The organism is Microbacterium hibisci (assembly GCF_015278255.1).
Taxonomy (GTDB): domain Bacteria; phylum Actinomycetota; class Actinomycetes; order Actinomycetales; family Microbacteriaceae; genus Microbacterium; species Microbacterium hibisci.
In genome coordinates this window covers 288,358-345,307 of sequence record NZ_JADIJC010000004.1, presented here as the reverse complement: position 1 = coordinate 345,307, position 56,950 = coordinate 288,358, and the positions used below count along the sequence as shown (strand labels likewise).

The following is a 56,950-nucleotide window of genomic DNA, read 5'->3' as shown; positions in this document are numbered from 1 at the left end:
CTCACCGTGCTGGACGCCTGCCAGTCCGCCCCGCACCTGCCCCTGGATCTGCCCGCGCTCGGGGTGGACCTCGCCGTCTTCTCCGGCCACAAGATGCTCGGACCCTACGGCGTCGGCGGCCTGTACGGTCGCAGCGAGGTGCTCTCGGCGCTCCCGCCGTTCCTGACCGGCGGCTCGATGATCACCACGGTCACGCTCGACGAGGCCTCGTACCTGCCGCCGCCGCAGCGGTTCGAGGCGGGCACGCAGCCGGTGTCGCAGGCCATCGGCCTCGCCGCCGCCGTGCGCTACCTCGACGGCGTCGGCATGGATGCCGTCCACGCGCACGAGAAGGCGCTCGAGGCACGGCTCGGCGAGGGGCTGCGGTCGATCCCCGGCGTGCGGCTGCTCGGCGATGTTTCGACAGGCTCAACAACCGGAGAAAGTGCGGAGCGCGTGGGCCTGTGGTCGTTCGACGTCGAGGGCGTGCACGCGCACGACGTCGGCCAGTTCCTCGACGCCCGCGGCGTCGCCGTGCGCGTCGGTCACCACTGCGCCCAGCCGCTGCACCGCCGCTTCGGCCTCGCCGCGTCGGTGCGCGCATCGACGGCGCTGTACAACTCGGCCGACGACGTCGACGTCTTCCTCGACGCGCTCTCGGGCGTGCGCGCGTTCTTCGGAGCCGGCGCATGAGCGGGCTCGAGTCGCTGTACCAGGAGCTGATCCTCGACCACTCCAAGCGCCCGCACGGCAAGGGCCTCGGGTCCGAAGAGGCCGCCGCCGACGCCGCCGGGCAGGGCGGCCGGGTCGCCACGTCGTTCCAGCGCAACCCGATCTGCGGCGACGAGATCACCCTCCGCGTCCGCCTGTCCGACGACGGCACGACCGTCGACGAGGTCGCGTGGGACGGCGCCGGCTGCTCGATCTCGCAGGCGTCGGCGTCGATGCTCGTCGCGCTGATCGAGGAGGACGAGCGGATGCCGCGGGCCGAGGCATCCGCCCTCATCGAGGGATTCCGCGAGGCGCTGCGCTCGCGCGGCGAGATCGCGCTCGACGAGGAGGTCTTCGGCGACGCCGCCGCTCTGTCGGGCGTCTCGAAGTTCACCGCGCGCGTGAAGTGCGCGATGCTCGCGTGGGTCGCCTTCGAGGACGCGGTCGCCCGGGCCTGAACGGGTCGGCGGGTGCCTGGTGTGCCCGAGCCGCGAGTGCAAGACTTCGCACAGTCACTTGTGCGCCAGTACGCCCGGGGTGGTGGCTTGGACGAGGGAGTGAGTCCATGCGCAAGCAATTGATTCTGGGAGCGGTCGCGGGCATCGCAGCCACGCTCGTGTTCGCCGGCGCCGCCCAGGCCGACGATGGTGGTCGGCCGTTCACGGTCGAGCTGTCGGGCGCAGCCGAGGTGCCCGGTCCCGGCGACCCGAACGCGAGCGGCACGGCGATGCTGAGGCTGAACCCGGGGCAGGGAGAGGTGTGCCTCGACATCGAGTGGGCCGGCGTCGACGGGACGGTCACGGCCGCCCACATCCATGTGGGCGGAACGACGGCGGCAGGACCGGTCGTGGTGCCGCTCTTCGCGGGCGCCTTCGCGGGAACCGACGACACCAGCGGGTGCGTGGCCGCCGACCGCGCGCTGATCCTCGACATCATGCGCGACCCTGGCGACTACTACGTCAACGTGCACAGCTCGGTGTTCCCCGCCGGCGCCATCCGCGGCCAGCTCGGCTAGCGTCGCGGCACGAGGGCGCTGAGCTCGCATCCACGAGCTCAGCGCCTCCGGCCTGCCGCGATCAGATGCGACTCCGTCGGGACCCCCGGGCAGACGGTGGCGCGACCCCGGCCAGGTTCCGCGTCAGGGCCGCGTGAGGGTGGGCACGGCGGGCGTTCGGATTCCGTGAGGACTGCGCTCGCGGCATCCGCCTCCCGGTTGCATCGGATGCACGCCCGCCGCTCGCGGGCGGACGCACGGCTCTCGCCGTGCGGCACCATCCACCGGGAGTCCCTGTGCTCGATGTCATCCACCTCGCCACGACGATCGCGCTGTTCGCACTCGTCGGTCCGATCGCGAAGGGGGCGGGACGCCTCGGCGCGATCGCCGCCGTGCCCGCGCACCGCGCCGCGCAGCACCGGGAGGAGCGGGCGTGATCGTGTTCTCGCTCCTCGCGGCCGCTCTCGGCGTCGCCGCGATCGCGTATCTCGTCGTCGCCCTGTTGAAGCCCGAGCGGTTCTGATGGACGCCTTCACCCCGTGGGCCGGCATCCTGCAGATCGCGACGGTCGTGCTGATCCTCGGGCTGCTCTACCGCCCGCTCGGCGACTGGGTCGCCCGCACGTACACGGCCGGGAGGGACTGGCGGCTCGAGCGCGGCATGTACCGTCTGGTCGGCGTCGACCCCACGTCCGAGCAGACGTGGCAGGCGTATGCGCGCGGCGTGCTCGCCTTCTCGCTCGTCGGCGTGCTGTTCGTCTATGCGCTGCAGCGTCTTCAGGCCGTGCTGCCCTCCTCGCTCGGCCTGCCGGCAGTGCCCGAGGGCCTCGCGTTCAACACCGCCGTCTCGTTCGTCACCAACACCAACTGGCAGTCGTACTCCCCCGAGCTCACGATGGGCTACACGGTGCAGCTCGCAGGTCTCGCGGTGCAGAACTTCGTGTCGGCGGCGGTCGGCATCGCGGTCGCCGTCGCGCTGGTGCGCGGGTTCGCGCGGCGCGGCGCCGCGACGATCGGCAACTTCTGGGTCGACCTGACGCGCGGGATCACGCGCCTGCTGCTGCCGCTCGCGCTGGTCTCGGCGCTGGCTCTCGTAGCGGCGGGCGTCGTGCAGAATCTCGGCGGGTTCGTCGACATCGGCACGGTCGCCGGCGGCACGCAGTCGCTCCCCGGCGGACCGGTCGCCTCGCAGGAGGCCATCAAGCTCCTCGGCACCAACGGCGGCGGCTTCTTCAACGCGAACTCGGCGCACCCGTTCGAGAACCCCACGCCGTGGTCGAACGTCCTCGAGATCCTGCTCCTGCTCGCGATACCGGTGGCCATGCCGCGCGCATTCGGCCGCATGGTCGGCGATGACCGCCAGGGCTACGCGATCCTGGCGGTCATGGGCTCGATCGCCCTCGTCTCGATCGCCGCGGTGACGTGGCTCGAGTCGCTCGGCCTCGGCACCGCGCCGCAGCTCGCGGGCGCCGCGATGGAGGGCAAGGAGACCCGCTACGGCATCTGGGGATCGACGCTGTTCGCCGGTGCGACCACGCTCACGTCCACCGGAGCCGTCAACTCGATGCACGACTCCTACACCGCCCTCGGCGGCATGATCCCGATGATCAACATGATGCTCGGCGAGATCGCACCGGGCGGGGTCGGCTCGGGGCTCTACGGCATGCTCGTGCTCGCCGTGATCGCGGTGTTCGTCGGCGGCCTGCTCGTCGGGCGCACGCCGGAGTACCTCGGCAAGAAGATCGGTCCCGTCCAGATCAAGCTCGCCAGTCTCTACATCCTCGTCACGCCGGCGCTCGTGCTCACGGGCACGGCTTTGAGCTTCGGCATCCCCGCCATCCGTGCCGATCTCGAGGCGACCTCGATCTGGAACCCGGGCGTGCACGGTCTTGGCGAAGTGCTGTACGCCTTCACGTCGGCCGCGAACAACAACGGCTCGGCGTTCGCGGGCCTCACCGCCAACACCCCGTGGCTCAACACGGCGCTCGGCGTCGCGATGCTGCTCGGGCGCTTCGTGCCGATCGTGCTCGTGCTCGCCCTGGCCGGATCGCTCGCCGCGCAGAACACGGTGCCCTCGACCACGGGCACGCTGCCCACCGACCGTCCGCAGTTCGTCGGCCTGCTCGGCGTCGTCGCGGTCGTCATCACCGCACTCACCTACTTTCCCGTTCTCACGCTGGGTCCCCTGGCGGAAGGGCTCGTCTGACTCATGTCCACTGACGTTTCGTCTCGCTTCGCTCGCTCAACGGCCGGGGAGGTCGAGCAGACTACGCACCCGGCCGTCAGCACCGTCGCCCCGAAGCCCCCGAAGCCGTCGTCCGGCGCGTTCAGCGCCGCTCAGCTCTGGGCGGCCGTTCCCGGCGCGCTGCGCAGGCTCAGTCCGGCCGCGCTCTGGCGCAACCCGGTCATGTTCCTGGTGTGGGTCGGTGCCGCCCTCACCACGGTCATCGCCATCGCCGAGCCGTTCCTCGGGGGCGCCGAGGAGTCGGGCGGCACCGCCGTGCCGGTCGGCTTCACGTGGGGCATCGCGGTGTGGCTGTGGCTGACCGTGCTGTTCGCCAACCTGGCCGAGTCGGTCGCCGAGGGGCGCGGCAAGGCGCAGGCGGCGTCGCTGCGGCGCACGCGCACGTCGACGAGGGCGCGCCGCGTCATCGGGTACGACTCGGCCGCGGATCCCGCCGCCGACGGCGCCGAGACGGTCGAGGTGGCCTCGTCCGATCTCGCGCTCGGCGATGTCGTACTCGTGTCGGCCGGTGAGCTCATCCCGGGCGACGGCGACATCGCCTGGGGCATCGCGACCGTGGACGAGTCGGCGATCACCGGCGAGTCCGCGCCGGTCGTGCGGGAGTCGGGCGGCGATCGCTCCGCGGTCACGGGCGGCACCCGGGTGCTCAGCGACCGCATCGTCGTGCGCATCACGTCCAAGCCGGGTGAGACGTTCGTCGACCGCATGATCGCCCTCGTCGAAGGCGCGAGCCGCCACAAGACCCCGAACGAGATCGCGCTGGGCATCCTGCTGGCGAGCCTGTCGATCGTCTTCGTGATCGTCGTGCTCACGCTCAACCCCATCGCCTCGTACGCGGCAGCGCCGGTGAGCATCCCGGTGCTGGTCGCCCTGCTCGTCTGCCTCATCCCGACCACGATCGGCGCCCTGCTGTCGGCCATCGGCATCGCCGGCATGGACCGCCTGGTGCAGCGCAACGTGCTCGCGATGTCGGGCCGCGCGGTCGAGGCCGCCGGCGACGTGACGACGCTGCTCCTCGACAAGACGGGCACGATCACGTACGGCAACCGTCGGGCGGCGGACTTCGTCGCGATGCCCGGCGTCGGCGGGAACGAGCTGGCCCGTGCGGCGGCCCTGTCGTCGCTCGCCGACCCGACCCCCGAGGGGGTCTCGGTCGTCGAGCTCGCTGCGCTCCGCGGCATCCTCGTCACTGAGCCCGAGGGTTCGACCGTCGTGCCCTTCACCGCGCAGACCCGGATGAGCGGCGTCGACCTCGCCGACGGCACCCTGGTGCGCAAAGGCGCCGGCTCGGCCGTGCTGGGGTGGCTCGAGGCATCCGGATCCCCGGTTCCGGCCGCGCTGCGCGCCCAGCTGATGGGCGAGACCGACGCCATCGCGCAGTCCGGCGGCACCCCGCTCGTGGTCGCGACCGTCGAGTCCGAGGGCCACGGACGCCCACTCGGCGTGATCCACCTCAAGGACGTCGTCAAGGAGGGGCTGAGCGAGCGGTTCCACGAGCTGCGCGCGATGGGCATCCGCACCGTCATGATCACCGGTGACAGCCCGCTCACCGCCGCCGCGATCGCGAAGGATGCCGGCGTCGACGACTACCTCGCCGAGGCCACGCCCGAAGACAAGCTGGCTCTGATCCGGCGCGAGCAGGAGGGCGGCGCGCTGGTCGCGATGACGGGCGACGGCACCAATGACGCGCCCGCGCTCGCGCAGGCCGACGTCGGCGTCGCGATGAACACCGGCACCTCGGCCGCCAAGGAGGCCGGCAACATGGTCGATCTCGACAGCGACCCGACCAAGCTCATCGACATCGTGCGCATCGGCAAGCAGCTGCTGATCACCCGCGGGGCGCTGACGACGTTCTCACTGGCGAACGACATCGCCAAGTACTTCGCGATCATCCCCGCCATGTTCATGGGGGTCTTCCCCGGGCTCGCCGCGCTCAACGTCATGCAGCTGAGCTCGCCGGCGTCGGCCGTCACGAGCGCGATCATCTTCAACGCCGTGATCATCGTGTTCCTCATCCCGCTCGCGCTGCGGGGCGTGAAATACCGCGCGGCGACCGCCTCGCAGATCCTCAGCCGCAACCTGCTCGTCTACGGGCTGGGCGGCGTGATCGCCCCCTTCGTCGGCATCAAGCTCATCGACCTCGTCGTGAGCCTCATTCCGGGCTTCTGAGCCCGCTGTCAGGAGACGCACGTGTCCACTCCCACCCGCTCCACCGTCCGCACCACCGGCGTCGCGCTCCGCGCGATGATCGTGTTCACCCTCGTCCTGGGCGTCGGCTACACGGCGCTCGTGACCGGCATCGGCCAGCTCGCGTTCCCCTGGCAGGCGAACGGGTCGCTCGTGCGCGACAACGCCGGCGAGACCGTCGGATCGTCCCTCATCGGGCAGTCGTTCACGGATGCCTCGGGCGCGGCGCTGCCCGGATACTTCCAGTCGCGGCCCTCGGCCGCCGGCGACGGGTACGACGCCGGTGCCTCGAGCGGCTCGAACCTCGGGCCGGAGAACGCCGACCTGGTCTCGACCATCGAGGAGCGCAAGGCGGCGATCGCCGAACGCGAGGGCGTGGGCCCCTCCGAGATCCCCGCCGACGCCGTGACGGCGTCCGGCTCCGGCCTCGACCCGCACATCAGCCCGGCGAACGCGCTGCTCCAGGCGCCGCGCGTGGCGCAGGCGCGCGGGCTCGACGAGTCGGAGGTGCGGACGCTGGTCAAGGCGCACATCGAGCAGCGCGATCTCGGCTACCTCGGCGAGCCGCGCGTGAACGTCGTCCGGCTCAACCTGGCCCTCGACGCCCTGGGTTCATGAGCGTGCGCCGGGTGGCGGCATCCGTCGCCTTGCGAGTCTCTTGCGGGACCCGCCCCGGGCCGGCGCGCACGAGAAGAAATAGGGTGAGCACGTGAAGCGCGGCAAGCTGCGGGTGCTGCTCGGTGCGGCGCCCGGCGTCGGCAAGACGTACGACATGCTCGAAGAGGGCCGCCGCCTCGCCGACGACGGTCGCGACGTGGTCATCGCGGTCGTCGAGACCCACGGGCGCGCCGCGACGGCGGCGCTGACCGAGGGCCTGCCCGTCGTCCCCCGCGCCGTGGTCTCCCACCGCGGGGTGGAGCTCACCGAGATGGACCTCGACGGCGTGCTGGAGCGGCATCCGGGGATCGCGCTCGTCGACGAGCTCGCGCACACCAACGCGCCGGGCCTGCGCCACGCGAAGCGGTGGCAGGACGTCGACGACCTCCTCGCCGCCGGCATCGACGTCATCACGACGGTCAACGTGCAGCACATCGAGTCGCTCGGCGACGTGGTCGAGCAGATCACGGGCGTCGCGCAGCGCGAGACGGTGCCGGATGCCGTCGTCCGGGGCGCCGATCAGGTCGAGGTGATCGACCTCTCACCCCAGTCGCTGCGCGACCGGCTCTCCGCCGGACTCGTCTACCCGGCCGAGCGCATCGACGCGGCACTGTCGAACTACTTCCGGCTCGGCAACCTGACGGCGCTGCGCGAACTGGCGCTGCTGTGGCTGGCCGACGAGGTCGACAGCGCACTGAAGACCTATCGCGCCGAGCACGGCATCGAAGGCACATGGCAGGCACGCGAGCGGGTCGTCGTCGCGCTCACCGGCGGCGCCGAGGGCGAGACGCTGGTGCGGCGGGGCGCCCGCATCGCGGCCCGCTCGGCCGGCGGAGAGCTGCTCGCCGTCCACGTGTCGGGCCAGGACGGTCTGCGCGCGGGCGACCCCGGGGTGCTCACCGCCCAGCGGGCGCTGGTCGAGTCGCTCGGCGGCACCTACCACCAGGTCGTCGGCGACGACATCCCACGGGCCCTGGTGGAGTTCGCCCGATCCGTGAACGCGACGCAGCTCGTCATCGGCGCGAGCCGCCGGGGCCGGCTCGCGGCCGCGCTGACCGGCCCGGGAATCGGTGCGACCGTGGTGCGAGAGTCCGGCGACATCGACGTGCACATCGTGACGCATGCCGCCGCGGGCGGACGCTTCGCGCTCCCGCGGGTGAGCGGCGGCGCGCTGAGTGTGAAGCGGCGGCTACTCGGCTTCGCCCTGGCGCTGGTCGGCGGGCCGCTCCTGACCTGGTTCCTCGTGTCGATCCGCAACGAGGACACCATCACCAGCGACGTGCTGGCGTACCAGCTGCTCGTCGTGCTCGTCGCCCTCGTCGGCGGGATCTGGCCAGCCGTGTTCGCGGCGGTCATGTCGGGCTTCACCCTCAACTACTTCTTCGTCGCGCCGTACTACACGGTCTCCATCGCCGATCCGCGCAACGTCTGGGCGCTCATCCTCTACGTCGTCATCGCGGTGCTGGTCAGCTTCATCGTCGACCGCGCGGCCCGTGCCGCGCGCGCCGCGCGGCGGTCCGAGGCCGAGGCCGAGCTCCTGGCGAACGTCGCAGGCAGCGTCCTGCGCGGCGAGTCGGCCGTGCCCGCGCTCGTCAGCCGAACCCGCGAGTCGCTCGGCCTCGCCGGGGTGCGGCTCGTCGACGCCGACGGCACGGTCCTCGCCACCGACGGCGAGCCGGTGCGCGACGGCCGCTTCGACGCGGTGACCGTGAGCCGCCGCAACGGCGGGCCGCCGGCCATGCTCGAGCTGCACGGGCACGGGCTGGATGCGTCGGAGCGGCGTCTCGTCGACGCCGTGGCGGCCCAGCTCGCCGCGGCCCTGGAGCACACCGATCTCACCGAGACGGCGCGAGAGGCGGGCGTGCTCGCCGAGACGGATCAGGTGCGCAGCGCGCTGCTGTCCGCGGTCAGCCACGACCTGCGGCGCCCGCTGGCCGCGGCCGTCGCCGCCGTCGGCGGGATCCGCGCCGCGGGTCCGCACCTGTCGGCCGAGGACCGCGCCGAGCTGCTGGCCACCGCGGACGAATCGCTCGCGACGCTCTCGGCGCTCGTCACCGACCTGCTGGACGTCAGCCGGGTCGAGGCGGGCGTCCTCGCCGTCTCGCTGGCTCCCGTCGACAGCGCCGGGGTCGTGCTCGCCGCGCTCGAGGAGCTCGGCGCGGGGCCCGACCGCTTCGAGCTGGCGCTCGATCCCGACCTGCCCCTCGTGCGGGCCGACCCGGTGCTGCTGCAGCGCGTGCTGGTGAACGTGCTGTCGAACGCATCCCGCCACTCCCCGCCGGGTGCATCGGTGCGTGTGTCGACGAGCCGCCTGGCCGGCACGGCAGAGATCCGCATCGTCGACCACGGGCGCGGCATCGCCTCCGAACGTCACGGCGACATGTTCACGCCGTTCCAGCGGCTCGGCGACACCGACAACACGACGGGCCTCGGCCTGGGGCTCGCGCTGTCGAAGGGGTTCACGGAGGGGATGGGCGGTACGCTCACCCCCGAGGACACGCCCGGAGGAGGCCTGACGATGGTGATCGCACTGCCCGTCGCCGATGCCGAGGCGGGGGTCGGTGGCGAGGCCGGTGTCGGCGACCAGGCGGACGCGGACGGTGGGGCGGTGGTCGCGGAGTGAAGGTGCTGATCGCCGACGACGACCCCCAGCTGGTGCGGGCGCTGCGGATCACCCTCGCCGCGCACGGGTACGACGTGGTCGCCGCGCCCGACGGCCCCGCGGCCATCGCCCTCGCGGCGAAGGAGCACCCCGACGTCGTCATGCTGGATCTCGGGATGCCGCGCCTCGACGGCGTCCAGGTCATCCAGGCGCTGCGGGGCTGGACCACCGCACCGATCATCGTCGTGTCGGGCCGCACCGGCTCCGCCGACAAGGTGGAGGCACTGGATGCCGGCGCCGACGACTACGTGACCAAGCCGTTCCAGATCGACGAGCTGCTCGCACGACTGCGCGCGCTGTCGCGGCGCGCGGTCGCGGCATCCGGAGCTCCCGTCGTCTCGTTCGGCGACGTCGTGGTCGACCTCTCCACCAAGACCGTGACACGCGCCGGCGAGCGCGTGCGCCTGACCCCCACCGAGTGGCGCATCCTCGAGTTCCTGGCACGCAATCCCGGCTCGCTCGTGACGCGCCAGGCGCTGCTCAAGGACATCTGGGGCACCGAGCAGGTCGCCGACACGGGCTACCTGCGGCTGTACCTGTCGCAGCTGCGCAAGAAGCTCGAGCGTGACCCGGCGCACCCCGCCTACCTGCTCACCGAGCAGGGCATGGGCTACCGGCTCCTCGCCGACGCGACGGCCTGACCCTTCCCGCCCCCACCCGCGTCACGGCCCGTCGACGTGCAACTGCTGCAGTTTCCTGCAACTGCGGCGTCGATTCGCGCAGCAGTTGCAGGAGAGTGCAGCAGTTGCGTCTCCTCCCCAGGCGGCAGAGACGAGCGAGATCGCACGGATCGGGTCACCCGCGGGGAGGTCGGCGCCCCACTCGGCCACCGTCGAGGGATGTGGATCCACGAACCGCCGTTGAACACCGTGTTCCGCCGCCGCGAGAACGACGGCGAGCCGGTCAACGACCGCCGGCTCCGAGCGCGGATCGCGAGCGGAGAGATCGTCCGCATCGGTCCGGGGGCGTTCGCCGCCCGAGTCGCGTGGGAACGGCTGTCGCCGATGGCGCGGCACGCCCAGCGGGTGTGGGAGGCCGCCGCCCGCGCCAAGTCGCAGCTCGTCGTGTCGCATCACGCTGCCGCCGCCCTTCACGGCATCGACCTCATCGGAGACTGGCCGACCCAGGTCGATGTCAGCGTGGGTCTCGGCTCCGGAGGTCGGTCGAGCGGGGAGTTCCGCCGCCGCGGGCGCCAGGCGGCAGTCGAGACCTGGAGATGGCAGGGCCACGCGGTGACGAGTCCGCTGCAGACGGTCATCGACCTGATGGCCTGCTCGCGATTCCTCGACGGAGTCGTGGCGGCCGACCAGGCGCTCTGGGCCAAGCGGAGAAGCGGACCGCTTGTCGAGGCATCTGTCCTTCGTGAACGCGTCGCCGGCATGAGCGGTCGCGGCTCGGCCCGCGTCGCGCGCGCCACGAGGTTCGCCACGAGCCTCGCCGACAGCGTGCGCGAATCGCAGAGTCGCGTGCTGATCTCGGTGATGGGGTTCCCCGAGCCCGAGCTGCAGGCCCGATTCTTGCTCGACGACGGCCGAGACGCGTTCACCGACTTCTTCTGGCCCGACCATCGACACATCGGCGAGTTCGACGGCGTGGGCAAGTACCGTGACCCCGCGCTGATGAAGGGTCGCACGGCGGAGGAGGTGCTGCTCGCCGAGAAGGACCGCGAGGACGAGCTGCGCCGCCAGGTCGATGCCTTCTCGCGATGGCGTGTGCCCGCTCTTCGCTCCCCGCGGATGCTGTACGACATCCTCCACGGTGCCGGCCTGCCGACCTTCCGGCCGCGGCCGGCGCGGTGACGTCATGCCGGTCGCACGCAGCTGCTGCAGTTTCCTGCAGGTGCTGTGTCGGACGACGCAGCGGTTGCAGGAAACTGCAGCAGTTGCGCGGGCGGGGCCGCGCAGCGGCGCGCCCCGGCGGGCGCGATGTCAGCCGAGGCCCTGGCGCTCCTCACCGGCCACCGGCGCGGCATCCCCCGCCACCGGCTTGGACGAGAGGCCGACCGAGCCGGCGTGCGGGTCGTTCGACAGGGCGGCGGCCACGGCGACCGACTCGTCGACGTCGGGGTACTGCGGGCGCAGGATGACGGGCTGGCGGGTGCGCGCTTCCCGCTTCGCATTGCGCGACGCGTAGAGCAGGTTGAGAGCCTCGACGAAGATCGCGAAGGCCATCGGGCCGTAGATGAACGCCTTGTCGATGTGGTACCCGAAGCCCTCGGCAACCAGGAAGACGCCGATCAGGAGGAGGAACGACAGCGCCAGCATCTTCACCGTGGGGTGCTTGTTGACGAACGTGAAGATGAAGCGCGCCGCGAAGAGCATGATGCCGAACGACAGCACGACGACCGTGATGATCACGACGAGGTTCTCGGTCATGCCGACCGCGGTGATGACGGAGTCGAGCGAGAAGACCAGGTCGAGGAGCAGGATCTGCACGAGCACCGAGCCGAACGTGATCGTCTTGCGACCGCCGGCTCCGTGGCCTTCTTCGGCACCCTCCAGCTTGTGGTGGATCTCGGTCACGGCCTTGTAGACCAGGAACAGGCCACCGGCGATGAGGATGATGTCCTTCCACGAGAAGCCCATCTCGCCGATGAAGAACACGTCCTCCTTGAGCGTGATGATCCACCCGGCGAAGAGCACGAGGATGACGCGCATCACCATCGCGAGCGTGAGGCCGAGGTTGCGCGCCTTGGCCTGCTGCTCCTTGGGGAGCTTGGACGCGAGGATCGAGATGAAGATGACGTTGTCGACGCCGAGCACGATCTCGAGCACGAACAGCGTCAGGAACACGGCGATCAGATCGGGCGTGAAAGCGAAGGAGAAGTCCACCACGTCATCGTAGGGTCGCGCGACGAACTGCCCCGCACGGCTTGACAGGCGGACGACGGACGGATGCCGCGCATTCGCGTGCGCTCTTCGCACGAGCGGCCGCGGGGCACGACGAAACGCCCCGGATCTCTCCGGGGCGTCTCGTCCACTCCAGACTCACCAGGGCCGGCCGGCGCACGGCCGTCACGGCCGCGGGATTCAGCCGAGGACCTCGCGCAGACGCGCGGCGAAGCCGGCCGGGTCGCCCGGCATGCCCGGCTGCTCGGTGAATCCGCCGTGATGGCTGGGGAAGTCCGTGACAGGCCTGCCGACGGCGGATGCGACCGCGCGTGCGCCCCGCGCCGCGAGCGTGTCGCCCGACTCGACGCCCGCCGCGACGACGAGTCGGTCACCCCGTGCGCGCAGGGCCTCGACATCGATGTCGTACTCGATGATCGCCGGCATGTTCCGCAGCAGCGGGTTCGTCCGCGTGCCGTCGTCGGCGGTCGGCATCCCGAACATGGCCGGATCCGGCGCGGGCTGGTCGAGGTAGTCGTCGGGCACCGGCCCGTCGAGCATCACGAACGCGATGAACTTCGCCATGGCCGCACCATCGCCCTGTTCGGCATACGTGCGCTTCATGTCGGCGACCACAGCCCGCACCGCCTCCGCGTCGGGGAGTCCCGCCGCCAGCGGCGGCTCGTGAGCCACCGCGATCCGCACGTCCTCGGGGTGGGCAGCGAGCAGGCCCAGCAGGTTCACCGCACCGCCGCTCGTGCCGAACGCGTCCACCGCCCCGACCTCCAGCGCCTCGATCACCCGGTGCAGATCGGACGCGTGCTGCTCGACGCTGATGTCGGCGGTGCCGAGCGGGTTGCGCCCGGCACCCCGCGGGTCGTAGGTCACGACCGGCCGATCCGTGAAGTGACCGGCGAGCATCTCGAGACCGGTCGCGTCCATGGGAGCCGCGAACAGGAACAGCGCCGGCCGCTCGACGCTCGCCGTGGCGAGGTCCCCGTGCACGTCGTACGTGATCGCGCCTTCGCCCTCGCCCACGACGTGAGTGGTGACGGTGCGCTCCGTGGTGTCGTCCATCATGCCGTTCTCCTCGCGCCGCGGGTCACACCCCCGCGAGCACGCCCTCGAGGCGGCGGTAGCTGGACTCCATGCCGTCGGTCATGCCGGTGGCCAAGACGATGTCGCGCGTCTCCTTGTCGGGGTACTCGATGAGGAGCGTGATGAGGGTCGCCCCGTCCTCCTCCTCGAGGTTCATGTCGTTGAGCGTCGACGGGTAGTCGGTGCCCGTCATGTGCTCGGTGGTGACGGCGCGGCGCGGGCTCTCAGAGAGCACCGTCTCGCCGTCGAACCCGAAGCGCTCTCCCTCGGTGCCTTCGGTGGGCTCCCACTCGTAGCGGTACTTGCCGCCCACCTGCGGGTCCACCTCGCACACCGACATCCGCCAGCCGTCCGGTCCGAGCATCCACTTCTCGAGCAACTCCGGCTCCTGGTGAGCGCGCCAGACCAGCTCGCGCGGACCTTCGATGAGGCGCGTGATGCGCACGTGGGTGTCGTCGAGGATCTCGGTCTGCGTGCCCTTGCCCTGCGCGTAGTCACGCAGACCCTGCAGCACGCGGTCGAGCTGGTTGATGGCCATCGTCGAACCCTCGACGGCGCCGAACTCGACGACCTGCTCGAGCGCCTCGGCCGAGGCGAAGTGCGAGACGTTGATCATGCGCGAACCCGTCTCGGTCGGCTCGAACCGGAAGACGACGCGCATGACCGGCATGCCGTCGAGCGGCGCCCCGTCTTCGTTGGCGAAGTTGTCGAGCACGGTGAAGCCGCGCGGCGCGTCGATCTCGAGGAACTCCCACGAGCCGTACGACTTCTCCCCCTGCGGGCTCGTCATGTAGTACACGGCGCGGCCGCCGACGGTGAAGTCGAACGTCGGGAACGATGCGGGCCAGCCGGGAGGGCCCCAGAAGCGCTCCAGCTGGCTCGGCTCGGTGAAGGCCTGCCACAGGCGCTCGACGGGCGCGGCGAACTCGGCCTCGAGCGTCATCGTGAGCGCTTCGGCGTCGGTGGTGACATCGGTGACGGGCATGGTCATTCTCCTTGCGTGTCGGACTTGCGGGTGTCGTTCTTGTGGGCGTCGTTGTCGCGTGCAGTGGGCGAGTCGGTCGGTTCGACGGATGCCGCGCCCTCCGGCACCGTCAGCAGCGCATCGAGCCGGTCGATGCGGGCGCGCCACAGCTCCTCGTAGCGGGCGAGCAGTGCGCGAGCGCGGGCGATCATCTCGGGATCCGCCCGGACGAGGCGTTCGCGCCCCTCGGCCCGCTTGACGATGAGGCCTGCCTCCTCGAGGACGGCCACGTGCTTCTGCACCGCGGCGAACGACATGTCGTACTCGCGGGCGAGCGCCGAGACCGAGTGCTCCCCGCCGATCGTCCGACGGAGGATGTCGCGCCGCGTCGCCGCGGCCAGCGCGTGGAATACGCGGTCGATCTCGTCATCGCTGAGCTCATTTCGTACAACCATTTGGTTGTACGTTAGCCCTCGGCGAGTCGTCCGTCAACCCCTGTTCCTCCCCGGTCCCGAGCAACGACGGCGAGGTCTCCGTGGCGGAATGCTCCGTGGCGGAATGCTGAGGCGGCCGCGGACCGTCGGGCGGCGAGCCGTAGCGGATGGGTGAGGCGAAGACGGCGGCACTCGCGAGCACCGCGACCGCCGTTCCCGCCGCGAGCGCGCGCTGGACGACCCTCACGCCGTAGGTGCGCCGCATGACGGCGACGAGGCCGAGCCCCGCGAGACCGCCCGCCGTGTTGACCAGCACATCGGTCATGTCGGAGCTGCCGACCGCGAGGACGAACTGCGCGGCCTCGAGCGCGAAGCTCGCACCCGCGAGCGTCGCGGTCATGCGCAGGAGCGGCCACGTGGGGGCGAGCAGGGCGAGGTACGCCCCGAACGGCACGAAGATGAGGACGTTCGCGACGACCTCGGCCGGGGCGCTCGCGCCGAACCCTCGGCTCGCGACGAACGGGACGAGCTTGATCGAGCGGGAGACGCCCCCGACGAACGGCACGTCGAGCTTGAACAGCACGAGCCATGCGAGCAGCACGAGATAGACGCCGAAGAGCCCCGTGACGATGAGGCGATTCCGGCGGTCGACGTCGCGTGGCGCGGAGGGCGCGGTCCGGGTCGTGGCCGTCACGGGTTCATCCGGGGGTCGTACGTCGGGTCCGGGTACATCGCGGGGCAGCCCGCCCTGACGGCCTCGGGGCGCTGCTCGAAATGCCATGGCTCATTGGCGTAGATCTGGCAGAGCCCGTACTGTGCGCCGTTCGCCGCGAGCCAGGCCGCGGCATCCGTCCCTCCGATGTCGATCGCGTCGCCCGAAACGTGCGGCGACGAGTCAGGGGTCGCGACCCAGCGCGCGGCCTCTTCGGCCGAGCCGTACTCGGCGATGGCGTCGCGCAGCAGGCGGGCCTGGTGATCGCGCGACCGCCAGCCGCTGTTGACCTCGAGCACGATGCCGCTGTCCGACGCGTCGGCGGCCGCGCTCCGGAGCGCTGCGAGCAGTTCGGGGTCGAGCTGGGAGACGGCGGGGACGTCGTCGAAGACGGTCGTTCCCTCGGCGACGCCGCCGTCGTGCGCGAGCACCGCGCCGGAGCCGCGCTCGAGCGGCGGAAGGGCCCCGGGGGGCGATCCGGCGGCCTCGATCGCGGTCGTGGCAGGCGCGGTCGCGACGGACTCCTGGGCGCTCGCGCCCCACGTGCACGCCGTGACGACCACGGCGGCGGCGACTGCCGCCGAGGCGACGACGGCTGCGCGAAGGCGGCGGGATGCCGGTTTCTGCGAGGTGTGAGAGGACATGGCATCCACCTCACGCGAGCGCGTGTTGCGAGAGCGTATGCCGAACTCGATATGCCGACGATATTCGCCGGCTCGTACGATCGTCAGCATGCGCGTGCTGGTCGTGGAGGACGAGCCCTTCCTCGCCGAGGCCGTCCGCGACGGGCTGCGGCTCGAGGCGATCGCGGCCGACATCGCGGGCGACGGCGACACCGCCCTCGAGCTCCTGAGCGTCAACTCGTACGACATCGCCGTCCTCGATCGCGACATCCCGGGTACGTCGGGCGACGAGATCGCGCGGCACATCGTGGCCTCGGGGACCGGCATCCCGATCCTCATGCTGACTGCCGCCGACCGGCTCGACGACAAGGCGTCGGGGTTCGAGCTCGGCGCCGACGACTACCTCACGAAGCCCTTCGCGCTGCGCGAGCTCGTGCTGCGGCTGCGCGCGCTGGACCGGCGCCGCGCGCACCATCGGCCGCCCGTGCGCGAGGTCGCGGGCGTGCGGCTCGATCCGTTCCGCCGCGAGGTCTTCCGCGACGGGCGCTACGTCGCGCTGACGCGCAAGCAGTTCGCCGTGCTCGAGGTGCTCGTCGCGGCAGAAGGCGGGGTCGTGAGCGCGGAGGAGCTGCTCGAGCGCGCCTGGGATGAGAACGCCGATCCCTTCACGAACGCCGTGCGCATCACGGTGTCGGCGCTGCGCAAGCGCCTGGGCGAGCCATGGGTCATCGCGACGGTCCCCGGCTCGGGCTATCGCATCGACACGGGCGATGACGATGGGTAGAGAGCCCGGCCCGAGCGTTCGGCTCAAGCTCACGCTCAGCTATGCGGGATTCCTCGTGGTGGCGGGCGGCCTGCTGCTCGCGGTGGTGTGGCTGTTCCTGCTGCGGTACGTGCCGCCGGATGCGACACCGACGCTCGACGGCTACTCGCCGGGCCGCGACGACCTCATCCGCGCATTCACGCCGGCCGCCGGTTGGGCCTTCGTCTTCCTCCTCGTGTTCGGGCTCGCGGGCGGGTGGATCCTCGCGGGCCGGATGCTCGCTCCGCTCACGAGGATCACGGATGCCGCGCGCCGCGCCGCCGGAGGCTCGCTATCGCACCGGATCGCGCTCGAAGGTCGTGACGACGAGTTCCGCGAGCTCGCCGACGCGTTCGACACGATGCTCGCGCGCCTCGAGGCGCAGGTCGCCGAGCAGCGCCGTTTCGCCGCCAACGCCTCGCACGAGCTGCGGACACCGCTCGCGATCTCGCAGGCGATGCTCGAGGTCGCGCGCAGCGACCCCGAGCACGACACCGTCGCGCTCCTCGAGCGCCTCAGCGCCGTCAACGCCCGCGCGATAGAGCTGACCGAGGCCCTGCTCGTCCTGAGCCGCGTCGACCAGGGCACCTTCGACCGCGAGCGCGTCGACCTGTCGCTCCTGGCCGAGGAGGCGGCCGAGACGCTGCTGCCGCTCGCCGAGAAGCGCGGCGTCACGCTCGAGACGTCGGGCGACATCGCGCCTGTGATCGGGTCGCCGGCCCTCCTGCTGCAGCTCACCACGAACCTCGTTCAGAACGCGATCACGCACAACCTGCCCGAGGGAGGCAGCGTCCGCGTGCACACCGAGGCGCGTGCGGGAGGCGGCGTCCTGACCGTCGAGAACACCGGCGCGCGCCTTGCGCCCGAACTCGTCGCGACGCTCACCGAGCCCTTCCAGCGCGGCAGCGAGCGCCTGCGCGGCGACGAGTCCGGGGTCGGGCTGGGCCTCGCGATCGTCCAGAGCATCACGCGCGCGCATGACGGATCGCTCACGCTGGCGGCGCGCCCGGAGGGCGGGCTGCTCGTGACGGTGCGGCTGCCCGGTGCGGGCGGCTGACGAGCATCATCGCGCGATGAGCGGATGCCGCGGCTCCCGGCATCCGTCACCCCATCCCGTGCCGAACTAGACTGGACCGGTCCGGCATCCCCGAATTCCTGGAGCTGAGCCGCGTGACCACCCCCTCCTCGACCGCCGTCGCCGACACCGTCGACAACGCCATCGCCACGCCCGAGAAGGAGCAGCCGTACGCGGCGCTCGGCCTGAAGCCCGACGAGTACGACCGGATCCGCGAGATCCTGGGCCGCCGCCCCACGTCGGGCGAGCTGGCGATGTACTCCGTCATGTGGTCGGAGCACTGCTCGTACAAGTCCTCGAAGATCTACCTCCGCAAGTTCGGCGAGAAGGTCTCGGACGAGATGAAGGAACGGCTCATGGTCGGCATGGGCCAGAACGCCGGTGTCGTCGACATCGGCGAGGGCTGGGCCGTCACCTTCAAGGTCGAGTCGCACAACCACCCGAGCTACATCGAGCCGTTCCAGGGCGCCGCGACCGGCGTCGGCGGCATCGTGCGCGACATCATCTCGATGGGCGCGCGCCCGGTCGCCGTCATGGACCAGCTGCGCTTCGGCGCGATCGACAACCCCGACACGGCGCGGGTCGTCCACGGCGTGGTCAGCGGCATCTCGTTCTACGGCAACTGCCTGGGCCTGCCGAACATCGGCGGCGAGACCGTGTTCGACGCGGTCTACCAGGGCAACCCCCTCGTCAACGCGCTCGCGGTCGGCGTCCTCCGCCACGAGGACCTCAAGCTCGCCAACGCCACCGGCGCCGGCAACAAGGTCGTGCTGTTCGGCGCCCGGACCGGCGGCGACGGCATCGGCGGGGCATCCATCCTCGCGTCCGACACGTTCGCCGACGGCGGTCCGACGAAGCGCCCTGCGGTGCAGGTCGGCGACCCGTTCGCCGAGAAGGTGCTCATCGAGTGCTGCCTCGAGCTGTACCGCGGCGAGCTCGTCGAGGCCATCCAGGACCTCGGCGCCGCCGGCATCTCGTGCGCGACGTCGGAGCTCGCCGCCAACGGCGGGTCGGGCATGCGCGTCGACCTCGAGAACGTGCTGCTGCGCGACCCCACGCTCACGCCCGAGGAGATCCTCATGAGCGAGAGCCAGGAGCGCATGATGGCGATCGTCGCGCCCGAGAAGCTCGACGCCTTCCTCGAGGTCGTCGGCAAGTGGGACGTCGAGACCTCGGTGCTCGGCGAGGTGACCGGCGACGGGCGCCTGCAGATCTTCTGGCACGGCGAGGAGATCGTGAACGTCGACCCGTCGACGGTCGCGGTCGACGGCCCGGTTTACGAGCGCCCGGTCGCGTACCCGACCTGGATCGACGCGCTGCGCGAGGACTCGGCATCCGCTCTCCCCCGCCCGACCGACGCCGAGACGCTCCGCTCCCAGTTCACCCGGCTGGTGGCGAGCCCGAACCTCGCCGACACGTCGTGGATCACCAACCAGTACGACTACTACGTCATGGGCAACACGGCGCTGTCTTTCCCCGACGACGCCGGCATGATCCGCGTCGACGAGCACTCGGGGCTCGGCTTCGCGATCGCCACCGACTGCAACGGCCGCTACTGCCAGCTCGACCCGTACCAGGGTGCGAAACTCGCCCTCGCCGAGGCGTACCGCAACGTCGCCGTCACCGGCGCCGAGCCGACGGCCGTCACCGACTGCCTCAACTTCGGCTCGCCCGAGAACCCCGAGGTCATGTGGCAGTTCTCGCAGACCGTCGACGGCCTGTCGGACGCCTGCCTCGAGCTCGGCGTGCCGGTCACGGGCGGCAACGTCTCGTTCTACAACCAGACCGGCGACCAGCCGATCTTCCCGACCCCGGTCGTCGGCGTGCTCGGCATCATCGACGACGTCGCGCGCCGCATCCCGTCGGGCTGGCAGGACGCGGGTGAGAACATCTACCTCCTCGGCGTCACCTCGACCGAGCTCTCGGGCTCGCAGTGGGCGGGCACGATCCACGACCACCTCGGCGGTCGCCCGCCGGCCGTCGACCTCGCGCAGGAGAAGAAGCTCGCCGAGCTGATCCACGCCGCGTCGCAGCAGTCGCTCGTGTCGTCGGCGCACGACCTGTCGTCGGGCGGTCTCGCGCAGGCCCTCGCCGAGGCGGTCATGCGCTTCGGCGTCGGCGCACGCGTGTGGCTCAACGAGATCCAGGAGCGGGACGGGGTGGATGCCGCCACCGCCCTCTTCTCGGAGTCCACCGGCCGTGTCATCGTCTCGGTGCCGCGCGAGGACGACGTGAAGTTCCGCGGGCTGTGCGAGGGCCGGGGCTACCCGGTGCTGCGCATCGGCGTGACGGACTCGGCAGCCGACGGCGACGAGCCGGCGCTCGAGGTGCAGGGCCTGTTCACCGTGCCGCTCGCCGAGCTGCGCGGACTCTCGACGTCGACCCTGCCCGACGCCTTCGGCCCGATCATCACCGAGCACACCGCCTGACACCGGTTGATTTCGCCGGTCGGCGAACCCGGTCTCCGTCGCTGTGGATTCGGGGTGCGCCGCCCCCGCTCGCGGCGGGCGGTGTGCTCCGCAGACGAACGCGATGCGCCCCGGACGCACAAGTAGGATGGGCGCATGGCGGCGGACGACGACGAGTACAGCGGTTTCAACGACACCCGGCAGCGCCGCGTCAAGATCGTCGCGTGGGTGACGATCGTCGCCCTCATCCTCGTCGGCGGCGGCGCCACGGTCTTCGCACTGCTCTTCGGCTGATTCCGGATGCCGCGGCCCGGCGAGGACGGCTAGGCTCAGCGCAAGGAGGAGCCATGAGCTCGGAATCATCGTCCCCCAAGGCGTCGCTGTGGACGCGCCTCAAGAACTTCGTGTCGCCGCCCCGCGAGAGCTACGACACCCGACAGGCACGAGCGGGAGATCTCGGCGCAGGCGCGCAGAGCGCGGTCTACGACGCGACCGACCGCCGCCGCCACGGCGGCTCGATGGAGATCGGCAGCTAAGGCCCGACCAGGTGTCAGCAGACTCCCGGAGACAACCGCGCTATATCGCGATTACCATGGCACCGTGGAGCCGATCCTCCTGATCGTGTCGAGCTGGTGGTGGATCGCTCCGGCTGCCGCGGGAGCCGGAGCGGCGACCTACGCCGGCCTGACGACGCGCAGCCGCCGCGCCCGGCGGCTCGAACTCGACGCCGCGCGCGCCGAGGAATCGCGCGCGTACCGCGAGCTCGTGGCCGCGAAGGCGCGCGTGCGCACGGCGTACGCCGACATGCTCGCCGCGAAGTCCCGCACCACCGCACCGCCCAGCCAGGCGGCCGCCGCGCGCCGCGAGCTGCAGGAGGCGAAGCAGTCCGAGAAGACCGCGTCGCTCGAACTGCGCGCCAGCCGCTCGCGCGTGAAGGCGGGCTACGCCGAGTACCGCGCCGCGACTGCGCAGGATCCGCTCCCCATCGACCGCCTCTACGCCGCGCACGACGCCGTGAACGCGCGCTGGCTGGCCTACGAGACCGACGTCGACAAGGCGCTGGCGTACCCGAAGATGACCGACCCCCGGCATCCGGCCACCGTCGTCTTCCTGCGCGCGCAGCGCGAGGCGCTGGCGAAGCGGCCGACCCTGCGCGATCGGGTGGCGCCGCAGCAGTTCCTCGAGTACCGGATCGCGGTGCGCCACCTCGAGGCGACCTTCGCCGAGGCCGAGCGACAGGTCGGCGCCCCCACGGCGTCGCGCCCGACCTCCGCCGGGGCGACGGCCGCGGCCGGGCTCAGCGCCGCCGCCGCGGTGCTCGCCGAGATCGCCGACCGGCTGCCGGCGCTGATCGCCCGCATCCCGCCGCCTCGCACAGGAGAGCCGCCCGCTGGCAGGGTGCCCTGAGCCCCACACGTCGGCGCGGGCGGCCGTTAGCATGACAGGGTGGAGCAGTTCTGGGAGTTCGCACGCGACTTCTGGTGGCTCGTCTTTCCGCTCATGGGCGTGCTCGGCATGGTGGGCAACGCCTGGGAGCAGGGTGCCCGACGACGCCACCGGCGCCGTCTCGAGGTGATGCACGCGAAAGCGGAGCTCAAGGCGGCGCAGGCCGCGGCACGCGGCAAGCCCGTGGCGGCGGCATCCCTCCCCCCGATCACCGCGCCCACCGCGCCCACCGCGACCGAGTCATCCGCGCACGCCACCGGCGGCGGACGCGAGACGCAGGTCACGCAGCTGGAGCGCCTCTTCGCGACCCATGATGCCGTCACCGCGCGCTGGCTCGAGTACGAGCTCGACGTCGCGAAGATCATCGCGTTCCCGGCCATGAGCGACGGCCGCCAGCCGCTCACCGCCGCATTCCTGCGCGCCAAGCGCATGGCCGACGGACTGCGCCCCGCCTCGGCGAAGGCGCGGCTCTCGAAGGACCAGCTGGCCGAGTACCGCAACGCCGTCGCGGACTTCGAGGTCGCCTTCGATGTCGCCGAGCGCGACGCGCGGCGCCTGCGCGACTCCAGCTTCACCGAGGTCGAGCGCAAGCGCCTCGACACGGCGAAGAAGCTCCTGACCGTGGCGATCGACGAGGCCGCGACGCCCGCCGAGCGCCAGCTCGCCTACCGTCGCGTCCGCGAAGAGCTCGACGGGCTCATCTCCATCTCGGACGAAGCGATCGAAGTGCTCGAGAAGAAGGTCATGCTCGAGCTCGGGCCCGTCGCCTCGGCCACGACGGGGACGGATGCCGCGACCCCGCCGCGCGCGGACGCTGCGCCCTCGGCGGCACCCGCACCGGGCGCCGAACCGGAACCGCAGCCGCTGCCCGCTCAGAACCCGAAGCGCCCGAGCACGACGCCGCCCGCCGCGACGTGGCCGGTGCCCTCACGCGGCAACGGCGACTCCCCGGGCCGGGTCACCCACCCCAAGCCGCAGCACTGACGCAGCCCTGACGGGATCCTCCCGGGTCTCCGGATCACCGGGCGCGCTCGGGGATCACTGGGCGAGCTCGGGGTGGGCCTCGATCCAGGCGTCGATGCGGGCGAACCAGTCGAACAGCCACGCGGCGCGGGCGTCGAGACCATCGGGGATGTCGGCGCGGGGCACCCGCCATGCGCGCATCGTGATGCCCTTGTCCATCGGCAGCTCGCGCCAGACGTCGCGGAGGGTCACCAGGCGATCCAGCCCGGTGTGGGCGATGAACACGACGTCGGCATCGGGGGCGGCGTCGAGTGCCGCGTGCATGCCCCCGGGCTGCGGCGCCATCACATGCTGCAGGGCCTCGGCACGGTCGGCCATCGCCTCCCGCCCCGCGGCGCGCAGCCGCTGGATGCGCGAGCGCCGGCGCGACGGGCTCACCTGGCCGCCCTCGGGGAAGATGACGAACGCGTCGTCGGGGCCGAGGCCGGCGGCCAGGTCGCCGAGCGCTTCCTCCACTCGGGCGCCGCCGCCTGCCCGGCCCCTGCCGAAGCCCGACGGCACGATGAACCGCGCCGGAATGCGGTGGAGCAGGAGGTCGATCGCGGGATCCCACTGCAACGTGTACTTCAGCACGATGCGGGGCCGCCGCGCGACCTGATTGAGCAGTGTGTGGATCAGGATGAACGAGTCGCCCGGTCCCCCGTGGCGGCTCGCCACCACGAGCGGCGTGCCCGGGGCGAACAGCGCGTCGAACTCCGCGCGACCCGGAGCCCCGGCATCCCGATCGCGTGCTCTGCGCGGCAGTCTGACGAGGTCATCGGCGTCGTCCCGGCCGGTCGTCGAGATCGTGAGCCGCAGCACCCCGCCGAAGACCCAGAAGAGCACGCGCAGCGCCCAGCCCCCCAGCCGGTAGTGCGCGGTGACGAATGCGGGGCGATGCAGCGCGTACCCGAAGCCCGAGGCGATCCACAGGCCGAACATCGCGATGACGAGCGCGGCGTCCCACAGCAGGTACACGGTCACGAGCCACAGCACGCGCGGCAGCCGGAACCGGCCGGGCACCAGCGAGGTCAGCGCGAGCGCGATGATCAGCCACACGGGAGTGAGCACGAGCATGGTGGCGGCCGCGACGATGACGAGCGGTGCGAGTACGAGACGGCGCAGCCAGGTCGGCGGAAGCGGCATCAGCGATCCTCGTCGGTTCGCGGGGCGACGGCCGGCTCGTCGCGCTCTCCGCTGACGACGGGACCCGCGCCCAGCGCGCGCTCGGCGAGGAACGCCCTGCTGGCCTGGTGCGCCTGGTCGATGCGGCGCCGGACGGTGTCCATGCGGCGATACGACATCAGCGAGTCGTCGCCCTCGAGCCCGCCGCCGCTCGGCAGCACGTGCAGCGCGACGCCCGCGGGCAAGGTCGCGACGTCGCGCGCGTAGCGGTGGCGGCGGGCGATCTCGAAGGCGACGCGGGCGGTGTCGACGGCCGAGCGCGGCGCGACCAGCGGGGTCTCGATGCGGCCCACCTGCAGCACGTACACGGACGTGGCGCCGGCCTCGACGGCCTGTTCGATCGGGATCGAGTTGACGATCCCGCCGTCGATGAAGTGCTCATCGCCGATACGGGTGGGCGGCAGCAGGCCGGGCACCGACGCCGACGCGAGTATCGCGTCGATGAGCGGGCCCGACTCGAAGACGTGCTCGGCGGCCCGCTCGATGTTCGCGGCGACGACGCGCAGGCGCACCGGCAGGTCTTCGAACCGGGTGCCGGCCCCGAGCGCGCGCTCGAGCAGGTGCCGCAGGGGCTGGGGCGAGTTCAGGTGCGTCTTGGTCTTGACGAGCCGCGTGAACTGGGCGAACAGCGAGTCGCCGTAGACGGCGTTCGCCTCGGGCGACGTCCAGGCCTCCAGCAGCGTCTCGATCACCGCGGGCGTGGGGTCGTTCGCCACGAGCGCGCCGTTGATCGCGCCGATCGACGTGCCGACGACGAGCTCGGGACGGATGCCGGACTCGAGGAGCGCCTGCAGCATGCCGATCTCGACCGCCCCGCGGACACCCCCGCCGCCCAGGACGAACGCCACCGTCATGCCCACACCCTATTGCGGCCGGATGGGCGAAACGGCCCGGACGATCCCGCACGCTCGAGGCGTTTCGTCTGCGGGCGCCAGAGCGCCCTCCGCTCAACGACCGGGAGTCAACGAACCCGGCCGTTGATCGTGCATCCCGCGCGCTCGAGGCGTTTCGTCTGCGGGCGCCAGAGCGCCCTCCGCTCAACGACCGGAACCCGGCCGTTGAGCGAGCGAGGAACGAGCGAGACGAAACGCCCCGGACCCGCGAGCGACACCGGCCCGCGGCATCACCGCCGTCAGCGGGTCAGGCCGTCGGCCCACTCGTGGTTGTCGGCGATCCACTCCGCGACCACCGGACCGTAGTCGTCGCCGTCGTACTGCCCGAACATCGCGTCCTCGAGGGAGTACAGCAGTTCGTTGTCCATCCGGAACGCCTCGAGCCACTCCGCCACCTCGGGGAAGTCGTCCGCGAACGCCGTCGACGCCACCGTGTGGATGCCCTCGGCGTCGCCGAGCAGCCCGTCCGGATCCTCGAGGTCCTTCAGCGGGAACGCGTTGTACGCCCAGTGCGGACGCCAGAGTGTGACGGCGACGTCTCGTCCGGCATCCGTCGCCGCCTGCAGCTCGGTGAGCATTGCAGGCGTCGACGAGGTGACGAACTCCATGCCCTCGAGGCCGTAGCCGGGGATGACCGCGTCCTGCGTGACGGTGACCAGGCCCGACCCCGCCTCGATGCCGACCAGGCGGTTGCCGAACACGTCGGCGTTCGCGGCGAGCTCGTCGAGCGAGTCGATGGGGGCGTCCTCGTTCACCGCGATGGTGAGCTTCGCCTCGTCGTTCCAGGCGCCGAGGTCGACGAGGTCGTCGCCGTACGTCTGCATGTAGTCCGCGTGGGTCAGCGGCAGCCAGGTGTCGAGCGTCAGGTCGTAGTCGCCGTTCGCGATGCCCGTGTACGCGGCGGCGGGATCGGCGTAGGCGAGCTCGACGGTGTATCCCTCCTCCTCGAGCACGGCCTTCCACAGCTCCGACGCGGCGATGCCCTCGTCCCAGCCGTTGAACACGGCGATCCGCAGGTGCCCCTTGTCGTCGCCGCCGACGCCGCTCTGGACGAGCGCGCCGTTCACGAGCAGCGCGGCGGTGCCTGCCAGCGCGAGCCCGCCGGCGATGATGCGTGCCTTGGCCATGTCAGCTCCTCTCCGGTCGTCTCACGCGGGCACCGGCTCGGGCCGCCGGGCGTCGGTGTCGGGAACGGATGCCTCGCCCTCGGCCGCGACGGGCTCGGTGTTCTCGGCCGCCGGGGTGGCGGCATCCGTCTTCCCGTCCTTGGCGGTGGTCCGTGCACGACGCGTGCGCGGCTGCGAGAAGCCGGAGGTGATGCGGTCGAGGATCATCGCGAGGATGACGACCGAGAGGCCCGCCTCGACGCCCAGCGCGATGTCGATGCGGCTGAGGCTCTGCACGACCGCGCCGCCGAGACCCCCGGCGCCGACCATGCCGGCGATGACCACCATCGACAGGCTCAGCATGATGACCTGATTGACGCCGGCCATGATGCTCGGCAGCGCGAGGGGCAGCTGGATCTGGCGCAGGATGCGCGCGGGCGACGCACCGAAGGCGTGTCCGGCCTCGACGATCTCGGGGTCGACGCCCCGGATGCCGAGCTCGGTGAGGCGCACGCCGGGGGCGAGGGCGAACGCGATGGTCGCGACCATGCCGGGCACGGGTCCGACGCCGAAGATGAGCATCGCGGGGATCAGGTACACGAACGCGGGCATCGTCTGCAGGAAGTCGAGCACCGGTCGCAGCACCGTCGAGACGCGGTCGCTGCGCGCGGCCCAGATGCCGAGCGGCACGGCGATCGCGATCGCCACGACGGCGGCGAGGATCACCAGGGCGAGCGAGTCCATCGCGTTCGACCACTGGCCGACGGCGACGATCACCAGGAGGCCTGCGGCGCTGCCGAGGGCGAGCACGAGGCCCTTCGACCAGTACGCGAACGCGGCGATCACGAGGATGACCGCCCAGAACGGCGGGGTCGACAGCGATGCGTCGAGCCAGTCGTAGAGACCCCGGAAGATCACCGAGACGATGTCGAAGAAGCCGCCGAAGACGTCGATCACCCAGCGGACCGCGCCTTCGACGACGTCGCCGAGCGGGAGGCGGAAGAGGTCGTTCATCGGGCGGCTCCTTCCATTGCACGGGCACCGTCGGGGCCGATGCGCGTGGGAGGCGCGGAACGGCCGGCGAGCGGGGATGCGGGCGCAGCCGCTGCGGGCTGCTCGACGGCCGCCAGCGTCTGCACGATCTCGCTGGCCGGCACGGACGCCGGCAGGTCGATGACCGGGTTCTCTCGGGTGACCGGCGGCACGTCGCCGAGCGCCGCGAGCAGCGTCACGCGCGGGATGGTGCCGACCAGGCGGCCGGCGTCGTCGACGACGGCGACGGGCAGCGGGCTCTCGACCGCGCGCTCCACGACGTCGGCGAGCGGGTCGTCGACGTGCACCGCCGGGCGGCCGGCGCGCACGAGCGACCGCAGGTCTGTGCGGCCGTCCTTCACGGCGCGGATGACGGCGCGGTCGGTGACCGTCCCGAGGAAGCGCCGGTTCTCGATCACCGAGACGGCGCCCACCTGCAGGTCGCGCATGACGCGGAGTGCACCGCGCACGCCGGCGCTCACGGGCGTCGTGGCGACGGGCGGGGCCATGACCGACCCGGCGGTGAGCACGCGGGCGCGGTCGACGTCCTGCACGAACTGCGCGACGTAGTCGTTGGCGGGATCGGTGAGGATCTCTTCGGGCGTGCCGTTCTGCACGATGCGCCCGTCGCGCATGACCGCGATGCGGTCGCCGAGGAACATCGCCTCGTTCAGATCGTGGGTGATGAAGACGATCGTCCGGCCGAGCTCGCGCTGCAGCTCGACGAGCTGCTCCTGCATCTCGCGCCGGATCAGCGGGTCGAGGGCCGAGAACGCCTCGTCCATCAGCAGGATGTCGGTGCCCGCCGTCAGGGCGCGGGCGAGGCCCACGCGCTGGCGCATGCCGCCCGACAGCTCGTCGGGCATCGCGTCGGCGCGGTCGCCCAGGCCCACACGGTCGAGGATCTCGCGGGCGCGCGCACGGCGCTCGTCGCGGCCGACGCCCTGGATCTCGAGCGCATAGGCGGCGTTGTCGAGCACCGACAGGTGCGGCAGCAGCGCGAAGTGCTGGAACACCATCGAGATGGAGCGCTGACGGATGCCGCGCAGCTCCTTCGCGGAGGCCTTGACGACGCTGCGGCCCTGGACGAGCACATCCCCGGCCGTGGGCGGCAGCAGTCCGTTGAGCATGCGGATCACGGTGGACTTGCCCGATCCGGACAGTCCCATGATGACGAAGATCTCGCCGGGCTCGACGGTGAAGCTCGCATCGATGACGGCCGCCGAGCCCGCGTCGGCGACGTCGGCGCGCGTCGCGCCGGCGCGCAGCCGCCGCATCGCGTCTTTCGGATGACGTCCGTAGACCTTGAAGAGGTTCTTCGCCTCGATGGCAGGCGGAAGGGTCACTGTGCACCTCGGCAGCTCCGGTGCGGAGCTGCAGCGGTCGCGCCCGGGTGGCGGCCGTCCCCGCAGCGGATGTCGGATCCGCGCTGCGGCCGCCGACCATACGCTCACCGGTCTGACGCTCGGGCATCACCGGAGACCGCGGACTGGTCGGGAAGCGGCCCATGACGGGCCTCATCCACCGTTCCATGGGCCCGGGAGCGCCGCAAATTCGACACGGAGCGGCCGCTTCGCTACCTCGCGCACGCGCGATAGCACGGCTTCGCGGTGGTCGGGCCGGGGCCACCCACCGGTCGTTGAGCGGAGGGCGCTCTGGCGCCCGCAGACGAAACGCATCTCATGTGCCGGGCTGCGCGGCTTGGTGCGTTCGCCGGCTGCGCGCGTTTCGTCTCGCTCGTCCCTCGCTCGCTCACGACCGGGAGGCGGTTGACGTCAGTCAGTGTTCTGTGGTTACTTAGTCAAGTAAGTAACCAACACACAGGGGGCGGGTGTGATCGAAGAAGGCAAGGCGCTGTTCCTCCAGATCGCCGAGAGCGTGGAGGACGCGATCATCGACGGCTCGCTGGCCGAAGAGGCGCAGGCGCCGTCGACGAACGAGCTGGCCGCCTTCTACCGCATCAACCCCGCCACTGCCGCGAAGGGAGTCGCGATGCTCACCGACAAGGGCGTGCTGTACAAGCGGCGCGGCATCGGCATGTTCGTGGCGCCGGGCGCGCGCGAGCGCCTGATGACCGAGCGCCGCACCGCCTTCGCCGACCGCTTCGTCGAGCCGCTGCTCGCCGAGGCCCGCAAGCTCGGGCTCGGGCCCGAAGATCTGGCAATGCTCATCCGCGACCGCGCCTCGGCGGCGGTCGCCACCACCACGGAAGGGAACGCACGATGACGACCGGGACGCACGTCATCGAGGTGAAGAACCTCACCAAGCGCTACCGCGACATCGTCGCGGTAGATGACGTGAGCTTCACCATCGAGAAGGACACCATCTACGGCCTGCTCGGCCGCAACGGCGCCGGCAAGACGACCGTCATGTCGATCCTCACCGCACAGAACTTCGCCACCAGCGGGAACGTGCGCGTGTTCGGCATGCAGCCCTACGAGAACGCCAAGGTGCTGTCGCGCATGTGCTTCGTGCGGGAGAGCCAGAAGTACCCCGACGACGCGCTGCCCAAGCACGCGTTCGGCACCGCGAAGCTCTTCTTCCCGAACTGGGACGACGAGCTGGCTGCGCAGCTGATCGACGAGTTCCAGCTGCCGATGAACACGCGGATCAAGAAGATGTCGCGCGGGCAGCTGTCGGCGGTCGGCGTGATCATCGGCATCGCCTCGCGGGCAGAGATCACGTTCTTCGACGAGCCGTACCTCGGCCTCGACGCCGTCGCACGGCAGATCTTCTACGACCGGCTGCTCGAGGACTACGTCGCCCACCCCCGCACCATCATCCTGTCCAGTCACCTGATCGACGAGGTGTCGAACCTCATCGAGCGCGTGCTGGTCATCGACCGCGGGCGCATTCTGATCGACGAGACGACGGACGCGCTCCGCGACCGCGCCGCCAACATCGTGGGCGACGTGGCGGCGGTCGACGCCTTCGTCGCCGGCCGCGAGGTCATCCACCGCGAGGCGCTCGGGCGCGTCGCGTCGGTGACGGTGCTCGGGCGGCTCACGGCCGCGGAGCGCGCGCAGCTCGCCGCGGCGGGACTGGACGTGGCTCCCGTGTCGCTGCAGCAGCTGATCGTCCGCACGACGCAGCACTCGGCATCCGATTCCGCATCACCCGACGCCGCGGCGGCAGCGCCCGCGACCTCCGAGGAAGGAGCGCTGCGATGAACCGCACCGTCAACGTCGTGCGCATGCAGCTGATCAACAAGCAGACGTTCGTGTGGGTGCCGCTGATCGTGCTCGGCGCCTCGTTCGCGATGTCGATCGCGATCTACGCGATCCTCTATACATCCGGTCTGCCGGGCCCGTTCTACGGCGGCGGGTCGCAGGCGCCGCTGTGGGTGCTGCTGTTCGTCGGCATCTCGTCGCTGACGCTCACCTTCCCGTTCTCGCAGGCGATGAGCGTCACGCGACGCGAGTTCTACCTCGGCACGATGCTGGCCGCAGCGATGTGCGCCGTGCTGCTCGCGATCGTCTTCGCGGTCGGCGGCATGGTCGAGGACTGGACGAACGGCTGGGGCATCAACGGGTACTTCTTCGCCCTCGACTGGGTCGTCGAAGACGGCCCACTCGGCGCCGCGTTCTTCTACTTCGTGATGGCGATGCTCATCTTCATGCTCGGCTTCTGGTCGGCGACCGTCTACAAGCGGTCCGGCGCCCTGCTGCTGACCCTCATCTGGGTCGGTGTGGGCGCGCTCCTGCTGGTCGCCATCTGGGCGATCACGTACTACGAGGTGTGGCCCGAGGTCGTCACGGCGCTGGTCGAGCTCGGTGCCGTCGGGCTTGCCGCGTGGGGTCTCGCGCTGACCCTCGTGCTCGGCGGGATCTCGTACCTCACCCTCCGGCGCACCGTGCCGTGACACAGGACCCGGGGTCAGGCTTCGGCCCCGGAGGAGCGGATGCCCCGACCCGGCGATCGCGCCGGGCCGGGGCATCCGTCATCTCGGCATCCGTCATCTCGGCATGAGCGTGGGCGCGGACATCGAGGCCCCCGCGCGCGTCGTGAACCATCACGCTCAGCGGGCTACGGCGCGAGCGGCTCCCACACGAGCTCGGCGACGTCGAGCACGATCTCGGGGCCGCCGCCCGCGGCGACACCGGAACGGACCTCGCCCACGCACACGCACACCGCATCGTTGAGCCGGCGGTACGCGGGGTGGTCGCTCACGTGGAGCACCGCGCCGACGACCTCGCGGGCGCCCACGGGCTGGGCGCGACCGTAGCCGCGGCACTCGAGGAGCACGGTGGCGCCGTCGGTGGTCTCGATGACGCCGCGGATGTCGGGGACGAAGGGCCCTGCCGCGGTGCGGCGCAACGGGAAGTTCGCGGCGTGGAAGCGACCGGCGAGCTCGCCCTCGGCCGTGCCCTCGGCGGAGTAGAAGTGCTGCTCCCAGCCGCCCTCGAGCTCGACCGCCCAGCCCTCCGGATAGGAAAAGCGCAGGCGGTAGAGGGGCTCGAGTCGCATGGTGCGGTCGTCAGCGGCTGCCGGCCGCCCCGTTGCCCTCGCGCAGCACCTCGTGGTGGCGGATGACCTCGGCGACGACGAAGTTGAACCACTTCTCGGCGAAGGCCGGGTCGAGGTCGGCGTCTTCGGCGAGGGTGCGCAGTCGCGCGACCTGCTGCTCCTCGCGGGCGGGGTCGGACGGCGGCATGCCGTGCTCGGCCTTGAGGTGACCCACCTGCTTCGTGGCCTTGAACCGCTCGGCGAGCAGGTACATCAGCGCGGCGTCGATGTTGTCGATGCTGCTGCGCAGCCGTGCCAGCGTCGTCGTGGGGTCTTCGGTCATGGCTCCTCCTCGCTCCTCGACGATACCCGAGCGGTCCGGCCGGTCCCCCGGCTGTGACGCAGTGGCTCTGTCTCGGCGCCGCGGGCCGGCCCTAGAGTGTGACCCATGACCGACACCTCGCCCTCGCTCGGCGCCACGGCCGCTGAGGCCGCCGAACCCCTGTCCGTGCCCGCGACGGCGGGCACCGACAGCCAGCCGGTGGGCGAGGCTGACGCCGGCGCCGCCGCGGCGCGCCCGGACGGGCAGGCCGCCCCGGTGTTCACGGGCGAGGCGCCCGCGGGCAAGACGTTCTGGGCGAACCTCAACAGCCCGTTCCGGCTCGGGCTGGTGCTGACGCTCGGGGCGCTGGCCGCCGCGGCGCTCGGGCTCGCCTTCTGGAACCTCTCGACGATCATCATCTACATCGTCTTCGCACTGTTCGCCGCGCTCGGGCTCGACCCGATCGTCCGCTGGTTCGGGCGTCACAGCGTCTCGCGCCCCTGGGCGATCGTGATCGTGTACACGGCCTTCGCCCTCGTGCTGACCGGCGTGCTGCTGCTGGTGGTGCCGACGCTGGTCAAGCAGATCACCGCCTTCTTCAGCGATCTGCCGCAGACCGTCGACGACTTCCAGGCGTCGGACTTCTACGGCTGGCTGAGCTCGACCTTCGGAGGTCAGGTCGGCGCCATCACCGACCAGGTCGAGAAGTTCCTCACGAACCCCGCGAACATCGCCGCGATCGGCGGCGGGGTCGTGAACTTCGCGATCAACGTCGGCACGACGATCTCGGGTCTCATCATCGTGCTCGTGCTGAGCCTGTACTTCCTCGCGGGCCTGCCGACGATGAAGGTGGCCTTCAACCGGTTCGTCGCCGCCCGCAACCGTGCCAAGGCCGCCGAGATGACCGACCAGATCACCGACTCGATCGGCGCCTACCTCATGGGCATGGTCGTCCTGGCGTTCTGCAACTCGATCGTCGCGTTTCTGCTGCACCTCTTCCTGGGGCTCCCCTTCCCCGCGCTCATGGGCGTCCTGGCGTTCCTCATCACGCTGATCCCGCTCATCGGTTCGGTGCTGTACTGGATCACCGCGACCGTCATCGCGCTGTTCACGGGGTGGCTCCCGGCCCTGATCTTCGCGGTGATCTACCTCGTCTACATGCAGCTCGAGGCGTACGTGCTCACCCCCAAGGTGATGAACAAGGCGATCGCCGTGCCGGGCGCCCTCGTGGTGATCGGCGCGATGGTCGGCGGTACGCTGCTGGGCCTCCTCGGCGCCCTGGTCGCGATCCCGGTCACGGCGTCGATCCTGCTCATCATCAAGCAGGTCTTCATTCCCAAGCAGGACGCGAAGATCTGAGCCGTCCGCCGCAGGGCGGGGGGGACGGATGCCGCGGGCCGCGGCATCCGTCATCGCCTCAGTAGTCGACCCGGCGGCCGAACCGGCGCTCGCCTCGGGGGCGCGGGGAGCACGTGGCCACGCGGCGGAGGCGTACGATCTCGTGCGGCTGGAGGCCGACGGTCTCGCCGAAGTCCTCGAGCGACGTGAAGCCGCCCTGCGCCTCGCGTTCCTTCACGGCGCGGCGGGCGCGCGAGCGGTTCATGCCGGGCAGATCCTCGAGCTCGGCCGCCGCGGCGGTGTTGACGTCGACCGTCTCGGCGGGGGTTCCGGGCGCGACGAGGTCGTTGCTCGACGCGCCGACCGCGGCCGCGAGCGCGGCCGACTCGGACGGCTTCGCGCTCTCCGCGGCCTTCGCCTGCGCGGCCTTCGCCTTCGCTTCGGCCGACGCGCGTTGCGCGGCTGCCGCTGCCGCGGCGGCGTTGCGCTGCCGGCGCGACCGGCGAGAGGGCTTCTTCACCGGCGCCGTCGCCGCCGCCGCGGCGGTCTCGCCGGCATCGGAGGCGCGGGCACCGGCGTCGGTGGCCGATGCGCGATGCCACGTCGCCGGGCGGCTGCGTGCGGCGACATTCCCCTGACCGGTGCGCTCGAGGCGGCGCTGCCACATCGTGCGCAGCCATCCCGGGTTCACGGCGAGCGCGACCACCATGCCGCCGAGGTACACGATCGCGCGCGCCAGCGGCTGCCACTGCCCCCAGATCTCGAAACTCACCAGGAGTGCGGCCGCGCCCCACACCACCCCGAGGATGATGAGGCGGCGACTGCGCGACGCGACGCCGATGATCGAGAACCCGAGCCACGTGAGGATCGGCCCGGGGAACACCGTCAGCAGCATCCACGAGCTCATCCCGAGCAGCCAGCCGATGCTCGGCGCGTCGCTCGCGGCGGCCGCGCGGGCGGAGCTGCTCATGCGTAGTCCTTGACGTCGAGCACCATCGTGACGGTGTCCTGGTCGTCGCGCGTCTCCGACACGAGCTCGAAGCCGGCCGACGCCGCGCGCTCGCGGATGCGTGCCGCCACGGTCTGCTGCACGCGGAGCGCGTACGCCGCGTCGAGGCGCTGGACCAGAGCCGCGGCATCCGTCTCGGCCAGCTCGAGGCCGTCTGCGCGCCGGAAGTGGGCCGCCCACACGCCTTCTTCGGAACGGGCCATCTCGAGCTCGACCCCCTCGACGAGCGCCGTGAGCCGGTCGCCGTCGTACGCGACCTGGGTCGCGCCGAGGTCGCGGAGGGCGTCGCCGAGCAGGTCGGGGTCCTTCATGCGGGTGCGCACCGAGATGGGTCGCGCGCCGCCGTCATCGACGGCCCCCGTCTCGGCGCCGTCGGACTCGCGGTCGCCGCCGAGCTGGCTGAGCGCACCGATGCCGCCGGCGGCGGAGATGGCGGTGACGGCGGCGAGCGCCGCGGGGATCAGGATCAGCGACACGCTCATCGCGCGGCCTCCGCTCTCGTTCGTGCGTGCGCGGCCACCTGTGCGGGGCTGTCGGCACGCGGGCCCAGGTCTTCCAGCAGGGCGGCGAGCGCGGCATCCGTCGCCCACCCGTTCACCGCGACGACGCCGTCGCGGTCGATGCGCACCTCGAGCCGGTCGTCGCCGCCCGACGCGGCGATGCGGCGCACGTCGTCGGCGTACCGGTCGCTGAGCGCGCGGATGCCCTGGTTGCGCGAGCCCACCCACGGGCGGCGCGCGTCGGGCAGGTCGCGCAGGTACGGCCCGTCGCACAGCAGGTCGGTGGCCTCGAGCAGCGCGGCGATGTCGTCGCGTCCGGCGGCCACCCAGCCCTCGAGCCGGTCGAGCGGATAGCCGGTGAACGTCATGACGCCGAGGCCCGCCTCGCGAAAAGCGCGGGCGACGGATGCCGCGGCCCCTGCCTGGTCGAACGGCTCGCCGCCGAGCAGCGTGAGCCCCTCGACTCCGGCCGCCGCCGCCTGTGCGACCCACTCGGCAGCGGTGCCTGCCACGTCGGTGACGCGCCCGCCGCGCTCGGCCCACAGCTGCGGGTTGAAGCATTCGGGGCAGTGGACCGCGCAGCCCTGCAGCCACACGGCCGCGCGCGGGCCGGGACCCTCGGCCTCGGTGGCCGGGAGGAATCGCGACCAGCGCAGCGTCTCGCCGTCCCGGCGCGCGGGCGCGACCGTGCCGAGGAACGAGGTCTCACCCCCGCGGCCCCGCGCTTCGGCGACGACGACGGTCACCGCAGGCCGTCCGGCTGCTCGGCGTCGACCGCCGTCGTGCCCTGCACCGACGCGGTCGTGTAGTCCTCGGTGAAGCTCGACGAGACCGTCTCGGCGTCGAGCAGTGCCTCGAGCGCCTCGATGTGGTCGAGGCACTCCGGTCCGTGCATGCCGATGGTCTCGGCGTCGACGGTGCCGTCGGCGCGGAGCCTCACCACGAGCTGCTTGGCCATGATCGATCCGTCCTGTCGTTGCGTCGGGCGCTCGGTGTTCGGGGGGCTCAGTAGTCGACCGTGCGGCCGCCGCGACGCGACGACAGCGCGCCCTCGGTGACCGCGCCGCTCAGCTCGGCCGAGTCGAAGTCCTCGGTGCCGGTCGCGCGCACGGCGCGCTCCGTCGCCCACGCGCGGATGCGCTGCACCTCTTCGGCCTGCGTCACGGCGAGCGGGATCATCGTATCCACCACCTGCCGCACGGTGTCGGTGGTGACGCCGCCGCCCCCGCTGAAGCCCTCGTAGAGAGCCGACACGACCGACTGCTCGATCTCGGCGCCCGAGTGGTTCTCGCTCGCCGCGACCAGCGCGGCGACGGCGTCGTCGTCCGAGACCACCGCGTCGAGGCCATTGGCCGAGGTGGCACGCGAGGCCAGCTGGATCCGCCAGATCGCCTCGCGCTCGTGCGCGGTGGGCAGGTCGACGAAGAAGATCTCGTCGAAGCGGCCCTTGCGGAGGAACTCCGGCGGCAGCGCGTCGATGTTGTTCGCGGTCGCCACGACGAAGACCGGATGCTTCTTCTCCTGCATCCAGGTGAGGAACGTGCCGAAGACGCGTGCGGTGGTGCCCGAGTCGCCCTGGCCGGTCGTGTTGGAGAAGCCCTTCTCGATCTCGTCGACCCACAGCACGCAGGGGGCGACGGCCTCGGCGGTCGCGATCGCGGTGCGGAGGTTCTGCTCGCTCGAGCCGACGAGACCCGAGAAGATGCGGCCGATGTCCAGGCGCAGGAGGGGCAGTCCCCACGACGCCGCGGTGGCCTTCGCCGTCAGGGACTTCCCACACCCCGGGATGCCGGTGATCAGCACGCCCTTGGGCGCCGGGAGGCCGTACTCGCGTGCGCTGCCGAGCCACGAGCCGTCGCGCCGCGACAGCCACCGCTTGAGGTTGTTGAGGCCGCCGACGTCGTCGAGGTCGATCTCGGCGGGCACGAACTCCAGCACGCCCGACTTGCGCACCACCTGGCGCTTCTCGTCGAGCACGATCCGCACGTCCTGCGCCGAGAGGGTGCCGTCGTTGACCATGGCGCGCGCGAAGGCGTTCTCGGCCTCGGCCATCGAGAGTCCGAGCGCCGCGTGCACGAGCTGGTCGCGCGCCTTGTCGTCGGCGTCGACGCGGATCCGGCCCCCGCCCGACGCGTTGTTGTCGATCATCGTCTCGAGCAGCTCGCGGATCTCTGCGGCCGTGGGGAGCGGGAAGTCGAGGAGATGCGTGACCTCGTCGAGCTCGGGCGGGATGACCCGCACCGGTGCGGTGATCACCAGGGTGCGCGACACGTCTCCGTGGCGGAACTCGAGGGCCGTCTCGCGCACGGTGCGCACGAGGGCCGGGTCGCCGGTGCGATGCTCGCCCCCGAAGTAGGCGTGCAGATCGCAGAAGACGAAGACGCTCGGAGTGTCGATGCCGGCGACGTGCTGCAGCGCGCGTGCCGGGTTCGCCGTGTTGCCGATCGCCTTGCCGTCGGGGCCGACGAGACCGAGCGCGGCCGTCCAGGTCCAGAGCGCACGGGGATGCCGCTGGGTCTCGGCCGCATCCGAGATGGCCGCGATCGCGCGCACCTCCTCGTCGGTCTCGATGTACAGCAGCGGCAGGCGTGCCTTGAACGACTCGGTGAGAGTGTCGGCGAACGTCACGTCAGCTCCTTCTCGAACGGATGCCGCGTCATTGCGTCGGCGTGGGGGTCGGGGTGGTCGTGGGGGCGGGGTCGCCCGCGGGGGTGTCGAGCGTGATGGTCCACGTGCCGTCGCCGGTGTCGGCGTCGACCTGGAACACCACGCGGTCGGTCGGCTCCCAGGACGCCCGCACGTCGACCTCGTCGAACTCGTTGACGAGCGAGTCCCACCCGCCGACCGTGACGGCCGCCACGAGGAACAGCCCCGAGCCCGTGTGCTGGAAGCGGCCGCTGAGCGCGTCGCCCTCGTACATCAGCACCGCGTTGCCCTGTCCCGTCGCCGTCTCGCCCATGGGGACGACCTCCGGCTTCGTGACACCGGCGGTCCAGTCGGTCAGCGTCGCTCCGAACCAGAGGAGTCCGTCCTCATCGCCCGGGAGCACCAGCACGTCGCCGTCGGGATAGAGCGAGCCGAGATAGCCGGGCGAATCCCACGCGTCCGACTCGACGTCGAACTCGACGCCGTTCTGCTGGTACACCGGCACCCAGTCGTCGCCACCCTGGCTGTCGGGGTCGGTGAACATGAGCAGGTCGGAGTCGGCGTCCAGGCGCACGAAGCCGCCCTCGGCCGTGCCGTGCAGCACGCCGTCGACGACCTCGTACTCCTGCGGGTCATCGGCGAGCCAGGGCCAGTCGTTGTCGCCCGGCACCTCGTCGACGTACACGTCGCCCGTCACCGGGTTGATCGCGACCTGCGGGAGCACGAGGAACGCGATGATCGCGACGACGACGGTGCCGACGAGCCAGGTGACCATCGAGAACCGCCGGATGCGCTCGGCGCCGGCGCTCACTGATCCGCCCCCGCGGTCGAAGGCGTCGGGTCGGTGGTGGGGGCGGCGGTCGGAGCGGTGGTGGGGGCGGCGGTCGGAGCGGTGGTGGGGGCGGCGGTCGGAGCGGCGGTGGGGGCGATCGGGTCGGCGAAGGTGATGGTCCAGCCGGTCTCGTCCCACGCGTCGATCGCGAAGAGCACGATGTCGCCGTCCTCCCACGCGATGGAGCGGTCGGTGGGGTCGAACTCCGCGAAGACCTCGGTCACCCCCGCGGTGGTGACGCTCTCGATGGTGACGCCGCCCTCGCCTCGCGTGCTGACGCGCGCGGTCGTCACGTCGCCTTCGAGCAGGAAGGCGGCGGGACCGAACCCGCTGACGGTGCCGGAGCGGGTCTCGAGCGGCGGGGTCGTGATCTGCAGACGCCACCGCTCGTCGCGGAACCCGTCGATCCACAGCTCGACGTCGGGCTGCGGCACGATCACCCACAGCCCGTCGGTCGCCGCCCACGACTCGAACTCGGCGGGCTCGCCGTAGGGGCCCTCGACGAGGGTCTCGCCGTCGGGGCCCGTGACGGCCACGCGACCGACGTAGGTGTCGTCGAGTTGGGTGAGGAGGAGGGGCTGAGCCGGATCGAGCCCTTCGAGCCGGATCACGGCCCCGTCGACGCCGCTGTAGACGCCGTCGCCCTCGTCGTCGGCGACGGCCGGCCGGGGGTTCAGCCACGGCTCGTAGGCGTAATCGTCGTTCGACGACACGTCGTCGCCCGCCTCACTCAGCACCGCGCCGGCGATGATGCCGATCATGACGAGCCCGATGGTCCACACGGAGGCGTTGAAGGCGAGCAGGCGGCCGCGCGCCGCGCCGCTCAGCGTCGTGTTCGAACTCATTCCCGCCTTTCCGACCCCGACCAGGCTATACAACCGGGGGCAGGCGCTCGGACCGGCCGCTCCCGCCGGGCGGCGACCCCGCTCTCGCTCAGGAGCCTCCGCGCGATCTGCGTCGCGCGCGGGCGTCGAGGCGAGGCGCTCAGCGCACCGGGAGGAGGCAGGTCGGCGTCGGGGCCGCGGTCCGGTGCCGCACGCGACCGGGCACCCCGGTGCGGATGTCGAGCGTGAGCGAGGCGACCTCGTCGGAGCGCTGGCCGGCGACGAGCAGGATGTCGCGGACGACCACATGGTGGCGCGGCCACTCGACGCCCGCGTCGACGAGCGCGACCGGTTCGACGGTCTCGCCCGCGCCGCGGACGCGCAGCGTCGCGATCGTGTTGCTGCCCCGGACGCCGGCGTAGAGGAACGCGCCGTCACGCGAGGCGGCGAGCTCAGCGGCGCTGTCGCCGGGCAGGGTGCCGGCACCGAGCGGCGCACCGCCCGCCAGGCGCCACACCTCGGGGCCCGAGCCGGACGCCGGAGCCGACGGCGCAAGCACGAACAGCTCGCACGAGAGCTCGGTGACGACGTACAGGTGCCCGCTCGGGTGCCACACCATGTGGCGCGGTCCGCTGCCCTGCGGCAGCGTCACCTCCTGCACGAGGCGCAGCCCGCGGCCGCTGTCGCGCCAGAACCGCACCAGGTCGAGGCCGAGGTCGGTCGTCGCGATGAGCCCGCCGGGCAGGAACACGGCCTGGTGCGCACGGGACGGGCGCACCGCGGCCGCATCGCCGGCGTCGGTCGCCGCGGCGTCCTCGCGGTCGTGGTCGGGCACCAGGTGCGCGAACTCCGCTCCCGCCGCCTCGCGCAGCGCGCGCGCGGCTGCGGCGAGGTCCAGGTCGCCGGGGGCGGGTGCCGGGGCCCCCGGGCCGTGGGGATCGACGGCCGCGGCGGCGAGGGCGGGCGACGACGGCCGGCCCGCGGCATCCAACTCCATCCGCACCACGCGTCCGTCGCCCCAGCAGCTCGCCACGAGGAAGCGGCCGTCGGGCGAGACCGCGACGTGGCACACCGCCTCGCCGGCGGGCACCGGGTCGCCGAGCGGCACGAAGGCCGCCTCGCCGGTGCGCCGGAACGCCTGCACCTGCTGGCGCGCCTCGAGCGCCGCGTAGACGACGTCGAGGGTCGGGTGCGGCGCGAGCCATGACGGCGACGCGGTCGTGGCGACGTCGCCCGCGAAGGCCAGCGCGCCGCCCGCCGAGGCGTCGTCCGCGGCGCCGGCGAGCAGCATCCCGAATCCGGTCGCGCTGCCGTCCATGTCGGCGGTGTACCCGCCCAGCCAGAACCTCACCGGTTCCACCCCTTTCTCAGATCAGGAGATCTCGCGGATACAGGAACCATCCGCGCACTATCGTCCTGCCTCGGCCAGATCTCCTGATCCGGGCGAGTGGTCAGGCCGCGCGTGCGTCAATCGACGAGGTCGTGGCGCACGATCACGGCGTCGCGGGCCGCGCCCACGCCGATCACCGAGATGCGCGTGCCGCTCATCGCCTCCAGCGCGAGGACGTAGTCCTGCGCCTCGAGCGGAAGCTCCTCGAACGACCGGGCGGTCGAGATGTCCTGCTTCCAGCCCGGGAAGTACTCGAGGATGGGCTTCGCGTGGTGGAAGTCCGACTGGTTCACCGGGATCTCGTCGAACCGCTCGCCGTCGACCTCGTACGCGACGCACACCGGGATCTGGTCGAGACCGGTGAGGATGTCGAGCTTGGTCAGCACCAGGTCGGTGATGCCGTTGATGCGCGTCGCGTAGCGGGTGATGGGTGCGTCGTACCAGCCGACGCGGCGCGGGCGACCGGTCGTCGTGCCGAACTCGAAGCCGCGCGAGCGCAGGAAGTCGCCGTTCTCGTCGAACAGCTCGGTCGGGAACGGGCCCGATCCGACGCGGGTCGTGTACGCCTTGACGATGCCCACGATGCGGTCGAGGCGGTTGGGGCCGACGCCCGAGCCGGTCGCGGCGCCGCCCGCGGTCGCCGACGACGACGTCACGAACGGGTAGGTGCCGTGGTCGACGTCGAGCATGGTCGCCTGGCCGCCCTCGAACACCACGACGTCGCCCTCGTCGAGCGCCTCGTTGAGCAGGAGCGCGGTGTCGGCGACCATCGGGCGGAGGCGCTGGGCGTACGACAGCAGGTCGTCGACGATCTCGTCGGCGGTGATGGCGCGGCGGTTGAAGATCTTCACCAGCAGGTGGTTCTTCTGATCGAGGGCGCCCTCGACCTTCTGGCGCAGGATGTTCTCGTCGAAGAGATCCTGCACGCGGATGCCGACGCGGTTGATCTTGTCGGCGTAGGCGGGGCCGATGCCGCGGCCGGTCGTGCCGATCTGGCGCTTGCCGAGGAAGCGCTCGGTGACCTTGTCGAGGGTCCGGTGGTACTGCGTGATGATGTGGGCGTTGGCGCTCACGCGCAGACGCGACGTGTCGAGACCGCGCGCGTGCAGCGCCTCGAGCTCGGCGAAGAGCACTTCGAGGTCGACCACGACGCCGTTGCCGATGACGGCGTTCACACCGGGAGAGAGGATGCCCGACGGCAGCAGGTGCAAGGCGTACTTCTCGTCGCCGATCACGACCGTGTGGCCGGCGTTGTTGCCGCCGTTGAACTTGACCACCCAGTCGGTGCGCTCACCGAGGAGGTCGGTGGCCTTGCCCTTGCCCTCGTCTCCCCACTGGACTCCGACGATCACGATGCCTGGCATGGGCTACTCCCCCGTTATCGGACGGTTACACCCCATCCTATCGGGATGCTCCACCACGCCTTCTGGCGTCGAGGTGAGCGCGCGGGATACCGGGGGTCCCGCCGCCGGCGGGGCTCCCGGGCATGGTCGACGTTGCCTCGGCTCAGTCCGGGACGTACTTGAAGGACAGCTGGAGCCGCGCCCGGAACAGCAGCGTCCCGTCGTCGCCCACCACGATGTCCTGCTTCGTCACCTCGGCGATGCGGAGGTCGTGCACCGACCCTGCGGCCGTGGTGATGGCTTCGCGGGCCGCCTCCTCCCACGACGAGTCGCTCGTGCCGATGACGTCGATCACTCGGTAAACGCTCATGTCGAACCCCTCACGCCTCGATGCCGACACCTCCATGGTGATCTCATCGGCCAGGCGATGGAAGGGGCCGCCATTCGGCGAGTTCCCAGGCAACGCCCGGCGCGGGCCTCTAGTCTGCCAAGACCCAAGGGGAGTACTCCGACACGGTCGGCTCGTCATTACGGATGCAGGGCGCATCCCGGGCGACCGGTCCTCGTTCGAGGATGGAGAAGACCTTGACGCCGCTTCGTCGCGCCAGGTCTGGAGTCGCTCTTGCACATCACCCCGCTCGTGTGGGTCATCACGATCGCGGTCACCATCGCGTTCTTCGTCTACGAGTTCTTCGCGCACGTGCGCAAGCCTCACGAACCGACCATCGGCGAATCCGCCCGGTGGTCGGCCTTCTACATCGGCCTCGCTCTGCTGTTCGGTGTCGGCATCGGTTTCGTCTCGGGCTGGACGTACGGCGGCGAGTACTTCGCGGGGTACCTCACCGAGAAGGCGCTGTCGATCGACAACCTCTTCGTGTTCCTCATCGTGATGACCGGGTTCGCCGTCCCGAAGATCTACCAGCAGAAGGTGCTGATGATCGGCATCGTGATCGCCCTCATCCTCCGGGGCGCGTTCATCGCCGTCGGCGCCGCCCTCATCGAGAACTTCTCGTGGGTCTTCTATCTGTTCGGCGCACTGCTCCTGGTGCTCGCGTACCGTCAGGCGTTCACCCACGGCGAGGCCGATCCCGCCCAGGGCCGGTTCATGTCGTTCGTGCGCCGGATCCTGCCGGTGAGCGATGAGTACAACCGCGATCGCCTCACCGTCGTCAAGGACGGCCGCCGCTTCGTGACGCCGATGCTGCTCGTGATCATCGCGATCGGCTTCGTCGACCTCATCTTCGCCGTCGACTCGATCCCCGCCATCTACGGCCTCACCGAGCAGGCGTACATCGTCTTCACGGCGAACGCGTTCGCTCTGATGGGCCTGCGCCAGCTGTACTTCCTCATCGGCGGGCTGCTGGAGCGCCTGGTGTACCTCGCCCAGGGCCTCGCGGTCATCCTCGCCTTCATCGGCGTCAAGCTCGTGCTGCACGCGATGCACGTCAACGAGCTGCCCTTCATCAACGGCGGCGAGCCGATGCTGTGGGCCCCCGAAATCCCGATCTGGTTCTCGCTGCTGTTCATCGCTGCCACGATCGCCGTCGCGACGGTGGCGAGCCTCGTCAAGACCCGCGGGGAACGCGGGCGCCCGCTCATCGCCACGGCCGCCACGGCGGTCGGGGGTGACGGGGCCGCCGATCGTCCGCACCCCGGCCCCGCGGACGCTGCTCCCGCCCCCACGACCCCCGCGGATACAGACCCCGCGGCCGAACCCGCGGACATCGAACCCGCGGAAGCCAGAAAGGAATTCTCTTGAGACGCCACCGTCGCGGTGCCACCGCCGCCGACCCTGACAGTCCCGGCGCCCGGATGACCCCGGGCACCCCCGCTTCCGAGCCGAAGTCCTGCTGATGGCCGACCTGCTCTGGAACATCGCACTCGTCATCGTCTTCGTGCTCATCGGCGGCGTCTTCGCGGCGACCGAGATGGCGCTGGTCACGCTCAGGGAGAGCCAGCTCAACACCATCGCCGCGCGCGGGCGGCGCGGCCAGAAGGTCGCCGGCCTCGCCCGCAACCCCAACACCTTCCTTTCGGCGGTGCAGATCGGCGTGACGGTGGCCGGCTTCGCGTCGGCCGCCTACGGCGCCACCTCGATCGCACCCTCGGTGGCACCGCTGTTCGTGCTGTGGGGCGCGTCCGAGCAGCTGGCGTCGACCATCGCGACGATCGTGCTCACCCTGGTGATCGCGTACCTCTCGCTGGTGCTCGGCGAGCTGGTGCCCAAGCGCCTGGCGATCCAGCGCAACGCGCAGTTCGCCTACGCGGTGGCGCCGGTTCTCGACGGCTTCGCGACGATCATGCGGCCGGTCATCTGGCTGCTGTCGGTGTCGACGAACGCCGTCGTGCGGCTGCTCGGCGGCGATCCGCACAAGGCCGCCGAAGAGCTGAGCGAAGAGGAGTTCCGCGACATCGTGGCGACGCAGCAGGGGCTGCCCGACGACGAGAAGCGCATCCTCGACGACGTGCTGTCGCTCCGCGGCCGCCAGATCAGCGAGGTGATGCGTCCGCGTCCGGAGGTCGTCGCGCTCGACGAAGCCGCCACCATCGCCGAGGCGGTGGCGCAGGTGCGCGAGCTGCCGTTCTCGCGCTATCCCGTCGCGGACCGGTCGATCGACGACATCGTCGGGTTCGTCCACGTCCGCGACGTCTTCGAGGCGGCGGCCCTCGATCCGGCGGCGCCGGTTCAGCGCCTCATCCGCCCCATCTCGTACCTGCCGTCGACGGCGGGCGTGCTGCCCACCCTCACGCGCATGCGGGCCGACGGGCACCACATCGCCGTCGTGGTGGACGAGTACGGCGGCACCGACGGCATCGTCACGCTCGAAGACCTCGTGGAGGAGGTCGTGGGCGAGATCTTCGACGAGTACGACACCGCCGCCGACCCCGTGGCGGTGGGCGGCGAGCTCGACGGCCGCCTGAATCTGCAGGACTTCGAGGAGCTGACCGGACTCGCGCTGCCGCGCGGTTCGTCCGACACGGTGGCGGGCTTCGTCATCGAGCAGCTCGGACGCCTGGCCGCCGTCGGCGACACCGTCGAGCTGGACGGCGCGACCATCCAGGTCACGGCGCTCGACCGTCGGCGCATCTCCGCCGTGCGGGTCAGCACGCGGACCGGTGCAGAGACGGAGGCGCCGACCGGCGTCGGCGAACGCAGCGCATGAGCGCGACGGCGGGCGGGAGTGCCGCGGGGCGCGTGAGCGCCGCGGCGTGCAGGAGAGCTCGGCGCGTGAGCGCGGCGGCGGGCAGGAGAGCGGGCTTCCTCAGCCGGTGCCTGCGGTGTCGATGCGCGCCGCCGACCCCGACACGACGATTCCGCCCTCCGCCGGGATGTCGACGGTGAGCTCGCTCGGCCGGCCCACGTGGCTTCCCTGGAGGATGACGACGCGGGCCGGCGGGCGCGCGGCACCGGTGGCTCGAAGGTAGCCGCCGGTCGCTGCCGCGGCAGCGCCGGTCGCCGGATCCTCGACGATGGACCCGACGGGGAAGACGTTGCGCGCGTGCCAGCGGTCATCGGCCTCGGGCCACAGCATGATCATGGTCGCCGGCCATCCCCGCTCGTCGAGCACCTGCCGCGCACGGACGGGGTCCACCCGGAACCCGTCGAACACCGCTCGATCGGCGATGACGACGAGGGGGTGCCAATTGCCGCCGAACGCCAGCGCGGGGTGGAAGCGGGGGTGCAGGTCGGCCTCCGACAGTCCGACCGAGTCGAGGACGTCGGCGAGCGCGTCATCGGGCAGCGGCGCGATGCCGGGCTCGACGCCCGTGAACGACACCCGCCGCTCACCGGTCGTCCCCGTGGTGGTCTCGATCTCGACGACGCCGACCGGCGTCTCGAACGAGATCGCACCGTCACCCTCCTCGGCGGCGATCGCGGCCGCCGCCGCCACGGTGGCGTGTCCGCAGAACGGGACCTCTGCCAGGGGCGAGAAGTAGCGGATCGCCCGGCGTCCGGCGCCCCGCCCCGCTTGCACGAACGCCGATTCGGCGTACCCGAGGTCGGCGGCGATGCCGAGCATCGCGGCATCCGTCAGTCCTTCCGCGTCCAGCACGACGCCTGCGGGATTGCCGCCCGCCGCGTCGGAGGAGAACGCCGTCCACTGCTGGATCTCGACCGGGCTCATGCGGCCACGATAGGTCACCGGGAACAGGCCGGGACGCCACGCGTCGGCGGATTCCTGCCGCTCATCGCGCGCGGCGGCGTCGCGCGATCCCGATCCCGATCAGGACCAGCCCTGCCACGAGCACGATCGGACCGATCGTCGCCCACAGGGCGGAACCGCTCATCGCCGAGCCGCCCAGCACGTTGAGGCCCTGCAGTGTCCACAGCAGCCCGACCGCGGCGAGGATCACACCGGGCACGATGAACGGCCACATCCGCTTCACGCTCCAGACCCTAGTTGGGCGCGGCGCCGTGCGACAGAGCCCTCGTGGACGATTCCGTCCATCCCTCGCTTCGGGCTACTCGCCGCCCAGCTCGCCCGGGTGCGTGAGCCGCCACCAATCGGTCGGCGGCTCGATCGTGCCCTCGATCTCGACGGGCACGCTCACCGTGTTCGGCCCCGCGGTCCACGTGATGCTGCCGACGACCTCGCCGTCTTCGTAGGTCTTCGGCGTCGTGGTCGTCATCTCGACCGAGATAGGGGTGTCGGACCACGTGAAGATCGCGGCGAAGCCGGCGACGACCAGCCGGGCCGACGAGCCCCACGCGGTGGTGAGCGTGCCGACATGCTGATCTCGCGTCGCGACCGGCACGTCGTGGAAGCCGGCGCGGATGCTGTCGATCATCCTCATCACATCGCGGTTCACCGACGCGCGGTCCCAGCCCCCGACGACCACGCCGGTCACCTGGAGCGGCTGCGCAGTGCCGACGGGGACGGATGCCGTGAACAGCAGGTTGTGGGTCCCCCCTCCGAGATTTCCGGTCTTGAGGCCGGTGACGCCGTTGCTCCCGAGGAGGTCGTTCGTGTTCGACAGGTACCCCGGTCCAGGCAGCTCGATGGACGGGGTCGCCGCGATGCTCGCGATCACGGGGTTCGCGGCCGCGATCTTGCCGAGCGCGATGAGATCGGACGGGGTGCTGACGTTGCGTGCGTCCAGGCCGGTGGGCTCGACGACGGTCGTGCCGGTGAGTCCCTGGGCGGCGAGCCAGCGTGCCGCCGCATCACGGAACGCCCACTGCGAGCCGAACGCCCAGGTCGAGACCGCCTCGGCGTAGTTGCTCGCCGAGGGGATCAGCATCGTGGCGAGCGCGTCGTGCAGCGACATCGAGCTGCCCGTGGGCATCGCCGCGATCGTGGCGCCCCTCACGTAGTACTGGTCGTAGAGGTCGTGGTCGGCCTTGCTGAAGGTGATCGTGGGGCCTGGATCGGACGCGTCGGCGAGCGGATGCCGGTCGAGGATCACCAGCGCCGTCACGAGCTTGGTGATGCTGGCGATCGACCGCGGTTCGTCACCGCCGCTCGAGACCCAGACGCCGCTCGCCGTCGGCCCGAGGTACTCGTCGCCGCCCGCGACCGACACGGCGGCCGCGCCCTGCGACGGAACCGAGACGACCGCGGCGATCGGAGTCTCCACCGGGGGCGTCCAGGTCTCGACCGCCGGAGCGCCCAGCGGCGCGGTGAGGGCCCACCCCGTGTAACCGGCGGGAACACCGACCAGCACGAGCAGGACGATCGCGGTGACGAGGAGTGCGATGCGGCGGCGCCGGCGTCGTACGGCCGGATCCACCTCACGCCGGGGCGGGTCGCCGAACATCTCCTCCTGGGAGATCAGCTGCGTGAACTCCTCGAGCCCATCGGCGGCACTGGGCGGCGTCGTCAACCCGGCTCCTCTGCGTCGGTTCGCCCGCGCTGCGGATCGCGCGGCCGGCACTGCTCAGCCCATTGTGCGATCGGAAGGGAACGGCGGTTCGTCACGATCCGGTAACGAGGGGATCCGCAGGGCGGCGGCGCGGGCGCTCGCGTCGGGGCCGGGCTGGGCGGTCGGGCTTGGTTTCCGTCGGGTGTGCGGCGCCCCCGGCGCCCAGCGCCCCCGGCGCCACTGCGGCTCAGCGGGCGAGGTGCTCCGCCGCGAAGGACCGGATGCGCGCACGGGTGGTTTGCTCGGGCTCCTCATCGGTGCGGATCACGAGGGTGGGCAGGTCGAGGCGCGGCAGCAGGTCGAGTTCGAGCGCACGCCGCATGCGCATGAACTCGATGTATCCGTCGAAGCCCTCGAGACCGGACCGCAGTCCGTATCCCTGACCCGTGTGATACCCGATCACGAGCTCGGACCACCACTCCGGGCGCTCCGCGGCGGCCCGGCGGAGGGCCGGCTCGGGATCGCCCGGATCCAGGTACACCAGCATCGGGTTGCGGTCGCGCACCGCGGCGACGAGCCCCTCCACGTGCGCGGCGAGCTCCTCGGGCCGGCGATCGAAGCGGGCGACGAACGCGCACACCGGATTCTGGATCAGCACGCACTCCCAGACCTGCACCCCGGCCCCGGACGCCTGTGCGCCGTAGTCGCGCCAGCTCTCCGACAGCGCGCGGGCGTGGTGCTCCAGCGCGATATCGCCGTCGTAGACGTCGGCGCTTCTGATCTGCGCGGCCAGCTCGGTCGGCAGCTCGAGCTGGTCGGTATGGCGGACGAGCCAGCCGTCGATGGTCGGCTCGGCGTGTGCGCGCAGCGTCCGCCAGGAGTCCGGCTCCTCCTCGGCGATGCGTCGGAACGTCTCATCGGTCAGCAGCGAGACGTGCTCGAAGTCGACGGGGTGGTCCGCGCGCCCCTCCGGCCAGTGTTCGACCTTCGCGCCGGCGGCGGCCAGCCACGCCGCGAGGTCGGCCGCGTTCGTCGATTTGCCGGAGCCGGGCAGGCCCTCCACGATGACGATGCCATGCGCCGTGTCGAGGCCAGGATCGAGGATGGATCCGGCCATCGTGTCGTCCTTCCGTGCGGTCACGCGCCCGCTCGTAGTCCATTGTCGTCGAGACGGCGCACCGCGCGGACGCACTGAGGTCGGCGAGCGGTGTGCGGGTGCGGCGGGTGCGGGGATCGTGCGATGTCGGCGGGCACGGTGGGGGTGGATCGATGCGTGGCATCCGTCCGGCGTTGCGGCTGCACGTGGGCGTATCGGTCGGGCGGAGTGTGAAGACCAGCGGATGCCTCGGCCGGCGGATCTCGATCGCCGGGGTTTGCCACACGCCGCGCTGAGTGAGCACTGCACGAAGTGCACGTGAGTTGTATATATGTTCGATGATACGCGACCCGCCCACAGCGAGCTGTTGCCAACCGCACCCTTTGACTCCGCATTCCTCGTATCGAAGTCTTGATTTCTTCGTATCTTTGTTCTATTCTGGATTCATGTTCACCGACCCCGCGATTCCCGGCCAGGTCTTCCCTGACCACGTCGATCTCGTGGTCGAGGCGGCCGCGATGATGACGGTGCTGGCCGCTCAGCGGCTGGAGCGGATCGACGAGATGCGGCGCGAAGCTCTCCACGAGGCGGCCCGTCACGGCCGCGGGCTCACCGAGGTCGTGGAGCGCGGCATCCGTCTCGAGCTGGCGGCAGCGCTGCGCGTCACGGAGCACGCCGCCGGGAGTCTGCTCGCGTTCGCCGAGGCGGTGGTCCACACTCACCCCGCTGTGCTTGCCTCGATGGGGCGCGCCCGCATGAGCGAGCGCCACGCCGAGATCCTCGTCGCGGCCATGTGGGAACTCGAGCCGGCGTTCCATGCGCAGGTGCTCGAGCCGGGGATCGCACTGGCGGAGGCGGAGCCGGTGGGAACGTTCCGCCGCAGGCTCCGCGCGCTGATCGATCGGGTGCGCTCCGCCACTCTCACCGAGCGCTACGAGCAGGCGGTTTCCAAGCGTCGCGTCGTGGTCGAGCCCGATGACGACGGCATGGGCTGGCTGCACCTCTACGCGCCGATGGTCGCGATCCACGCCGCGCACAGCCGCGCGACCGTGATCGCGAAGACCGTCACGGCGGACGAGGCAGACACCCGCACGCTGGATCAGGCACGCGTCGATGCCGTCCTCGACCTGCTCATCGACGGGTCGGTCGACACCTATGCCGAACAGGCGCGGGGAGTTCGGGCCAGCGTGTTCGTCACCGTGCCGGTGCTCGCGCTGCTCCACGAGTCCGACGCCTCTCGTGCGGCCGCCGGGATCGACGCCCCCGCGGTCGAAGGAATCGGGCCGATCCCGCTCTCTGTGGCTCGCGAGCTCGCCGGTGGCGCGCGCGGCTGGACGCGCGTGCTGACCCACCCCGAGACCGGGATGGTGCTGTCCGTCGGCCGCGACCAGTACCGGCCACCACCTGCCCTCCAGAAGCTCGTGAAGTGGCGAGCGGACAGGTGCATGGCGCCGGGATGCGGCATGCCCGCCTCGCGCTGCGACGTCGACCACCACGTCGACTGGGCCCTGGGCGGACACACCGAGCTCACCAACCTCGGGCCGTTGTGCGAGGGCCACCACACCGTCCGACATCACACCGACTGGACGATCGAGCAGGTCCCCGGATCCGGCGGTGCGATCCTGTGGACCAGCCCGTCCGGTCGCCGCTACCTCGTCGAGCCCGAACGAGCCGTGCCGGCGTTCCGGCCGGTCAGCAGCGCCGACGCGCCCTTCTGACTCCGCGGCCACGCGTCGCTGCCGCGGCGGTCGGCTAGCGTGAGGGTGATGGCTTTCGATGTAGAGACCTGCGGCGACAACGCCGTGACGTGGGCTTTGGCTCGCGAGGGCGCGGCCGACTACGCGACGCGCTGCCTCGCGTTCGTCGAGGACGCGATCGAGCGCAGCAACGACCTCGAGATGTTCGGCGGCGACGACGCGGCGGAGTCGGCGATCCTGTACAACGCCGCGGCGAACACCGGCACGCCGCCGGCGCACGCACTGGTGTTCTACGAGGGCGTGGGCGAATTGCACGGCGAGCGTCGCGACTGGGGCCATGTCGGCCTGAGCCTCGGCGATGGTCGTGTCGTGCACGCGTGGAATCGCGTCCGCGTCGACGACCACCTCGCGCTCGAGCAGCTGACGCCCGCGCCCGGATGGGAGCCGCTGCGCTACCTCGGCTGGGTGCCGCTCAGCCGGGCACTCGAGGGGGCGCGACCACGCCACTGGGACGACGATCCGGCGGCCGCGGCGCAGCGGATGCAGGCGGAGCGCTTCGGGCCCGCGTAACTGCCATTCCCGCCCGCCCGATCCCACCCGCGCAGGATCCGGGGCCGCGCCATCGCGTGCCGCTAGGGTGACCCCATGCGAACCGCGACCTGGACTCGCGCCTGGTACGTCGCCCGCGCGGCGATGGGTGCCCTCATCGTGGCGGCGATTGTCCGCCAGCTCGCCGCCTCGGTCGGCACGGCCCTCGAGCTCGGGCGCGATCTCGGCGTCACGATCGCCAACTTCTTCAGCTTCTTCACGATCCTCTCCAACGCGGCCGCGGCCACCGTGCTGCTGTGGGCTGCGGTCTGGTACTTCACGCGCGGACGGCGAGCGGATGCCGAACCCCTCGGCCTCGCGGTCGCGCTCGCGAGCGTCAGCACCTACATGATCATCACGGGCATCGTCTACAACACCCTGCTCCGCAACATCGTGCTGCCGCAGGGAAGCGAACCGGTGTGGTGGTCGAACGAGGTGCTCCACCTGGTCGGCCCGCTCTTCCTGCTCGCCGACGTCTTCGTCGGCCCACTCCGCCGCGCGCTGTCGTGGCGGAGCCTGTGGGCGATCGTCGCCTTCCCGATCGTGTGGGTGGTGTACACGATCATCCGCGGACCGCTCATCACCAATCCCGTCTCGGCCGATCCGTTCTGGTACCCCTACCCCTTCCTCAACCCGAACAACCCCGGCGGCTGGCCCTCGGTGATCCTCTACGTGGTGGGCATCGCGATCGCGATCGTCGCCGTCGGCGCCTTCGTCGTCTGGTGGGGCCGGCGCCGAGGCGCGAAAGCAGAAGCGCAACCGGCGACGGGTGCGGTTGCGGCATCCGTCCCCACATCCCCGCGCCCCGACTGACCGGCGGCGCACCGGAAAGCGTTTGTCGAAAATGTCCACCGAACGGTGGACACGTTGTAGCTTCGCCACAATACGGCCCTCGGAGCGCACGTTTTCCACACGCTCGGCGCACAAATGTTCCGCACTCCTCGGTATTGGCGGGAGTACACCTGTCCCGGGGGAACGACACGCGATCCGCGTGGCAACGAAAGGGGTGGGGAACATGCACTGGGCATGGTTTCGAATTGCAGCAGCGATCACCGGCTTCTCGGGGGTCGTCGCAGGACTCATCGTCAACGTGGATCGCGCCGCGCGCCAGGGTCAGAGCCTGGGCGACGTGCTCGCGAACTACTTCAGCCTGTTCACGATCATCTCGACGATGCTCAGCATCGTCGCGCTGCTCGTGGCCGCATCATGGGCGATGCGGAACACGGGCTCGTCACGCGAGCCGCTGGGGATCGCGCTGGCCATCGCCGCCGTCACAGGACCGATCCTGCTGCTCGGTCTCGTCTACAACGCACTGCTGCGCGGCCTGCCGTCGGCCGTCGCACTCGGCGACTCGGCCGGGATCGCGATGCTCGACAAGTACGCCGCCGAGGTGCTGCACGTCGTCCTGCCGATCTACTTCCTGCTGGATCTGCTCCTGGCACCGCGCCGGCGCGCGCTGCCCTGGTGGTCGCTCGCGGTGCTCGTCGGCTATCCGCTGGTCTGGACCGGCTACACGATGATCCGCGGCGAGCGCGTCGGGAACCCGGACGGCACCACACCGTGGTGGTACCCGTACCCGTTCCTCGACCCGCACGGGGCGGGCGGCTATCCGTCGGCGTTCCTCTACATCGGGGCGATCCTCGTCGGGTTCCTCGCCATCGGCACCATGATCATCATGATCGGCCGGTACCGCGAGCGGCGCGCCCTGCGCCACGGTGCGCCGGCCGCACACGGGCCGCTGCCCGCCTGAGCGAGACGGAAGGCGGGGTCGGGATCCGACCCCGCCTTCTCACGTCACTCAGACCGGCTGACGCCGCCGCTTCGCCGCGACCACCAGCACGATGCCGGCGGCCACGACCGCGAGCCCGGCGGCCAGCGCTGCGACCGTGGTCCGTCCCTCGACGCCGGTCGCCGGCAGCGGAGCGATGAAGGTGTTCGTGAACACGATCCCGACCACACCGGAGGTGAGCGTGACGACGCCGGACGCACCGGGCCGCTCCTCACCGTCCACCGTCATGGTCGTCTGGGCGGCGTCACCGGCGTCGGTCTCGGTGACGGTGCACTCGCTCCCGGCAGGCAGGTCGTCGAGCTCGGCCGTGAGGCGGTCCGGACCCCCGATCTCGTACGATCCGTCACGCACGACGAGTCCCGGAGCGGGGTGGGAGGCATCGATGAGCACGCACATGACGTCGACCGGGAACGTGCGCGTGACGGTCGCCGCCCCCGTGCCGTCGACCACCTTCGCGATGCTGAGGTCGGTCACGCCGAAGGCATTCGTGAACGCCACCGACGTCTGGTCTTCGGCATCCGTGTTCGGAAGCGGCGCCAGCGCGACGATGGTGCCGATCGCCGGCTCTCCCGTCTCGCCGCCCTCGGTCACCACGAACGTCGTCGACTCGGCGCCCGCGGCGTCGGTCTCGGTGACCGTGCACTCGGCTCCCTCGGGGAGCTCCGTCCAGGTGACCGTCTCGCCGTCGGCGATCGACTGTGTCATCGGCTCGGCGGCCGTGACCTGCTGCTGGTCCCACAGGCACGCCAGGGTCACCTCGAACGGGCCGTAGGCGATGGGTTCGCCGTCCTGGCCCACCGCGCCGCCGTCGTCGACCGCCTTCGTGACCGAGACCTGCGCGAGGTTGAAGGTGTTGCGCACCTGCAGGCTCGGCTGCGGCTGGTCGTCGACGCTCAGGATCGTCGGATCGGTCTCGACGGTGAACGTGTAGCCCTCGCCGTCACCGGCCACGACGTTGCCCTCGGCGTCGAGGATCTCGGTGGAGTTCGCGCCGCCGGCGTCGACCTCGGTGAGCCGGCACTCGGCGCCGGTCGGCAGGTTCTCCCAGAGGCCCGTCGGCGACTCGGCCGACACGATGCGGACGCCCCCGTCGGGGATGTCGACGATCGTGCCGTCGCGCAGGCAGGTCAGGCGCAATTCGTACGCCGCGGTGCCGAACTTCTCGGCCCCATCGCCGGCGAGCGTCTTGGTCACCTCGAGCGAGCCGGTCAGGTACCAGTTCGTCGCCGTCGCCGTGACGAGCCCGCCGCCTGCCGGGACGATGAGCGTGCCGACGGAGGTGTTCTCACCGTCGTTCGGCTCGATCACGACCGCGTCGGCACCGTTGAGGTCGTCCTCCGTCGCCGTGCATTCCGAGCCCGCGATCACTTCGTGGATCGCGGTGCTCCACCCGTTCTCGGCGTTCAGCTCGACCTGGGCGTCGATGAGCGTCTGACCGCCGAACGTGCAGACCACCGTGAAGGTGAACGTCTGGTCGAGGCCGAACTGGTCGGCTCCCGCGCCCTCGAACTCCTTCACGAGCACGAGCGCGGTCGCGTCGTACAGGTTCGTGTACGTCACGGTGTTCATCACGGCGGTGCTGTCGGGCTGCAGCTCGGGGATCACGACGGTGCGCGTCTCCTGGTCGATCTGCGGCGCGAGCTCGCCCTCGGCACCGGGCACTTCGGCCGCGGTGACCGTGCCGTCCGCGCCACGGTCGTCGGTCTCGGTGACCGTGCACTCGGATCGCGCCGGGATCTCGGTGATCGTCTCGGTCTCGTTCGCGTTCAGGGTGAACGTCTCGTCGACGACGGTCTCGCCCTGGAAGGTGCACACGACCGTGAACTCGAAGCCGGTGGGCACCTCCGGTGCGAGCGACTCCACGAGCTTGCCGACCTCGAGCGACGCCCACTCGTACGTGTTCTCGATGTCGAACGCGAACGTCTGGTCGGCCTCCGTGACGGTGATCGACTCCGGCGCGACGTTCACGCCGGTCTGACCGAAGTCGTCCTCGGCGACGGTGCAGATCGAGCCCACCGGCACGTCGGGGATCACCACGGGGTCCTCACCGGGCACGATCGTGACCACACCGTCGTCCGCGAGCGGCACCTCGGCGCCCTGCCACGTGCACGACACGGTGGCGGTGAACTCGTCCGGCACCGGGAAGCCCTCCGGCGCGTCCACCGTCTTCGCCACCGACACCGACCCGTTGTCGAACGCGTTCGTGACGGTCACGACCACCGGCGTCTCGCCGGCGCCGACCACCACGGGCTGATCGGGACTGATGGTGTGCCCCGTGGCGAAGCCTTCGTCGGTCTCGGTGACGGTGCACTCGGCTCCGGTCGGGAGACCCTCGTAGACCGCCGTTCCCGCACCGGTGATGGTGCGCGTCGGGCCGCCGGGGATCACGACGTCGACGGTTTCGTCGTTCACGACGCGCGTGCAGGCGAGACTCACCGTGTACACGTCGGTCGTGGCGGGCTCCAGCGCGTTCGCGGGTGCTCCCTCGAGCTCTTTCTGGACCTGGAGCGAGCCGACCGTGAAGACGTTGGTGATGTCGGCCTCGACCGGCTCCTCGGTGTCGTCGCCCACCACGACCGTGACGCTGGCCGTCGACTCGTTCGCGCCGCCGTTGTCGGTCTCGGTCACGACGCACTCGGCGCCGGTCGGCAGGCCGTCGACGACCCACGGCTCGCCGGGGCCGAATTCGGATGACCCCTCGTAGACGGGGTTCGGGTCGACGCCGTCGAGGGTGCACGTCATCGACGCGGTGAAGGGGCCGTCGCCCCACGCCTCGCCGCCGGGTCCGCTGACGGTCTTGACGACGGCGACCGAACCGACCGTGTAGATGTTCTCGAATCCGACGGCCGTGAGGGCGGTCGTCGATTCGTCCGCGTACGGGAGGATCGTGAAGGATGCCTCGTCCACCGTCTGCGCATCGCCGCCGTTCTCGGAGATCGTGATCACCGTCGAGGCGGCGCCCGCGGCATCCGTCTCCGTCACGGTGCACTCGGCGCCCGCCGGAAGGTCGGAGAAGGTCTTCGACTCCCCGTCCGTCAGGGTGAACTCGAGGTCGACCTCGGGGATCGCCTCCTGATCGAGGTAGGTGCAGCTGGCCTGGAAGGAGTAGGTGCGTTCGTAGACGATCGGGGCACCGTCCTGGTTCACGGCGCCGCCGTTGTCGACGTCCTTCTCCACGGTGAAGCCGCCCGCGGCGAACGCGTTCGAGATCTGGATCGAGGACTGCCCGGGGTCTCCGCTGTAGGGGTTCCAGACCGCCGGCTGCTCGCTCCAGTCGCGGTCGGCGATCACCCCGTCCTCCGGGTCGACCGTCACGGTGACCCCCGGGATGAGCGGATCCTCCGCGACCGTGCAGGTCGAGAACAGCGGCAGATTCACCGGGCCGGTGACGCTGTTGTAGGCGAGCACGGTGCCGTCGGCGGCGACCGACGGCCTGCTGGCATCGTTGCCTTCGGAGTCGAGGAGCGTCACCGGCTGGCCGCCGGACTCGCACGTCACCAGGAGCGGATAGCTGTCGGGAAGGTCGATGTCGGTCGCGAACTCGGGCGCTGTGACCTCCTTCGACAGCAGCAGCTGCCCGGTGGCCGCGGCCACACCCACCTTCTGCGGCTCGACCACCAGCGACGGGCGCTCGGGCTGCGTCACGGTGGCGTTGGAGCGGGATGCCGTCGCGAACGAGTTGTACGCGACCGGCAGGCCGTCGGGCACCGCCGAGTTGGCCGGCAGCACATACGGCGTCTGCGTGTCGTAGGTGAGCCGCAGCGTCTCGCCGGGCTGGAGCCCGGGTGCCGGCGAAACCTGCCCGGGGTTCTGGTACTGGAGCACGAGCAGGAGGCTGCGGATCGTCGCGACGGTCGCCGGCGGCGTCGCGCTGCTGACCGGGATCCAGTCGAAGTCGCAGGCGGGATCGGGGGTCGCGCCCTCGGTGAACACCTTGATCGCGTTGCTGTTGCAGCTTTGGCTGAGGGCGACCGGCGAGCCGTACACGGAGCCCATCGCGTTGATGCTGTCTCTCAGCTGCCCGAAGTTCGCGAAGATGTCCCCCGCGAGCGTCACGTGGAACTCAGAATCGCGATCGCCCGGGACGATGACGCCCTGGTCGCCGACGTCGGGGAGCGTGTCGAGCGCGGCGATGACCCGGGCGCTGGTGTTGCCCGTGTTGGTGAAGTCCAGCCGCCAGGTCTCGAGGCCGCCCGGTCGCGTGATCGGCGCGCACGGGTGGGAGTAGAACCCGTCGCTCGTCACGCCGGGTGTGGCGGGGTCGCACACCGAGGCGTCGCCGC

The 56,950-nt window shown here is 71.2% G+C and carries 56 protein-coding genes (2 of these 56 running past the window's edge); 28 read left to right on the top strand and 28 right to left on the bottom strand.

The window, feature by feature from the left end:
* From IM770_RS09795 to IM770_RS09745, 11 genes are all read left to right on the top strand, one after another.
* Positions 1–672, top strand: the 3' portion of a protein-coding gene (locus tag IM770_RS09795) for a SufS family cysteine desulfurase (protein ID WP_203580942.1). Its footprint begins 648 nt before the window's first position; 672 of the gene's 1,320 nt are visible here — the last part of the coding sequence; its start codon lies beyond the left edge, outside the window; the stop codon is at positions 670–672.
* Positions 669–1,148 (top strand): Fe-S cluster assembly sulfur transfer protein SufU, encoded by a 480-nt coding sequence (gene sufU / locus IM770_RS09790; RefSeq protein WP_203580941.1) that lies wholly within the window; start codon positions 669–671, stop codon positions 1,146–1,148. The genes IM770_RS09795 and sufU overlap by 4 nt, the downstream gene beginning before the upstream one ends.
* A gap of 107 nt (positions 1,149–1,255) precedes the next feature.
* Positions 1,256–1,705: a CHRD domain-containing protein gene (locus tag IM770_RS09785; protein ID WP_203580940.1), complete on the top strand. Its 450-nt coding sequence runs from the start codon at positions 1,256–1,258 to the stop codon at positions 1,703–1,705.
* Positions 1,706–1,980: 275 nt separating this feature from the next.
* Complete coding sequence (locus tag IM770_RS09780; RefSeq protein WP_203580939.1) at positions 1,981–2,121, top strand: hypothetical protein; 141 nt, start codon at positions 1,981–1,983, stop codon at positions 2,119–2,121.
* A complete protein-coding gene (gene kdpF, locus IM770_RS09775; protein WP_203580938.1) occupies positions 2,118–2,207 on the top strand; it encodes a K(+)-transporting ATPase subunit F in 90 nt (29 codons plus the stop codon). The genes IM770_RS09780 and kdpF overlap by 4 nt, the downstream gene beginning before the upstream one ends.
* Positions 2,207–3,889, top strand: a complete 1,683-nt coding sequence (gene kdpA / locus IM770_RS09770; protein ID WP_203580937.1) for a potassium-transporting ATPase subunit KdpA — start codon at positions 2,207–2,209, stop codon at positions 3,887–3,889. The genes kdpF and kdpA overlap by 1 nt, the downstream gene beginning before the upstream one ends.
* A gap of 3 nt (positions 3,890–3,892) precedes the next feature.
* Entirely contained in the window at positions 3,893–6,097 is a 2,205-nt protein-coding gene (kdpB, locus tag IM770_RS09765) for a potassium-transporting ATPase subunit KdpB (RefSeq protein ID WP_203580936.1), read from the top strand.
* A 21-nt stretch (positions 6,098–6,118) separates the two neighbouring features.
* Positions 6,119–6,733, top strand: a complete 615-nt coding sequence (gene kdpC, locus IM770_RS09760) for a K(+)-transporting ATPase subunit C (protein WP_203580935.1) — start codon at positions 6,119–6,121, stop codon at positions 6,731–6,733.
* 91 nt (positions 6,734–6,824) lie between these two features.
* Positions 6,825–9,395 carry a sensor histidine kinase gene (locus tag IM770_RS09755; RefSeq protein ID WP_203580934.1) on the top strand — a complete coding sequence of 857 codons (2,571 nt, stop codon included), beginning with the start codon at positions 6,825–6,827 and terminating at the stop codon, positions 9,393–9,395.
* A complete protein-coding gene (locus tag IM770_RS09750; protein WP_203580933.1) occupies positions 9,392–10,075 on the top strand; it encodes a response regulator in 684 nt (227 codons plus the stop codon). The genes IM770_RS09755 and IM770_RS09750 overlap by 4 nt, the downstream gene beginning before the upstream one ends.
* 198 nt (positions 10,076–10,273) lie before the next feature.
* A complete protein-coding gene (locus IM770_RS09745; protein WP_203580932.1) occupies positions 10,274–11,233 on the top strand; it encodes a hypothetical protein in 960 nt (319 codons plus the stop codon).
* Between the two features lie 129 nt (positions 11,234–11,362).
* On the opposite strand, the gene IM770_RS09740 is transcribed toward IM770_RS09745, so the two are convergent.
* From IM770_RS09740 to IM770_RS09715, 6 genes are all read right to left on the bottom strand, one after another.
* Complete coding sequence (locus tag IM770_RS09740) at positions 11,363–12,265, bottom strand: TerC family protein (protein ID WP_203580931.1); 903 nt, start codon at positions 12,263–12,265, stop codon at positions 11,363–11,365.
* 198 nt (positions 12,266–12,463) lie between these two features.
* Positions 12,464–13,342 (bottom strand): alpha/beta hydrolase, encoded by an 879-nt coding sequence (locus IM770_RS09735; RefSeq protein WP_203580930.1) that lies wholly within the window; start codon positions 13,340–13,342, stop codon positions 12,464–12,466.
* Positions 13,343–13,364: 22 nt separating this feature from the next.
* A complete protein-coding gene (locus IM770_RS09730; RefSeq protein ID WP_203580929.1) occupies positions 13,365–14,345 on the bottom strand; it encodes an SRPBCC family protein in 981 nt (326 codons plus the stop codon).
* A 2-nt stretch (positions 14,346–14,347) separates the two neighbouring features.
* Positions 14,348–14,779, bottom strand: coding sequence for an ArsR/SmtB family transcription factor (locus IM770_RS09725; protein WP_203580928.1), 432 nt, complete (start codon positions 14,777–14,779; stop codon positions 14,348–14,350).
* The gene (locus IM770_RS09720; RefSeq protein ID WP_307785422.1) at positions 14,763–15,452 is read right to left on the bottom strand and encodes a VanZ family protein; all 690 of its coding nucleotides are present in this window, start codon (positions 15,450–15,452) and stop codon (positions 14,763–14,765) included. Before IM770_RS09720 ends, IM770_RS09725 begins: the two co-directional genes overlap by 17 nt.
* Positions 15,449–16,114 carry a D-alanyl-D-alanine carboxypeptidase family protein gene (locus IM770_RS09715; RefSeq protein WP_203580926.1) on the bottom strand — a complete coding sequence of 222 codons (666 nt, stop codon included), beginning with the start codon at positions 16,112–16,114 and terminating at the stop codon, positions 15,449–15,451. Before IM770_RS09715 ends, IM770_RS09720 begins: the two co-directional genes overlap by 4 nt.
* Before the next feature lie 88 nt (positions 16,115–16,202).
* Between IM770_RS09715 and IM770_RS09710 the strand changes: the two genes are divergently transcribed.
* The 7 genes from IM770_RS09710 (at position 16,203) to IM770_RS09680 (ending at position 22,808) form a co-directional block, all read left to right on the top strand.
* Positions 16,203–16,877, top strand: coding sequence for a response regulator transcription factor (locus IM770_RS09710; RefSeq protein WP_203580925.1), 675 nt, complete (start codon positions 16,203–16,205; stop codon positions 16,875–16,877).
* Entirely contained in the window at positions 16,870–17,952 is a 1,083-nt protein-coding gene (locus tag IM770_RS09705) for a sensor histidine kinase (protein ID WP_203581077.1), read from the top strand. Before IM770_RS09710 ends, IM770_RS09705 begins: the two co-directional genes overlap by 8 nt.
* Positions 17,953–18,065: 113 nt before the next feature.
* Positions 18,066–20,399: a phosphoribosylformylglycinamidine synthase subunit PurL gene (purL, locus tag IM770_RS09700; protein WP_203580924.1), complete on the top strand. Its 2,334-nt coding sequence runs from the start codon at positions 18,066–18,068 to the stop codon at positions 20,397–20,399.
* Positions 20,400–20,534: 135 nt separating this feature from the next.
* Positions 20,535–20,672: a hypothetical protein gene (locus tag IM770_RS09695; RefSeq protein WP_203580923.1), complete on the top strand. Its 138-nt coding sequence runs from the start codon at positions 20,535–20,537 to the stop codon at positions 20,670–20,672.
* Positions 20,673–20,725: 53 nt separating this feature from the next.
* On the top strand, positions 20,726–20,914 hold the full coding sequence (locus IM770_RS09690) for a hypothetical protein (RefSeq protein ID WP_203580922.1): 189 nt from the start codon (positions 20,726–20,728) through the stop codon (positions 20,912–20,914).
* A gap of 64 nt (positions 20,915–20,978) precedes the next feature.
* Positions 20,979–21,785 carry a hypothetical protein gene (locus IM770_RS09685; RefSeq protein ID WP_203580921.1) on the top strand — a complete coding sequence of 269 codons (807 nt, stop codon included), beginning with the start codon at positions 20,979–20,981 and terminating at the stop codon, positions 21,783–21,785.
* 39 nt (positions 21,786–21,824) lie between these two features.
* Positions 21,825–22,808, top strand: a complete 984-nt coding sequence (locus IM770_RS09680; protein WP_203580920.1) for a hypothetical protein — start codon at positions 21,825–21,827, stop codon at positions 22,806–22,808.
* A gap of 54 nt (positions 22,809–22,862) precedes the next feature.
* Here the strand turns inward: IM770_RS09680 and IM770_RS09675 are convergent, their stop codons facing one another.
* From IM770_RS09675 to IM770_RS09655, 5 genes are all read right to left on the bottom strand, one after another.
* Complete coding sequence (locus IM770_RS09675) at positions 22,863–23,972, bottom strand: 1-acyl-sn-glycerol-3-phosphate acyltransferase (protein WP_239065979.1); 1,110 nt, start codon at positions 23,970–23,972, stop codon at positions 22,863–22,865.
* Positions 23,972–24,865, bottom strand: a complete 894-nt coding sequence (locus IM770_RS09670) for a patatin-like phospholipase family protein (protein WP_203580919.1) — start codon at positions 24,863–24,865, stop codon at positions 23,972–23,974. The genes IM770_RS09675 and IM770_RS09670 overlap by 1 nt, the downstream gene beginning before the upstream one ends.
* Before the next feature lie 278 nt (positions 24,866–25,143).
* Positions 25,144–26,031: a glycine betaine ABC transporter substrate-binding protein gene (locus IM770_RS09665; RefSeq protein WP_203580918.1), complete on the bottom strand. Its 888-nt coding sequence runs from the start codon at positions 26,029–26,031 to the stop codon at positions 25,144–25,146.
* 21 nt (positions 26,032–26,052) lie between these two features.
* Positions 26,053–27,024, bottom strand: coding sequence for an ABC transporter permease (locus IM770_RS09660; protein WP_203580917.1), 972 nt, complete (start codon positions 27,022–27,024; stop codon positions 26,053–26,055).
* Complete coding sequence (locus IM770_RS09655; protein WP_203580916.1) at positions 27,021–28,388, bottom strand: quaternary amine ABC transporter ATP-binding protein; 1,368 nt, start codon at positions 28,386–28,388, stop codon at positions 27,021–27,023. Before IM770_RS09655 ends, IM770_RS09660 begins: the two co-directional genes overlap by 4 nt.
* Positions 28,389–28,875: 487 nt before the next feature.
* Between IM770_RS09655 and IM770_RS09650 the strand changes: the two genes are divergently transcribed.
* Genes IM770_RS09650 through IM770_RS09640 form a run of 3 tightly spaced genes read left to right on the top strand, consistent with a single transcriptional unit; the run spans position 28,876 to position 30,904 of the window.
* The gene (locus IM770_RS09650) at positions 28,876–29,268 is read left to right on the top strand and encodes a GntR family transcriptional regulator (protein ID WP_203580915.1); all 393 of its coding nucleotides are present in this window, start codon (positions 28,876–28,878) and stop codon (positions 29,266–29,268) included.
* On the top strand, positions 29,265–30,212 hold the full coding sequence (locus IM770_RS09645) for an ABC transporter ATP-binding protein (RefSeq protein ID WP_203580914.1): 948 nt from the start codon (positions 29,265–29,267) through the stop codon (positions 30,210–30,212). Before IM770_RS09650 ends, IM770_RS09645 begins: the two co-directional genes overlap by 4 nt.
* On the top strand, positions 30,209–30,904 hold the full coding sequence (locus IM770_RS09640) for a hypothetical protein (RefSeq protein WP_203580913.1): 696 nt from the start codon (positions 30,209–30,211) through the stop codon (positions 30,902–30,904). The genes IM770_RS09645 and IM770_RS09640 overlap by 4 nt, the downstream gene beginning before the upstream one ends.
* Positions 30,905–31,068: 164 nt before the next feature.
* Here IM770_RS09640 and IM770_RS09635 read toward each other — a convergent pair whose 3' ends face one another.
* The gene (locus IM770_RS09635) at positions 31,069–31,509 is read right to left on the bottom strand and encodes a DUF3237 domain-containing protein (RefSeq protein ID WP_203580912.1); all 441 of its coding nucleotides are present in this window, start codon (positions 31,507–31,509) and stop codon (positions 31,069–31,071) included.
* 10 nt (positions 31,510–31,519) lie between these two features.
* Positions 31,520–31,831 carry a chorismate mutase gene (locus tag IM770_RS09630; RefSeq protein ID WP_203580911.1) on the bottom strand — a complete coding sequence of 104 codons (312 nt, stop codon included), beginning with the start codon at positions 31,829–31,831 and terminating at the stop codon, positions 31,520–31,522.
* Between the two features lie 105 nt (positions 31,832–31,936).
* Between IM770_RS09630 and IM770_RS09625 the strand changes: the two genes are divergently transcribed.
* On the top strand, positions 31,937–33,169 hold the full coding sequence (locus tag IM770_RS09625) for an AI-2E family transporter (RefSeq protein ID WP_203580910.1): 1,233 nt from the start codon (positions 31,937–31,939) through the stop codon (positions 33,167–33,169).
* 58 nt (positions 33,170–33,227) lie between these two features.
* Here IM770_RS09625 and IM770_RS09620 read toward each other — a convergent pair whose 3' ends face one another.
* From IM770_RS09620 to IM770_RS09575, 10 genes are all read right to left on the bottom strand, one after another.
* The gene (locus IM770_RS09620) at positions 33,228–34,118 is read right to left on the bottom strand and encodes a ComEA family DNA-binding protein (RefSeq protein ID WP_203580909.1); all 891 of its coding nucleotides are present in this window, start codon (positions 34,116–34,118) and stop codon (positions 33,228–33,230) included.
* On the bottom strand, positions 34,115–34,639 hold the full coding sequence (locus IM770_RS09615) for a hypothetical protein (RefSeq protein WP_203580908.1): 525 nt from the start codon (positions 34,637–34,639) through the stop codon (positions 34,115–34,117). The genes IM770_RS09620 and IM770_RS09615 overlap by 4 nt, the downstream gene beginning before the upstream one ends.
* Positions 34,636–35,403, bottom strand: coding sequence for a 4Fe-4S single cluster domain-containing protein (locus tag IM770_RS09610; protein WP_203580907.1), 768 nt, complete (start codon positions 35,401–35,403; stop codon positions 34,636–34,638). Before IM770_RS09610 ends, IM770_RS09615 begins: the two co-directional genes overlap by 4 nt.
* The gene (locus IM770_RS09605) at positions 35,400–35,615 is read right to left on the bottom strand and encodes a DUF2997 domain-containing protein (protein ID WP_203580906.1); all 216 of its coding nucleotides are present in this window, start codon (positions 35,613–35,615) and stop codon (positions 35,400–35,402) included. The genes IM770_RS09610 and IM770_RS09605 overlap by 4 nt, the downstream gene beginning before the upstream one ends.
* 47 nt (positions 35,616–35,662) lie before the next feature.
* Positions 35,663–37,285 carry a Ycf46 family AAA ATPase gene (locus IM770_RS09600; protein ID WP_203580905.1) on the bottom strand — a complete coding sequence of 541 codons (1,623 nt, stop codon included), beginning with the start codon at positions 37,283–37,285 and terminating at the stop codon, positions 35,663–35,665.
* A gap of 28 nt (positions 37,286–37,313) precedes the next feature.
* Positions 37,314–38,114, bottom strand: a complete 801-nt coding sequence (locus IM770_RS09595; protein ID WP_203580904.1) for a hypothetical protein — start codon at positions 38,112–38,114, stop codon at positions 37,314–37,316.
* Positions 38,111–38,980, bottom strand: a complete 870-nt coding sequence (locus IM770_RS09590; protein WP_203580903.1) for a hypothetical protein — start codon at positions 38,978–38,980, stop codon at positions 38,111–38,113. The genes IM770_RS09595 and IM770_RS09590 overlap by 4 nt, the downstream gene beginning before the upstream one ends.
* 139 nt (positions 38,981–39,119) lie before the next feature.
* Positions 39,120–40,310, bottom strand: coding sequence for a lactonase family protein (locus IM770_RS09585; protein ID WP_203580902.1), 1,191 nt, complete (start codon positions 40,308–40,310; stop codon positions 39,120–39,122).
* 116 nt (positions 40,311–40,426) lie between these two features.
* Complete coding sequence (locus IM770_RS09580; RefSeq protein WP_203580901.1) at positions 40,427–41,713, bottom strand: adenylosuccinate synthase; 1,287 nt, start codon at positions 41,711–41,713, stop codon at positions 40,427–40,429.
* A gap of 142 nt (positions 41,714–41,855) precedes the next feature.
* Positions 41,856–42,062, bottom strand: a complete 207-nt coding sequence (locus tag IM770_RS09575) for a dodecin family protein (RefSeq protein WP_203580900.1) — start codon at positions 42,060–42,062, stop codon at positions 41,856–41,858.
* Between the two features lie 252 nt (positions 42,063–42,314).
* Here IM770_RS09575 and IM770_RS09570 point away from each other — a divergent pair, with 252 nt between their 5' ends.
* A complete protein-coding gene (locus IM770_RS09570; RefSeq protein WP_203580899.1) occupies positions 42,315–43,451 on the top strand; it encodes a TerC family protein in 1,137 nt (378 codons plus the stop codon).
* Between the two features lie 94 nt (positions 43,452–43,545).
* On the top strand, positions 43,546–44,856 hold the full coding sequence (locus IM770_RS09565; protein WP_203580898.1) for a hemolysin family protein: 1,311 nt from the start codon (positions 43,546–43,548) through the stop codon (positions 44,854–44,856).
* Positions 44,857–44,955: 99 nt separating this feature from the next.
* Here IM770_RS09565 and IM770_RS09560 read toward each other — a convergent pair whose 3' ends face one another.
* The 4 genes from IM770_RS09560 to IM770_RS09545 form a co-directional block, all read right to left on the bottom strand.
* Complete coding sequence (locus IM770_RS09560) at positions 44,956–45,819, bottom strand: PhzF family phenazine biosynthesis protein (protein ID WP_203580897.1); 864 nt, start codon at positions 45,817–45,819, stop codon at positions 44,956–44,958.
* A 61-nt stretch (positions 45,820–45,880) separates the two neighbouring features.
* Entirely contained in the window at positions 45,881–46,072 is a 192-nt protein-coding gene (locus IM770_RS09555; protein ID WP_203581075.1) for a hypothetical protein, read from the bottom strand.
* Between the two features lie 84 nt (positions 46,073–46,156).
* Positions 46,157–47,518, bottom strand: coding sequence for a D-alanyl-D-alanine carboxypeptidase family protein (locus IM770_RS09550; protein ID WP_239065978.1), 1,362 nt, complete (start codon positions 47,516–47,518; stop codon positions 46,157–46,159).
* 226 nt (positions 47,519–47,744) lie between these two features.
* Positions 47,745–48,638, bottom strand: a complete 894-nt coding sequence (locus IM770_RS09545; RefSeq protein WP_203580896.1) for a P-loop NTPase family protein — start codon at positions 48,636–48,638, stop codon at positions 47,745–47,747.
* 401 nt (positions 48,639–49,039) lie between these two features.
* On the opposite strand from IM770_RS09545, the gene IM770_RS09540 reads away from it, so the two are divergent.
* The 4 genes from IM770_RS09540 (at position 49,040) to IM770_RS09525 (ending at position 52,628) form a co-directional block, all read left to right on the top strand.
* Entirely contained in the window at positions 49,040–50,311 is a 1,272-nt protein-coding gene (locus tag IM770_RS09540) for an HNH endonuclease (RefSeq protein ID WP_203580895.1), read from the top strand.
* Between the two features lie 48 nt (positions 50,312–50,359).
* Positions 50,360–50,860, top strand: a complete 501-nt coding sequence (locus tag IM770_RS09535; protein ID WP_203580894.1) for a hypothetical protein — start codon at positions 50,360–50,362, stop codon at positions 50,858–50,860.
* Between the two features lie 75 nt (positions 50,861–50,935).
* Positions 50,936–51,691 carry a Pr6Pr family membrane protein gene (locus IM770_RS09530; RefSeq protein WP_203580893.1) on the top strand — a complete coding sequence of 252 codons (756 nt, stop codon included), beginning with the start codon at positions 50,936–50,938 and terminating at the stop codon, positions 51,689–51,691.
* Positions 51,692–51,893: 202 nt separating this feature from the next.
* Positions 51,894–52,628 carry a Pr6Pr family membrane protein gene (locus tag IM770_RS09525; RefSeq protein WP_203580892.1) on the top strand — a complete coding sequence of 245 codons (735 nt, stop codon included), beginning with the start codon at positions 51,894–51,896 and terminating at the stop codon, positions 52,626–52,628.
* A gap of 48 nt (positions 52,629–52,676) precedes the next feature.
* Here IM770_RS09525 and IM770_RS09520 read toward each other — a convergent pair whose 3' ends face one another.
* Positions 52,677–56,950, bottom strand: partial view of a DUF5979 domain-containing protein gene (locus IM770_RS09520; RefSeq protein ID WP_203580891.1) — the final stretch only. The gene runs 4,708 nt beyond the window's last position; the window shows 4,274 of its 8,982 coding nt (coding positions 4,709–8,982); its start codon lies off the right edge, out of view — the gene reads right to left on this strand; its stop codon occupies positions 52,677–52,679.

Bases quoted from the DNA above. Each gene is read 5' to 3' on its own strand.
- IM770_RS09580 (WP_203580901.1), bottom strand. From the start codon at position 41,713: ATGCCAGGCATCGTGATCGTCGGAGTCCAGTGGGGAGACGAGGGCAAG.
- IM770_RS09665 (WP_203580918.1), bottom strand. From the start codon at position 26,031: ATGGCCAAGGCACGCATCATCGCCGGCGGGCTCGCGCTGGCAGGCACC.
- IM770_RS09560 (WP_203580897.1), bottom strand. From the start codon at position 45,819: ATGAGCCCGGTCGAGATCCAGCAGTGGACGGCGTTCTCCTCCGACGCG.
- IM770_RS09555 (WP_203581075.1), bottom strand. From the start codon at position 46,072: ATGTGGCCGTTCATCGTGCCCGGTGTGATCCTCGCCGCGGTCGGGCTG.
- IM770_RS09645 (WP_203580914.1), top strand. From the start codon at position 29,265: ATGACGACCGGGACGCACGTCATCGAGGTGAAGAACCTCACCAAGCGC.
- IM770_RS09660 (WP_203580917.1), bottom strand. From the start codon at position 27,024: ATGAACGACCTCTTCCGCCTCCCGCTCGGCGACGTCGTCGAAGGCGCG.
- IM770_RS09635 (WP_203580912.1), bottom strand. From the start codon at position 31,509: ATGCGACTCGAGCCCCTCTACCGCCTGCGCTTTTCCTATCCGGAGGGC.
- IM770_RS09670 (WP_203580919.1), bottom strand. From the start codon at position 24,865: ATGACGGTGGCGTTCGTCCTGGGCGGCGGGGGTGTCCGCGGGGCGGTC.
- IM770_RS09675 (WP_239065979.1), bottom strand. From the start codon at position 23,972: ATGCCGCTTCCGCCGACCTGGCTGCGCCGTCTCGTACTCGCACCGCTC.
- IM770_RS09630 (WP_203580911.1), bottom strand. From the start codon at position 31,831: ATGACCGAAGACCCCACGACGACGCTGGCACGGCTGCGCAGCAGCATC.
- IM770_RS09695 (WP_203580923.1), top strand. From the start codon at position 20,535: ATGGCGGCGGACGACGACGAGTACAGCGGTTTCAACGACACCCGGCAG.
- IM770_RS09575 (WP_203580900.1), bottom strand. From the start codon at position 42,062: ATGAGCGTTTACCGAGTGATCGACGTCATCGGCACGAGCGACTCGTCG.
- IM770_RS09525 (WP_203580892.1), top strand. From the start codon at position 51,894: ATGCACTGGGCATGGTTTCGAATTGCAGCAGCGATCACCGGCTTCTCG.
- IM770_RS09620 (WP_203580909.1), bottom strand. From the start codon at position 34,118: ATGAGCAGCTCCGCCCGCGCGGCCGCCGCGAGCGACGCGCCGAGCATC.
- IM770_RS09615 (WP_203580908.1), bottom strand. From the start codon at position 34,639: ATGAGCGTGTCGCTGATCCTGATCCCCGCGGCGCTCGCCGCCGTCACC.
- IM770_RS09690 (WP_203580922.1), top strand. From the start codon at position 20,726: ATGAGCTCGGAATCATCGTCCCCCAAGGCGTCGCTGTGGACGCGCCTC.
- kdpB (WP_203580936.1), top strand. From the start codon at position 3,893: ATGTCCACTGACGTTTCGTCTCGCTTCGCTCGCTCAACGGCCGGGGAG.
- IM770_RS09715 (WP_203580926.1), bottom strand. From the start codon at position 16,114: ATGTCCTCTCACACCTCGCAGAAACCGGCATCCCGCCGCCTTCGCGCA.
- IM770_RS09730 (WP_203580929.1), bottom strand. From the start codon at position 14,345: ATGCCCGTCACCGATGTCACCACCGACGCCGAAGCGCTCACGATGACG.
- IM770_RS09705 (WP_203581077.1), top strand. From the start codon at position 16,870: ATGGGTAGAGAGCCCGGCCCGAGCGTTCGGCTCAAGCTCACGCTCAGC.
- kdpA (WP_203580937.1), top strand. From the start codon at position 2,207: ATGGACGCCTTCACCCCGTGGGCCGGCATCCTGCAGATCGCGACGGTC.
- IM770_RS09540 (WP_203580895.1), top strand. From the start codon at position 49,040: ATGTTCACCGACCCCGCGATTCCCGGCCAGGTCTTCCCTGACCACGTC.
- IM770_RS09735 (WP_203580930.1), bottom strand. From the start codon at position 13,342: ATGATGGACGACACCACGGAGCGCACCGTCACCACTCACGTCGTGGGC.
- IM770_RS09590 (WP_203580903.1), bottom strand. From the start codon at position 38,980: ATGAGTTCGAACACGACGCTGAGCGGCGCGGCGCGCGGCCGCCTGCTC.
- IM770_RS09640 (WP_203580913.1), top strand. From the start codon at position 30,209: ATGAACCGCACCGTCAACGTCGTGCGCATGCAGCTGATCAACAAGCAG.
- IM770_RS09565 (WP_203580898.1), top strand. From the start codon at position 43,546: ATGGCCGACCTGCTCTGGAACATCGCACTCGTCATCGTCTTCGTGCTC.
- sufU (WP_203580941.1), top strand. From the start codon at position 669: ATGAGCGGGCTCGAGTCGCTGTACCAGGAGCTGATCCTCGACCACTCC.
- IM770_RS09710 (WP_203580925.1), top strand. From the start codon at position 16,203: ATGCGCGTGCTGGTCGTGGAGGACGAGCCCTTCCTCGCCGAGGCCGTC.
- IM770_RS09535 (WP_203580894.1), top strand. From the start codon at position 50,360: ATGGCTTTCGATGTAGAGACCTGCGGCGACAACGCCGTGACGTGGGCT.
- IM770_RS09785 (WP_203580940.1), top strand. From the start codon at position 1,256: ATGCGCAAGCAATTGATTCTGGGAGCGGTCGCGGGCATCGCAGCCACG.
- IM770_RS09725 (WP_203580928.1), bottom strand. From the start codon at position 14,779: ATGGTTGTACGAAATGAGCTCAGCGATGACGAGATCGACCGCGTATTC.
- IM770_RS09625 (WP_203580910.1), top strand. From the start codon at position 31,937: ATGACCGACACCTCGCCCTCGCTCGGCGCCACGGCCGCTGAGGCCGCC.
- IM770_RS09745 (WP_203580932.1), top strand. From the start codon at position 10,274: ATGTGGATCCACGAACCGCCGTTGAACACCGTGTTCCGCCGCCGCGAG.
- IM770_RS09530 (WP_203580893.1), top strand. From the start codon at position 50,936: ATGCGAACCGCGACCTGGACTCGCGCCTGGTACGTCGCCCGCGCGGCG.
- IM770_RS09605 (WP_203580906.1), bottom strand. From the start codon at position 35,615: ATGGCCAAGCAGCTCGTGGTGAGGCTCCGCGCCGACGGCACCGTCGAC.